The 57,671-nt window shown below is 69.4% G+C and carries 47 protein-coding genes and 1 pseudogene (2 of these 48 running past the window's edge); 38 read left to right on the top strand and 10 right to left on the bottom strand.

Annotated elements, in window-relative coordinates:
- The 16 genes from M8859_RS22425 to M8859_RS22500 all read left to right on the top strand — a co-directional run.
- Nucleotides 1–7,401, top strand: the 3' portion of a protein-coding gene (locus M8859_RS22425) for a WXG100-like domain-containing protein (protein ID WP_249644180.1). The gene continues 5,139 nt to the left of window position 1, outside the view; only the last 7,401 of its 12,540 coding nucleotides appear in the window; its start codon lies off the left edge, out of view; it ends in the stop codon at nt 7,399–7,401.
- Between the two features lie 48 nt (nt 7,402–7,449).
- Nucleotides 7,450–7,734 carry a hypothetical protein gene (locus M8859_RS22430; RefSeq protein WP_159923184.1) on the top strand — a complete coding sequence of 95 codons (285 nt, stop codon included), beginning with the start codon at nt 7,450–7,452 and terminating at the stop codon, nt 7,732–7,734.
- Nucleotides 7,735–7,774: 40 nt separating this feature from the next.
- Nucleotides 7,775–8,266, top strand: a complete 492-nt coding sequence (locus M8859_RS22435) for a DUF6301 family protein (protein WP_159922864.1) — start codon at nt 7,775–7,777, stop codon at nt 8,264–8,266.
- Complete coding sequence (locus M8859_RS22440; protein WP_159922866.1) at nt 8,263–8,706, top strand: TY-Chap domain-containing protein; 444 nt, start codon at nt 8,263–8,265, stop codon at nt 8,704–8,706. The genes M8859_RS22435 and M8859_RS22440 overlap by 4 nt, the downstream gene beginning before the upstream one ends.
- Before the next feature lie 119 nt (nt 8,707–8,825).
- Nucleotides 8,826–10,466 (top strand): hypothetical protein, encoded by a 1,641-nt coding sequence (locus M8859_RS22445; protein ID WP_236565379.1) that lies wholly within the window; start codon nt 8,826–8,828, stop codon nt 10,464–10,466.
- A gap of 553 nt (nt 10,467–11,019) precedes the next feature.
- Nucleotides 11,020–12,858, top strand: coding sequence for a hypothetical protein (locus M8859_RS22450; RefSeq protein ID WP_249644120.1), 1,839 nt, complete (start codon nt 11,020–11,022; stop codon nt 12,856–12,858).
- Between the two features lie 11 nt (nt 12,859–12,869).
- Nucleotides 12,870–13,655 carry an ESX secretion-associated protein EspG gene (locus M8859_RS22455; protein WP_249644121.1) on the top strand — a complete coding sequence of 262 codons (786 nt, stop codon included), beginning with the start codon at nt 12,870–12,872 and terminating at the stop codon, nt 13,653–13,655.
- A gap of 16 nt (nt 13,656–13,671) precedes the next feature.
- Nucleotides 13,672–14,028, top strand: a complete 357-nt coding sequence (locus M8859_RS22460; RefSeq protein ID WP_159922872.1) for a hypothetical protein — start codon at nt 13,672–13,674, stop codon at nt 14,026–14,028.
- Nucleotides 14,029–14,066: 38 nt separating this feature from the next.
- Entirely contained in the window at nt 14,067–14,354 is a 288-nt protein-coding gene (locus tag M8859_RS22465; RefSeq protein WP_236565381.1) for a YbaB/EbfC family nucleoid-associated protein, read from the top strand.
- Nucleotides 14,355–14,453: 99 nt separating this feature from the next.
- Entirely contained in the window at nt 14,454–14,771 is a 318-nt protein-coding gene (locus M8859_RS22470; protein WP_159922876.1) for a type VII secretion target, read from the top strand.
- Nucleotides 14,768–16,162: a hypothetical protein gene (locus tag M8859_RS22475; protein ID WP_249644122.1), complete on the top strand. Its 1,395-nt coding sequence runs from the start codon at nt 14,768–14,770 to the stop codon at nt 16,160–16,162. Before M8859_RS22470 ends, M8859_RS22475 begins: the two co-directional genes overlap by 4 nt.
- 32 nt (nt 16,163–16,194) lie before the next feature.
- Nucleotides 16,195–16,536: a PE family protein gene (locus M8859_RS22480; protein WP_159922880.1), complete on the top strand. Its 342-nt coding sequence runs from the start codon at nt 16,195–16,197 to the stop codon at nt 16,534–16,536.
- 44 nt (nt 16,537–16,580) lie between these two features.
- On the top strand, nt 16,581–17,570 hold the full coding sequence (locus tag M8859_RS22485) for a PPE domain-containing protein (protein ID WP_249644123.1): 990 nt from the start codon (nt 16,581–16,583) through the stop codon (nt 17,568–17,570).
- Nucleotides 17,567–18,358: an ESX secretion-associated protein EspG gene (locus M8859_RS22490; RefSeq protein WP_159922884.1), complete on the top strand. Its 792-nt coding sequence runs from the start codon at nt 17,567–17,569 to the stop codon at nt 18,356–18,358. The genes M8859_RS22485 and M8859_RS22490 overlap by 4 nt, the downstream gene beginning before the upstream one ends.
- 88 nt (nt 18,359–18,446) lie before the next feature.
- Nucleotides 18,447–18,755: a WXG100 family type VII secretion target gene (locus M8859_RS22495; RefSeq protein WP_159922886.1), complete on the top strand. Its 309-nt coding sequence runs from the start codon at nt 18,447–18,449 to the stop codon at nt 18,753–18,755.
- Between the two features lie 58 nt (nt 18,756–18,813).
- Nucleotides 18,814–19,107: a WXG100 family type VII secretion target gene (locus M8859_RS22500; RefSeq protein ID WP_159922888.1), complete on the top strand. Its 294-nt coding sequence runs from the start codon at nt 18,814–18,816 to the stop codon at nt 19,105–19,107.
- Nucleotides 19,108–19,178: 71 nt separating this feature from the next.
- Here the strand turns inward: M8859_RS22500 and eccE (M8859_RS22505) are convergent, their stop codons facing one another.
- Nucleotides 19,179–20,831 (bottom strand): type VII secretion protein EccE, encoded by a 1,653-nt coding sequence (gene eccE / locus M8859_RS22505; protein ID WP_249644124.1) that lies wholly within the window; start codon nt 20,829–20,831, stop codon nt 19,179–19,181.
- 265 nt (nt 20,832–21,096) lie between these two features.
- Between eccE (M8859_RS22505) and eccB (M8859_RS22510) the strand changes: the two genes are divergently transcribed.
- Nucleotides 21,097–22,605, top strand: coding sequence for a type VII secretion protein EccB (gene eccB / locus M8859_RS22510; protein ID WP_159922893.1), 1,509 nt, complete (start codon nt 21,097–21,099; stop codon nt 22,603–22,605).
- 54 nt (nt 22,606–22,659) lie between these two features.
- On the opposite strand, the gene eccA is transcribed toward eccB (M8859_RS22510), so the two are convergent.
- Complete coding sequence (gene eccA, locus M8859_RS22515) at nt 22,660–24,492, bottom strand: type VII secretion AAA-ATPase EccA (protein WP_249644125.1); 1,833 nt, start codon at nt 24,490–24,492, stop codon at nt 22,660–22,662.
- Between the two features lie 289 nt (nt 24,493–24,781).
- On the opposite strand from eccA, the gene eccD reads away from it, so the two are divergent.
- From eccD to eccCa, 3 genes are read left to right on the top strand one after another with little or no spacing between them, the layout of a single operon-like run.
- Nucleotides 24,782–26,212, top strand: coding sequence for a type VII secretion integral membrane protein EccD (eccD, locus tag M8859_RS22520; protein WP_249644126.1), 1,431 nt, complete (start codon nt 24,782–24,784; stop codon nt 26,210–26,212).
- A 32-nt stretch (nt 26,213–26,244) separates the two neighbouring features.
- Nucleotides 26,245–27,624: a type VII secretion-associated serine protease mycosin gene (mycP, locus tag M8859_RS22525; protein WP_283779529.1), complete on the top strand. Its 1,380-nt coding sequence runs from the start codon at nt 26,245–26,247 to the stop codon at nt 27,622–27,624.
- Nucleotides 27,625–27,670: 46 nt separating this feature from the next.
- On the top strand, nt 27,671–31,741 hold the full coding sequence (gene eccCa, locus M8859_RS22530) for a type VII secretion protein EccCa (RefSeq protein ID WP_249644127.1): 4,071 nt from the start codon (nt 27,671–27,673) through the stop codon (nt 31,739–31,741).
- A gap of 124 nt (nt 31,742–31,865) precedes the next feature.
- Here eccCa and M8859_RS22535 read toward each other — a convergent pair whose 3' ends face one another.
- Entirely contained in the window at nt 31,866–32,471 is a 606-nt protein-coding gene (locus M8859_RS22535; RefSeq protein WP_159922903.1) for a GNAT family N-acetyltransferase, read from the bottom strand.
- A gap of 3 nt (nt 32,472–32,474) precedes the next feature.
- Nucleotides 32,475–33,278, bottom strand: a complete 804-nt coding sequence (locus M8859_RS22540; RefSeq protein ID WP_159922905.1) for a GntR family transcriptional regulator — start codon at nt 33,276–33,278, stop codon at nt 32,475–32,477.
- Nucleotides 33,279–33,637: 359 nt separating this feature from the next.
- Here M8859_RS22540 and M8859_RS37315 point away from each other — a divergent pair, with 359 nt between their 5' ends.
- A complete protein-coding gene (locus M8859_RS37315; RefSeq protein ID WP_223518746.1) occupies nt 33,638–33,949 on the top strand; it encodes a DUF4254 domain-containing protein in 312 nt (103 codons plus the stop codon).
- 52 nt (nt 33,950–34,001) lie between these two features.
- Here M8859_RS37315 and M8859_RS37890 read toward each other — a convergent pair whose 3' ends face one another.
- A complete protein-coding gene (locus M8859_RS37890; protein WP_439651516.1) occupies nt 34,002–35,801 on the bottom strand; it encodes a MinD/ParA family ATP-binding protein in 1,800 nt (599 codons plus the stop codon).
- A gap of 2,039 nt (nt 35,802–37,840) precedes the next feature.
- Here M8859_RS37890 and infA point away from each other — a divergent pair.
- The 8 genes from infA (at nt 37,841) to truA (ending at nt 42,779) form a co-directional block, all read left to right on the top strand.
- Nucleotides 37,841–38,062 carry a translation initiation factor IF-1 gene (infA, locus tag M8859_RS22555; protein ID WP_003418601.1) on the top strand — a complete coding sequence of 74 codons (222 nt, stop codon included), beginning with the start codon at nt 37,841–37,843 and terminating at the stop codon, nt 38,060–38,062.
- A gap of 148 nt (nt 38,063–38,210) precedes the next feature.
- A complete protein-coding gene (rpmJ, locus tag M8859_RS22560) occupies nt 38,211–38,324 on the top strand; it encodes a 50S ribosomal protein L36 (RefSeq protein WP_011207363.1) in 114 nt (37 codons plus the stop codon).
- 247 nt (nt 38,325–38,571) lie between these two features.
- The gene (gene rpsM / locus M8859_RS22565) at nt 38,572–38,943 is read left to right on the top strand and encodes a 30S ribosomal protein S13 (protein WP_039795645.1); all 372 of its coding nucleotides are present in this window, start codon (nt 38,572–38,574) and stop codon (nt 38,941–38,943) included.
- Between the two features lie 9 nt (nt 38,944–38,952).
- On the top strand, nt 38,953–39,366 hold the full coding sequence (gene rpsK / locus M8859_RS22570; RefSeq protein ID WP_039795647.1) for a 30S ribosomal protein S11: 414 nt from the start codon (nt 38,953–38,955) through the stop codon (nt 39,364–39,366).
- A 20-nt stretch (nt 39,367–39,386) separates the two neighbouring features.
- Entirely contained in the window at nt 39,387–39,992 is a 606-nt protein-coding gene (rpsD, locus tag M8859_RS22575) for a 30S ribosomal protein S4 (RefSeq protein ID WP_159922909.1), read from the top strand.
- 117 nt (nt 39,993–40,109) lie between these two features.
- Nucleotides 40,110–41,168, top strand: coding sequence for a DNA-directed RNA polymerase subunit alpha (locus M8859_RS22580; RefSeq protein WP_039796155.1), 1,059 nt, complete (start codon nt 40,110–40,112; stop codon nt 41,166–41,168).
- Between the two features lie 92 nt (nt 41,169–41,260).
- The gene (gene rplQ, locus M8859_RS22585) at nt 41,261–41,803 is read left to right on the top strand and encodes a 50S ribosomal protein L17 (protein ID WP_195139498.1); all 543 of its coding nucleotides are present in this window, start codon (nt 41,261–41,263) and stop codon (nt 41,801–41,803) included.
- Between the two features lie 106 nt (nt 41,804–41,909).
- Nucleotides 41,910–42,779: a tRNA pseudouridine(38-40) synthase TruA gene (gene truA, locus M8859_RS22590; protein ID WP_159923188.1), complete on the top strand. Its 870-nt coding sequence runs from the start codon at nt 41,910–41,912 to the stop codon at nt 42,777–42,779.
- Between the two features lie 155 nt (nt 42,780–42,934).
- On the opposite strand, the pseudogene M8859_RS22595 reads toward truA, so the two are convergent.
- Nucleotides 42,935–43,366 (bottom strand): annotated as a pseudogene (locus tag M8859_RS22595) (Hsp20/alpha crystallin family protein); the annotation flags it as partial.
- A 173-nt stretch (nt 43,367–43,539) separates the two neighbouring features.
- On the opposite strand from M8859_RS22595, the gene M8859_RS22600 reads away from it, so the two are divergent.
- From M8859_RS22600 to M8859_RS22620, 5 genes are all read left to right on the top strand, one after another.
- Nucleotides 43,540–44,373, top strand: a complete 834-nt coding sequence (locus tag M8859_RS22600; RefSeq protein ID WP_159922913.1) for an LLM class F420-dependent oxidoreductase — start codon at nt 43,540–43,542, stop codon at nt 44,371–44,373.
- 177 nt (nt 44,374–44,550) lie between these two features.
- Nucleotides 44,551–45,963, top strand: coding sequence for an MFS transporter (locus tag M8859_RS22605; protein WP_223518744.1), 1,413 nt, complete (start codon nt 44,551–44,553; stop codon nt 45,961–45,963).
- A gap of 46 nt (nt 45,964–46,009) precedes the next feature.
- On the top strand, nt 46,010–46,669 hold the full coding sequence (locus M8859_RS22610) for a response regulator transcription factor (RefSeq protein ID WP_159922915.1): 660 nt from the start codon (nt 46,010–46,012) through the stop codon (nt 46,667–46,669).
- 28 nt (nt 46,670–46,697) lie between these two features.
- A complete protein-coding gene (locus tag M8859_RS22615) occupies nt 46,698–48,119 on the top strand; it encodes a sensor histidine kinase (RefSeq protein ID WP_159922917.1) in 1,422 nt (473 codons plus the stop codon).
- The gene (locus M8859_RS22620; protein WP_159922919.1) at nt 48,116–49,048 is read left to right on the top strand and encodes a TAXI family TRAP transporter solute-binding subunit; all 933 of its coding nucleotides are present in this window, start codon (nt 48,116–48,118) and stop codon (nt 49,046–49,048) included. Before M8859_RS22615 ends, M8859_RS22620 begins: the two co-directional genes overlap by 4 nt.
- A 5-nt stretch (nt 49,049–49,053) precedes the next feature.
- Here the strand turns inward: M8859_RS22620 and M8859_RS22625 are convergent, their stop codons facing one another.
- Complete coding sequence (locus tag M8859_RS22625) at nt 49,054–49,377, bottom strand: metal-sensitive transcriptional regulator (RefSeq protein WP_159922921.1); 324 nt, start codon at nt 49,375–49,377, stop codon at nt 49,054–49,056.
- 222 nt (nt 49,378–49,599) lie between these two features.
- Here M8859_RS22625 and M8859_RS22630 point away from each other — a divergent pair, with 222 nt between their 5' ends.
- A complete protein-coding gene (locus M8859_RS22630) occupies nt 49,600–50,409 on the top strand; it encodes an S-methyl-5'-thioadenosine phosphorylase (RefSeq protein ID WP_159922923.1) in 810 nt (269 codons plus the stop codon).
- 172 nt (nt 50,410–50,581) lie between these two features.
- On the opposite strand, the gene M8859_RS22635 is transcribed toward M8859_RS22630, so the two are convergent.
- Nucleotides 50,582–51,424: an NAD(P)H-binding protein gene (locus tag M8859_RS22635; protein WP_159922925.1), complete on the bottom strand. Its 843-nt coding sequence runs from the start codon at nt 51,422–51,424 to the stop codon at nt 50,582–50,584.
- Between the two features lie 311 nt (nt 51,425–51,735).
- On the opposite strand from M8859_RS22635, the gene M8859_RS22640 reads away from it, so the two are divergent.
- Together M8859_RS22640 and M8859_RS22645 are read left to right on the top strand one after the other, a co-directional pair.
- Nucleotides 51,736–52,296 carry an NADPH-dependent FMN reductase gene (locus M8859_RS22640; protein WP_159922927.1) on the top strand — a complete coding sequence of 187 codons (561 nt, stop codon included), beginning with the start codon at nt 51,736–51,738 and terminating at the stop codon, nt 52,294–52,296.
- A gap of 118 nt (nt 52,297–52,414) precedes the next feature.
- Nucleotides 52,415–53,005, top strand: a complete 591-nt coding sequence (locus tag M8859_RS22645) for a hypothetical protein (protein ID WP_159922929.1) — start codon at nt 52,415–52,417, stop codon at nt 53,003–53,005.
- 63 nt (nt 53,006–53,068) lie between these two features.
- Here M8859_RS22645 and eccE (M8859_RS22650) read toward each other — a convergent pair whose 3' ends face one another.
- A complete protein-coding gene (gene eccE, locus M8859_RS22650) occupies nt 53,069–54,712 on the bottom strand; it encodes a type VII secretion protein EccE (protein ID WP_159922931.1) in 1,644 nt (547 codons plus the stop codon).
- A gap of 112 nt (nt 54,713–54,824) precedes the next feature.
- Between eccE (M8859_RS22650) and eccB (M8859_RS22655) the strand changes: the two genes are divergently transcribed.
- Nucleotides 54,825–56,312 (top strand): type VII secretion protein EccB, encoded by a 1,488-nt coding sequence (gene eccB, locus M8859_RS22655; RefSeq protein WP_195071255.1) that lies wholly within the window; start codon nt 54,825–54,827, stop codon nt 56,310–56,312.
- A gap of 98 nt (nt 56,313–56,410) precedes the next feature.
- Here eccB (M8859_RS22655) and mycP (M8859_RS22660) read toward each other — a convergent pair whose 3' ends face one another.
- Nucleotides 56,411–57,671 carry the 3' portion of a type VII secretion-associated serine protease mycosin gene (gene mycP, locus M8859_RS22660; RefSeq protein ID WP_249644129.1) on the bottom strand. 203 nt of this gene lie beyond the right edge of the window, so 1,261 of the gene's 1,464 nt are visible here — the last part of the coding sequence; its start codon lies beyond the right edge, outside the window — the gene reads right to left on this strand; its stop codon occupies nt 56,411–56,413.

Below are 57,671 nucleotides of genomic sequence, written 5' to 3' on the forward strand. Positions count from 1 at the left end.
CATCGAGCCGAGGAATTCCTGTACGAGCGCTATCTGGACGACGGCACCCGCATCCCCGGTCTCGGTTTCGAGGACTGGCTCGACCAGCTCAGCGGTCACAGCTTCGACCGCGACGGCGACCTGCGGCCGGAAGAGGCGCTGCCAGAGGCGTTCGCCCACGAGGTGCTGCGTCGTGACGACGACGATGCCGACCCGCTCAGCGCCCCGGCGCGCGCGCTCAACGACCTGCTGACCCAGCTGGCCGCCAACCCGCCGGACACCGCCGAGACGCCCCTATCGCTGGAACCCGACCACCTGGGTCCGCCGGCGGATGAATCCCCAGCGCGCGGTGGGGCGAAGAAACCACCGGACGGTTCGGACGGTGTGCCGGAGCCGGGTGATCGAAAAGTGGCGTCGCTGGACCGCGACGGCCCGGACGACAGCCCCGAGCCTCCGGAAACCGGGACGGCCGATGGCGGGGCGAACAAGCCACCCGCCGATCCGCCCGCCCGTACCCCGGACGAACCGAATGACGGCGGCGACGACCGCGACGAGGAGTCGGCGGCGAACGACACCACCCCGATCGCTCCGGAGCACGCTACGGCTGGGCATCGGCCCGAGGGCACGGACGAGCCGGGCGACGCTGACACCGCGCAACCCGTCTCCGGTGACGGCGGCGCCGGGAAGCCCCCCGCCACACCGCCTTCGGCAGACGAGCCCGGTGACGAGCCGGGCCCGCGGTCGGACTGGTACTTCCGGATGCGGATCGAACAGGCCGACTGGGAGGCGGACATGGCGGCCGACCATGCCGCCTGGCTGCGCGAGCTGGCCGACGCCCGCCCAGACGACCCGTGGTCGCGATTGCGCGCCGAACAGGCGGAATGGAATGCCCGCATGGCCGCCGATCGCGCGGCCTGGCTGCGGCTGGTGGAGGCCGAGAACGACACATGGTCCGCCGCCGTCGAGGCGGATCGGTTGCGGCGCGCCGCCGACGCCGACCGTGACGATCCGTGGGCCGAACTCCGCGCGCAACAGGCGGAGTGGAACGCCCGGATGGCGGAGGACCGGGCACAGTGGCTGCGCAGGCTCTACACGCCTATCGGGACCGCGTCACAAGACGATTCGGGGGTGGGCACACCGGACTCCGGTTCGCCGGCGCGTCCCGGTTCCGTGTCCTCGGCCGACGCACCCGCCGTCGCACCGGAAGCGGGCGCAACGCCGCGCGCGGCGGACGAGTCGCGCACCGGCGACGTCGATGCGGCCGAGGACCCGCGCGACCGGATGTCGCCCGAGATCCGTGCGGAATACGACCGGCTCGCGGCCGAACTCGAGCAGGCACAAGCGCGGCGAGCCGAACTGCGGCAGCGTCGCGACGACCTCGCGTCCCGGTTCCCGATCGATGACGCCGACGACTGGGCGGCCCTACGACCCGCACCCGACGGACTGGACCGGACGCTGGAGGACCTGCGCGGCCGGACCATGCCGGTCACCGAGATGCCGGAGCGGCTCGCCCGGATCGACGAGCTGGAACAGGCCGCGCGGGACTTCGCCGAGGCCGACGCCGAAGCCGCCCGCCTGGAGACGGAACTGGCGAACCTGGAGCTGTCCACCACGCCGCTGGCCCGATACGACCAGCTCGTCCAGCAGCGCCAGACACTGACTCGCGAACGCGAATTCTGGCGCGCCAAGCGCGACGACAGGGCCGCGCGCTGCGACCGCTGGGGCGAAAACGTCCGCTTGGAGGACTCGGCGCTGCGCGGTGATCAACTGGAAACCACGATCCTCCAGCTGTACGAGGCGGCCAACGTCCGGACCATCGACGACCTGGGCGGCCTCGACGACGCGCCGCACACCGACCGGGTCGCGGCGCCGCCGCTGGAGGCCGAGCACCGCAGGCAGGTGATCGGGAAGCTCGCGGCCGCCGCCGAGCGGGTCAACCAGCTCGACGAGCAGATCGAGCAGGTAGACCAGCAGATCGCCGATCTGCGCCAGGCCGGCGTCGGAACGGAACGGTCTCGCCCGCAGGACGTGATCGACGCGCTGGAAGAACTGGCGCAGGCCAGGGCCGACGCGCTGCGCGAGATCAAGCCGCGCAGGCACGAGCGCGACGACCTCGCCGCCCGTCTCGGCCTGCTGGACGAGCAGGGACGGGTCGACCAAACGGCCGGTGAGCCGGACCGGCTGGACCGGACCGTGGCCGACCTGCGCGCGGCGGTGCGGGACGGGGTCGCCGACGGAACGCTGTCCGGCGAGGATGCCGCCGCCCGCCGCCGGGACATCGCCGCACTCGACGCCGTCGCGCGGGAGGTGAACACCGCGCACAACGCGATCGGCCGCATCCAGGACGACATGGCCAGGGTGGCGGGCGCGTACCGCGACCTCGTCGAGCGCAGCGGCGGCCGGATGGTGACGGATCGAGTCGGCATCGTCGACGGTGAGCGACCTCGCGTCATCGTGCTCGGTCCCCGGCCCGACCCGGACGCGCCGCGCGCCGACCACGACGCCGCCCTGGCCGCCGCCCTGCGCCGCAGCTCTGATGTGGCGCAGGCGATCGTGCGGCCGGAGACCACGGTCGAATACCGGCGGGTGCTCGCCGACCGCGAGGACAACGTGCGGGCGGAGGAGATGGACCCGCCCGAGATCGAACGGTTGAGCACCGGTTGGGTCGGTGGCCGCCGCCTGGACATCACCTCCTGGCGCGACGCCGACGGCGTGTGGCACCACGTCGATCCGACCCGTCCGGACTGGGAGTTCGGGCGCGACCGGTCCGAGCTGCCCAAGAAGTTCACGCCGAAGGATCCGCCGGACGGTGTCAGCGGGTGGGCGATGGAAGATGTCGTCAACGACATCACGCTGCCGACCGACGACGTCCCGGCGGGCAAAGTCCCGGAAAGCACTCTGCCGGTGCACATGCCGCAGGCGCCGTCGCAGTATGACACCTCGGGCGTCGACCCGAACGACCTGTTCAGCCAGCACTGGGGCGCGGATTCGTACAACGTGGTGCGCCTGCTGTTGATGGCGGCCCAGGTGCCGAAGCATCCGGCGGTGAAGGCGTGGATCCAGCGTCATCCGGAGATCGGCGAGTGGGTGCGGGCGCGGCCGTGGCTACAGCACCTGCCGCCGTTCGGCACGGTGTTCCGCGACTACGCGTGGTTCGCCCCGCCGCGGCGCAACATTCAGCCGATGCACCGGCCGTGGATCGCGGCCGACCATGTGCCGCCGGGTGACCGGGTCGACATCCCGGCGGGCTTGCAGCGCGAGTGGGACCGCGACATCGCGGCCTGGCAGCGGGTACAAGACTGGGCGGACGCGGAATACCAGCGGTTCCTCGCCGACGACAGCGACCTCGACGGGATCGCAGACGGCATCGACAGACATCGGCGCGCCGAGCAGGAAACGCGGGCACGCGAGGTGGTCGACATCGTCGCGCGGCAGCTGGTCCTGCGGCAGCCGGGCATCGACCCGCTCGGCGACGTGAACGCCCAGCTGTCGCGCATCCAAGACGAGATCGACCGAGTGGCGGGCGAAGTCGCGGACCGGTTCGCCGCCGAGGATCCCGAGGCCGTCCGCGACACGATCGAGGACATCCGCGAACTGCTCGCCGGCGGTAGCGATCCCGAACAGCTCGCGGCCGCGCTCGCCGAGCACATGCGCGACGACGTGCCGACGTTCACGCGCGAGGAACTGGCGCGGATCAAGAACCACCTGATGGCCGACGAGCACCGGGTTCGCGACCACGCCGACCCGCACGGCCGGTATGTGCGCACGAGGATGGATCGCCTCGCCGATGTCGCCGAGGCGTGGAACCGCCTGATCGACGGGGCTCCGCTGCCCCAGGACTTCGTGCTGCTCAACGACATGCTGGCCGAGGCGCGTTTCCTCGCCGACAATCCCGGGGCGACCTGGCAGCAAGCCAATGCCCACGCGATCGCGCTCGGGTTCCACTGGGACGCCGACCGCCCGCCGCTGACCGGATGGCGCGCGGGCATCCCGTACGCTCCGGCTCCTCTTCCGCCGAACCCGGGTTACCTGCCGCCCGCGCCGGGTGCGCTGGGCGCGCCGCGTCCGCAGGGGCCGACCGGTGGCCCCGTGGAAGGTCCCGGAGGTGGCGGCGGCCGCCCGCGGGAGGAGCCGTCGCGTCCGCGGGAGGAGGCCGAGTCCTCGGCGCCGCAGCCGAGTGCAGACGGCGGCGCGCGGAAACCACCGGAGGACCCGCCAGCCGCGCGGCGTCAGGACGAGCCCGACGACTCCGGCGACGGCGAGCAGGCCGTGCCGGAGGAGTCCGGGGGCCGCGAGCGTCTGCCGGAGCTGCCGCCTGGCATCGCGCGTCCGGACGAGCCCGGGTTACCGCCGTCGTCTTCCGCGCGAGACGATGCCCACCGGGTGCTCGCCGAGCTCGACGCGCTACACCGTCGCATCGACCAGCAGCTCGATGATCTGCTGCGCCGGGCGAGTTCCGACCTGGACCGGATGCAGCAGCGCGCTCTGGACCGTCTCGCCGACATCGAAGCCGAGGTCACCGAACGGTTCGACGAGCTGTCCGCGCGGCTGCGCCCGGACCAGGCCGCGTCCGAAGGCTCAGCGCCGCCGCTCGGATCACCCGCGGCTCGCCTCGGCGCGGAGCCGGATGACCGGGCCGAGGCGGCGCTGGAGCGCATCCGCACGCAGTTCGATGAAGCGGCCCGCCGCACCGACCGACAGTTCGACGAGCTGCTCCGCGACACGCTCGCCCAGCTCGACGGGGTCGCGGCGGATCTCGATCAGCGCTTCGACGCCGCCGTCTCCCGGCTCGACCAGCTCGCCGCCGGAACGGACGATGCGGCCCACCCCTCTTCCGAGGCGCAGGCGCTGGACGATTTGCACGAGCGCCTGATAGCCGAGCTGGACGAGATCCACCGCCGCGCCATGGACCGGCTCGCCGGACTCGAACGCGAACTTGCCGGATCATCCACTCCCGACCCGGTCGATCTCGACGCACCACCCGCGCCGTCGCGGCCACTTACGGCCGGGCACCCCGGCGCGGGTACGCGCGTCGGCGACCCGGCGTCGCCGACAGCGGTTCGCGGTACCGAGGAATCGGCGCGTGCAGGAAGAGACGTCGATCGCCTGTCCAGGCAACGGGGTTCGGCAGCGCGGGAGTTGGCTGATGCGCAGGCGAATCTCGCGGAGGCTCGGCGTGGTCTGGTGGTGAACGATGCGGATTTGACGCGGGATGCGTTTGATGACGCGCTCGACGATTTACGCGGGCGCACGATGCGGGTCGACGAGCAGCAGCAATGGCAGGAGCGGGTTGCGGAGCTGGAGCGTGCCGCGCGGCGGGTCTTCGATGCCGAGGAGTCGCCCCGCGCCGATGCCGAACAGGAGCGCCTGTCCGCCCAGCGGGATGCCGCGGCGCGAGCGTTGACCGATGCCCAAACTGACTTGGTTGCGGCTCGGCGGGGTTTGCCGGTCGACGACGAGGATTTGGCGCGGGATGCGTTGGATGACGCGCTGGCCGGTTTGCGTGGGCGCACGATGCGGGTCGATGAACAAGGGCCGTGGCAGCAGCGGGTTGCGGAGCTGGAGCGTGCGGCACGGCGGGTGTTCGGTGCCGAGGACGAACTCGCCCGGGCTGAAGACGCGGTGCGTCGGGCTGATCACGCAACGGGGCTACTTTCGAACGATCAGAGCGGCACAGCGGTTTCGCGTGGAGCGGATGGTGAGGTCGGGGAGTCGGCGTATGCCGAAGCCGATGCCGAGCTGGGACGCTCGATCGCCCAACGGGACGCGGCGGCGCGAGCGTTGACCGAAGCGCAAGCTGACTTGGTTGCGGCTCGGCGGGGTTTGCCGGTCGACGACGAGGATTTGGCGCGGGATGCGTTGGATGACGCGCTGGCCGGTTTGCGTGGGCGCACGATGCGGGTGGATGAGCAGGGGCCGTGGCAGCGGCGGATTGCGGAGTTGGAGCGTGTCGCGCGTCAGGTTTTCGATGCCGAGGACGAGCTCGCGCGGGCTGAAGACGCGGTGCGCGAGGCTGATCGGACAAGGTCTGTGCAACGTTCGGCACAGGAAGGACAGCCGGGTTCTCGGGCGCGCCGAGATGGCGGGGAACCGGATGTAGAGATGCCGCGTCCGGAGAGCGAGGGCGACCAGGACCCGCCCGAGGGTGGGGTTCGCGCGAGCCGTGACGGTGACCAGCACTCGCCGGAGGGTAGGGCTCGGTCGAGCCGAGACGGTGATTCGGAGCCGCCCGAGGATTCATCGGGTCCGGCTACGGCGCGCCCCCACTGGATGCCGCCGAATTGGGCGCTGCGCTCACACATTCCGCACCCGCCGAAGGACTACGAGTTCGAGATGCCGGGCCCCTTCCACAACGAGGTGGAGCCGTGGCCTGTCCCGATGCCGCAGCCGCCGCAACCTCCGAGGCCGCCCCAGCCGCCGACATCACAGGTGCCTTCTCAGCCGCCGGTTCCGCCGCAGCCGCCGGTTCCGCCGCAGCCGCCGGTTCCGCCGACGCCGCCGGTCCCGCCGCAGCCGCCGGTTCCGCCGACGCCTCCGGTCCCACCCCAGCCGCCGGTTCCGCCGACGCCGCCGGTCCCGCCGACACCTCCCGTCCCGCCTGTTCCGCCGGTTCCGCCGACGCCACCGGAGCCGCCGACGCCTCCGGTCCCACCGGCACCTCCCGGCCCGCCTACACCTGGCCAGCCGACCTCGCCGTACCCGCCGGTGCCGCCAGGACCTCTACCGCCGTACCCGTCGGTGCCGCCAGAGTCACCGCCCTCGTACCCGTCGGCACCGCCCTCGTACCCGTCGATGCCGGCTCCGGAGCCATCCGTTCCGCCCTATCCAGGACCATCCGCACCGCCGTATCCGCCGTCGCTCCCGGGTTGGCCCGGTCACTCGAACGGCCCGTGTCATCCCGACGGCACGGTCCCGCCGATGCCACCGGGTATGCCGGTGCCCCCGATCCCGCCCGGCATGCCGCCGCCACCGGCGGGCGGTAGCCGACGGACCAACGGCCGCGGGCCGCACGGAAACGGGCACAGCCAGGATTCGGCACGGGCTCTCTTCGTCCGCCCGTTCGCGGGCTTCGGTGTGCCCGCCGAGTTCGACCCGACGACCGGCGCGTTGCGTGCCAACCCGTCCGAGGCGAGCGGGCACAGCGGCGTCTACGGTGAACTCGGCGGGGTCTCGGTGGTGTTCTATCGGCACGGCGGCAAGCTCGCGCTGCGTGTCGGTCATCGCACTGTCGACCTCGACGGGCCCGTCGAGGTCGAATGGGGCACCGTCGGGTGGCGGACCACCCGCTTCGCGGTGGTCGTCGGTGGTGTCGTCTTCTGCGAGCTGACCTATCGCTCGGTGCCGGAAGAGATGGACATCGGCGCGCTGGTCCGAGCCGTGGTGGCCGACCCCTTGCGACGCACCGAGATCTTCGCCGGATGACCGGAAGCCGACGATGCGGAAAGGTAACCATCGACGTGAGGAGGAATGATGCGTATCGACCATCCGACCGATGACGAACTGCGGGAGAATTTCGACGAAATGCTCCGCTCCGTGCTGACCGGCGGTGGCATCCGCACGGAGACCGGTCTCGACATGAAGACCGAGGACGCGCTGTGGGCGATCGCCCGCGCGTATCCCGACGTGCCGGACGCGCTGGTCGACATTGCGCGCGCGGCCTTCGCCGGCCAGCTCGACGGCTCGAATGCCCGCGAGCGCAAGGAGGCGCTGGCCCGCAAGATCGAGGAGCTCAACCGGCGTCGGCAGGCGCGGTGATCGGCCGGTGGTCACCGATGTCACGACCTAAGGTGGGCCCATGACCGAATGGCGCGCGTTGACAGACAGTGAAATCGTCGACCTGGCCGTCGGCCTGCGGGCGCTGGACGCCTCCCAGCCGATGGACGCGATACCGCGCCTGGCGGAGTCTTTCGGCTGGAAAGTGCTGACCGTCCATCCGGACCGGGCGATGCTGGACGCCGGATTCGGGATGGCCAGCGGCAAGATCCATGGGCGTTCGGGCTCGATCGCCGACATCAAGTTGCGCGTCACCGATTTCGCCCCGAACGACGCGGAGGGGCAGGCCCGTTCGAGGGACGCATTCGTGGCGATGGTCGCGGCCTTGACCGGCGCTCTCGGTGAACCGACCGCTCGGATCCCCGGCCCCACCGCCGAGGTCCGTTGGGCGGGGCCGGAAGCGACTTTGGTGCTGGAGGATCTGGGACGATCGGTTCAGCTGTCCCTGGTGGCCAACTATTGGCTGAAGCTGCACGATCAGGCCGTCGAGTTGGAGGGGCAGGAACAGAGTTGAGCGGGTGGGGAGACCTTGCCGCAGGCCTGGCCGCGGAACTCGCCTCCCTGCGCGCGGGTTCCATCGTCAAGCTGGTTGAAACAGAGACAGGGGCGCGGCGGCGATACGCCCAATTCCTACAGCTCGACGACGCGCTCTCGGCCGAGTTGGTCGATGACGAATGGCTCGACCCCGCCTTGCGCGCCGGTGCCACGGGACGCGCGCTGATCGCCGATTCGGGTTGGCGGGCACGCGATGCCGACCACAGCAACTGGTGGGCCGAGCTGCCCTGGCCGAGTTCCTCGGCCGATTACCAGCGGCTGGCCGACATGGTCGTCACCGGGTTGCGCGACGGGTTCGGCATCCGAGCGCCCAGCGTCCTGGCCTACACCGCATGGAATGAACGCTTGGAAAATCGCAAGCTGGACCTGCCGCTGCTGGGCCTGCGGCAGGAGCCCTGACGCGCGCCGCGCGCGAACCGGCGCTGTGCCAGGATGAACGACGAACCAGGACGAACACAGCTCAGGCATCGTGGCGTGCGCGCCTGCTCCGATGCGGTAGATGAGGGGATTTCCGCGACGTGACCAGATCAGGCGGCGAGGCATCCGGTGACGAGCCCCGCGCCGCGTCGGCTCCGGACCACGACGATCCCGCCGATACTTCCGCGACACCGCCCGCAGGCGAGAAGCGGTCGGCCGAAGTGGTAGCCACCGGTCCGGCCGACCCGTCGGCGGAAGACGCCGAGTCGGGGGAAGAGCCCGATGTGGGCTTCACTCTCTCCGAAGCCCCGCCCGTGGCGGATGCCGCCGAGCGAGCCAAGGCGCTCATGCATCAACTCGCTCGCGAGCTGGGGGCGGGTGGTCCGCCGGGCTGGCAGCGGGTGGATGCGGTGTTCGCGCTGACGGTGGCCGCCGAGGTGGCGTTGGCCGTCTACTCCGCCGATCAGGAACGCGTCGTACGGGTGACCCCCGAGCCGGAGATCATGGCGCTGGTCCGGGAGCACCGGCAGTTGTCGGCCGGGATGGGCGACGGACCTTGGTGGCGTTTGCTGTTCACGCTGACCGGTACGGGCCGGATGGAAGTCGACTACGACTACGGCGACGAGCCGTTCCCGGATGATCAGCTGTTCCCGCCCGAGGTCTACCTCGCGGATCTGGTGGCGTTTCCCCGGAATTCGCTGCCCGTGTGGCTCGGCGCCTACCTCGGTCACGACGACCGTCAGTTGCGGCCTCCGCAGGTCGCCGCGGCGCAGGCGCGGGCGGACCGGGAGGCGGGTGTGCGCGCCGTACCGTGCGAGGACGACCTGCCCGCGTTCCCGTTGATGGCCGCCCGGTGGGCGGTGCTCGCCGCGGCGTTCGTGGCGGCCGGGTCGCAGTGGGGCCCACGTCTGCTGCCGTCTCTGAGCTGGTTCGAGGGCAGCAAGCGCAGCGGCTGTTCGCTGTACGCGCTGCCCGGTGGGCGGGCCGTCCTCTCGGGCGGAGTGTGGAACGCGCCGGAACTGGCGGCGGCGTACAACGGCGGCGTCCGGTTGCCCGACCTGTACGCGGGCGCGCCGGAGTGGGTGGCGAGTCAGGTGGTGAACCACCGCGCCGCCGGCGGCTTGCTGTCGTTCTGCTACTGGTGGGAGAAGGGCCGCTGGCACCGCGGCGAGTCACCGGGGCCGGACCGGTTCGTGGAAGCGGTGCCGGGCGTGTGGACCTCGGACACGGTTGTGGACATCGTGAGCGGCCTGCTCGGCGACGACTCGACCGCCGAGCAGCGCGTCGCCGTCGCCGGCCTCGTGTCCGCGGCCGAGGCGGGTGTCGTCACACGGGACATCCTCGCGGAGGTGTTCGGTGACGACGGCGAGTTCGACGTCGACGCCGCTTTCTTCCAGCTCACCATGGCCGGGGTGACCATGACAGCACCGGGGCCGATGGCGCGGGAGGATGCGATGGCCCGGGTCGAGCGATTCATCCGGCGCAGCGGCGCCGACACCGCGAACTATGCGCTGGAGGACTTGCGCGCCGATCGGATCAGCGTCGGCTGGATGGTGTACGTCCCGGTCCAACCGGGCGAGATCGCGATCGGCCGGGCGATCTACTACGTCGCGGACGACGGTGTGCTGGAACGGTCTTCGTCCTCGGTGGCGCCATCGGTATACATCGCCGAGTTCGAGCGCCGGTTCCGGGACCGGCACGGTCCGGTGGGAGCGTCGTGGTCGAACAGCGAAAAGCGTTGAGCCGCAATCGGTCGAACCCATAACCTCACGGTTTTTGCCCACCGCCGGTCATCCGGAGGTGCGCCCTGTGCCGGCGGATCCCGCGTTTCTTGCGGAGCGAAGTACGAACCCGCTGATCCGGCGTGGTGAGTCGCGCATGCGGCTACCGAGATTCGGGGCTGTACATGCGGGGTCGCCCCGAGTACCCATAGAATCGTTGGTGCGTCTTAAGACAATATTCGGTCTGCCGTAAGAACCGGCTGCCATATTGACGTGTGGCGCACCGCCGGTCGCGGCGCGCAGCGATGAGGAGGGTCATCAGCGTATGAGTTGCCGGGCGCAGAAGGGTGATCCCGTGCGCGGGGGCGGACGGGACCGCGTGCCGTGGCGCGCGCATAGCCGACGCCCACGTGGGGGGTGGATTCAGTTGTGCGGGTCGGAGTCTGTGTCTCCAGGGTCGGACCTCGGCATCATATCGCCGTTCGCTGTGCCGCTGTCCAGGAGCTATTCCCAGCAGTGGTGGTCTGCCTTCGCTGTTTCGGGATCTTCGAGTACCTGGTCAGGAGCGTGACCCATGCCGCCCCCGAGGCCTGAGACCGACAACCCGTGGACCCGCCTCAACGAGCAGGCCCACAATGGAACACTGAAGCTCAGCGACAGCGCGGCAGGGGAAGCGGCCGCACTCGCCGCCGCGGCGGCGAACGCCGTGGAGCTGGTCAAGCGCCATGTGGCAGATGTCCAGAATCCCAGGGGTTTCGGCGCCGCTCAGTCGAGTTACCTCCTGCAGGCGAAGTTCGCGAAGGCGGCCGGAGATCTGGACGACATCCTCCGGCGGTTCCTGGAGATCTTGAACGCCATGGGCGAGACCTTCCTGGCGGCGGGCAAGAAGTACAACGAGACCGAGACCGATTCGGGCGCCGAGTTCCGCAGAATCCGGGACAACACGCCTCGGCGAGGGGATGTGAACCAAGGGGGCAATCCCGCGACGCCTCCCACGGCCATAGAGAACGACATCCCGGGCTTCATGACCGATCGGCAGTATTACAACACCAAGGCGCCGGCCCCGAAGGATGCCGACAACAACGGCCGCGGCGACGAGTTCCGGGCGATGGAGGAATTTTCCGGCGCGCGGGAAGGGCGCGATTCGATTCCGATCGAAGTCGAGAACCCGCACGAGAAGGACCACCCGTTCTTCGAATCCTTCGAAACCGGCATCGATTCCATGGCGGTCATCCAGGACGCTCGAGTCTGGGAATGGATGGCCGTCGAGCTCGACGGAACGTTCGATGATCTGAACAACCGCCTGGCTCGGTTCCCGCTCGACGGTTCGTGGGAATCCCCGCAGGGCCAGGGCGGTATCAACGCGGCGATCGCGGCCGCGAACACGTATCGGTCCCAGGCCACCGCGCTGACCAACAGCATGCGGGTGATGAGTCAGAATCTGACCTACACCGCGGGCTGGCTGGCCGAGACCAAGAGGTTCATGCCCGGTGAGACCCGGGACCGGGGCGGATACGTCGACCGCGAAATCCAGGAAGACAGCTGCCTCACGCTGTGGCACCGGAGGGGCTTCGAGAACTGGTACGCGGAGGGGATCAAGCACACGAACTCGGCGATTCCGGTCCTTCCGGCTCCAACGGTGCGGCCCGCGCAGGCTCCAGCGCCGCCCGGCCCGCCCGGCCCGCCGGGCACGGCTTCACCCGGCACGGCCGCCCCGGGAGCGTCGCAGCAACAGTTGGCGGCTCTGCGGTCCGCGCAACAGCAGTCCGATCAGCAGCGGCAGGCACTGGAGCAGCAACAGAGAGCGCTGGAGCAGGCGCGCCGCACGGCCGAGCAGCAGGACCAGCAGCGCGCCGCCGCGCAACAGCAGCAGCAGGCCCAGCAAGCCGCCCAACAGGCGGTTCAGCAGGCCGCGCAGCAAGCCGCGCAGCAGGCGCAGCAGCTCGGGCAGCAATTGGCAGGGGCCGCGCAGCAGGCGGCGCAACAAGCCGCCCAGCAAATCGCGCAGCAGAGCGCGCTCGCCGGGTTGCCCGGTCTGCCACCAGGTTTGAAAGACATTCAGGACGCCGCCAAGAAGATGGGTGGGGCGGGGAAGGGGGCGACGGGCGGCCCCGGGCCGGGCATCGGCAGTGCCAACCCACCGGCCGGGCAGAACCTCGAGCGAGCTTCCAAACTCTTTCCCCGAGCGACGGCGGACATCGCCGCCACGGCGGCCGGTGTGCGCGCGGGTCTCGCGCAGGGAGCGGGAATGCCCGGCGCGCCGATGGGCGGCATGCCGATGGGTGGCCCCGGCGCCGCCGCGGGCGGACAGCAGAAGGAGCACAAGCGCGCCGACTACCTCGACTCCACCGAGCATCTCGAGGAGGCGATCGGTGAGGCTCCGGTCGTGGCGAAACCGGTGGTCGAGAAATGACGGCCGGGCTCATGACGCACACATGGCGGTTCACCGACCTGGAGTTCGTCGTGCTCTGGGAGGATTTCGGCGAGCCCGGCCCGCCCAGGCCGTTTTCCTTCACCAGCCGCACACCCTTGTTGGACGACTACCGCGACGAAAAGGCGGAGGTGCGTGCCGCTCTGCGCGCCTCGTCGACTCCGGCGATGCGGGAGATGCTGGCGGACCTGTATCGCCCGGACATTCGCGTCCGGGTACTGGGTTTCGACGGAAGGGATTACACCAACGTGGCGAACAACGTGCGGCTGATGGCGGCACGTCGTGCCGATCGCGGGTATCTGGTCACCCAGTTGCCGGGTGAAACCGTCGGCCACAGCGGCGGATTCACCGTCACGGAGTGCGCGGCGGTGGAGTTGGCCGACGTGGTCGTGCGTGCGCTGCCGGAAGCCGACCCGGGCAAGCGGGCCGATATCGTGCTCGCCGACGAGGACGAGGGCTTGGATCTGGATTACGACTACGGCTCCTCGTCGGTGCGGGATTCGTTCGAGGCGTCCGTGCACGATCGCTCGGCCGAGTTCCGGTCGGCTCCGGCCGAGCGTTTCGGATTCATCGACGTCCTCCAAGCGGACTCGATCTTCGGCCCGCGCGGCATGACCCGGCATCGCCTGAAATGGCGGGATCTCGTGGACGACGGCCGTTATGTGATCGATGACGGGCATCCTCCGGTCGCGATGGCGGCCGATAAACGCCGTGTTGTCTCGGTGATCAACGCGCGCATTGCCGAAGTCGTCCGCGCGATCAAAGACGAACGAGGATAGAGGGGGTGGAATTCCGATGACCGCATCGCAGCCCGGACAGCCGGGTGATTTCCCGGCGGAATTCACGGCGAATTCGCTCACCGGCTCGATTTCGGTGCGCACCACCGAAATGGGCCTGCCGTTGGGCATCGAAATAGACGCCGATCAATTGCGCCGCGATCCGGACGCGCTGGCCGGCGAGATCCTGCGGTTGTGCAAACAGGCGGCGAACCGTGCCGCTCTAGCTCGGCGAGCGCAGTTGCAGCAGTGGGGATGGACCTCGGAGATGCTCGCGCTGACCGGATTGCCCACCGAACAGCAGGTGGCGAGGCAGGAGATCATCGAGGAACAGGAGTACGACACCGAACCACAGAGCTGGCTCCGATCCGTCTGAGCAACAGCAGAATTCGCGAGGTTGTCATGGTCGAAACAATGGACGAGCTCATCGCTCGGGTGCAGAATCAGCTCTACCGGCTCACCGATCTCAACGATGCCATGAAGGGTATCCGGGTGAGTGAGACATCGCCCGACGGCGCGGTGACCGCGGAAGTGGACGGTAACGCCGCGTTGGTGGGACTGAGCTTTTCCGCCGCGATATCAAAACTTTCGCCGGACGAGTTCGAGAAAACGGTTGTGGACACCGCGCGGGCGGCCGCGCACAGGGCTTTCTCGGAGCGTGGTGAACTCATCACCACATTCAATGAGGAGGCCACCGGGTAGTCACCGGATGTTAACCACGTCGGGATCGTGATATGCGGTCTTCGCTAGGTAAAGTTGAATACGAAACGTCGGGGGATGTTTCGGGATCGGAAGATGATCATGAGCCACATTGCAGTAGTCCCGGATGCGCTGCGTGTCTACGGAAGTGAATCGGCGGCCATGGCTGCCGGCGTGGGAGCGATCGCGGCGGCCGACCAAGCCGCGACCGTCGCCGCGGTGGTGCCGGTGTTCGGGTTGATCGGCCAAGAGTTCCTCGTCTCGTATGCTTTCGCGCAGGCCAACCACTTGTCGTCGGTGGCGCAACTGGCGGCGGTGCACGCGGGTACGGCGCTGACGGCGCACCAGGCCGCCGCCACCTACGAGGGCGCCGACAGCGGTTCGGGGGCGGCCATCGGAGCGGTCCGCACGCAGTCATGACCACGCCAGGAGCCACTCCGCCGCCCGGCGCCGATCCGCTGGATCCGACGATCCCGGAATTGCTGCGGGGCAGCGCTCTTGCGCCCATGCTGGACATGCCGGTGAACGATGTCCTGCACAGCATGGGTTTACCGCAGCTGCCGGACATTCCGGCCTTCGTGCAGTTGCCGGACATGCCGCCGCTGCCGACGATCGATCTCGGCGCGCTCATGCGTCCGCTCGCCGATCTCGCCTCCGCGTTCGGCACCGGTCAGCTCGGCGCGCCACCTCCGCCCGCGCAGGCCGGTGACACCGCCGCGGCGCCACCCCCGCCGCCGGTCGACCCGACTCAGTTGCTGCAGAACGTGTCCACCGTGATGCAGACCGTGATGCAGGTCGGCTCGTCCCTGGTGCAGACCTTGATGACGGTCTGGCAGGGCATGGCGGCGATGGAGGCCGCGAAGAAGGCCGGTGAGGCGCGCACCGACGCCGACAAGCTGGCGGCGCAGAGCGCGCAGGAGAAGTCGGTGCTCGTCGACGCCGCAGGCAGCGTCTTCACGGGCGCGGGCCTGATGACGGCGGTGATGGCGAAGTTCTCCACCACCATGGCCTTCGCGCCGCTGCTGGCGGCTTCCCCTGGCGGACAGGGTTTCCTGGTCGCCTCCGCGATCGAGGCGATGACCGAGGCGCTGGCGATCACCGCCAAGACGAAGGCGGAGATGGTCGGGCACAGCGCGAGCATGACGCAAGCCGGGCAAAAGGTTCCGATCACCAACGCGCCGACGGGCGTGCAGTCGGCTGAACAGCTGACCCAGCTCATGAGCATGATCACGCCGCTGATCGGTACGGCCGGACAGGTCGTTCAATCGCTGGGGCAGCTGGCGGCGGCGAATCCGTCACTGCTCGCGCCGAAACCCATCAGCGCCCCTGGCGGGCACGAGGGCACAGGCGAGCCCGCGGAAGGCGAGGACGGCAAGAAGAGCTCGGCCGTCGGCGGCCCGGGCGGCGTGGGTGGCATCGGCGGTGGTATCGGCAGCGCGATCGCCGCCGCCGCCGCACCGCTGAACCCTTGGCCGGGAACCCGAGTGGCCGGCGGCTCGTTGGGCGGCATCGGCGTGGGAGCGCCCGGTACCGGCCCGGGAACGTCGTCGGCGATGTCCACTACAGCGGCGGGCACCGCTGCGACGGGGACCGGAACCGGTGGCGGATACATGCCGATGGGCGGCGGGGCCATGGGTGGCGCGGGACTGGCCCGCGAGGGCGAATCGACCACCGACGCGCTGCGCGGCCAGATGATCACCGGCCGGCACGGCGACGAAGTGGTCGGCCGGATCGAAGGGGTCTCGCTGCCGGTGGTCGGCGCGGCCGACACGACATCGGAACCACCGCCCGATAAGGAACTCACGCTCTGACGCGAGTGCCGAACAGTACACAGGAGGGTCTCATGAGTGACGGGAGGGGTGAGGTGTACGACAGCGTGCGATTCGACTCGGTCACCGCGGGCAAGGCGTCATCCGGACTGGACGCGCTGGCCGATCGGTTGACCTCGGACCTGCGCTCCGCCGAGGAAGCGCTGACCATCGTCCCCGCGGGCGCCGACGAGGTTTCCGGCCGGGCCGCGCAGACCGCGAACGACGTGGCGTCGTCGTATCTGGCGAGCGCGCAGGCCGGCGTGCACGAGATGCGCAAGCTGGCGGCCGCGTTGCGGCTGCACTCCAACCAGTTCGACGGCATGGAATCGGCCAACACGGCGGACTTCGACAGCACGGGCGACAGGCCCGCCTGACCGGTCTTTCGCGTCGTCGAGCAACCGAAAGGTCCTCCCCTGCAATGATCGAACCACCGCAGCCAGGTTTCACCGGCGTGGTGTGGACCGCGCGACCGCCCGAGCGGCTCGCGCGTGACCTCACCGCGGGGCCGGGCGCCGTGCCGATGGCCGAGGCCGTCGCCGCGTGGTCGCGCCTGGCCGCGTCGTTCGGCGCCGCTGTGGTCGAGTACGAGAAGGTGCTCGTGGACATGCGCGGCGCCTGGCAGTCGGGGCGCAGCGACGAAGTCGTGCAACGCGTCACGACCTTGCGGGACTGGCTGGTCGACGCGGCCGGCGCGGCGGCGGCCAACGCCGCCCGGTTCCAGGCCCAGGTGACCGCGTACGAGATCGCCCGGCTCGCGATGCCGAACACCGCCGACCTCGAGGTCATCCAGCAGGTACAGCGGATGTTGGAGTCGATGGGCGGGATGGTCGGTGCGCCGATCCGTGCGGTCGCGGCCGAGACCGACGCCGAGCAGGACGTGGCGAAGGCGGTGGCCTCGCGGGTCATGCAGAACTACGAAATGGCCACCGAACCCCTGGCCGCGCCGTGGCAGCAGCAGGAGCCGCCCGTGGTGGCGCCGGAGCAGGCGCTGACCGCCGAACAGACCGCCGCGCGGGCCGAGGTCCCGAAAACGACCGCAGCACCGTACGGTGCGGTGCGGATCGGGACGGTGCCCGTCCCGGCGATGCCCCGGGTGCCCACCGCCTACCGCGCACCGGTGTACGCGCAGTCTGCCGCCACAGCCGAAGTCGTTCCGCGTGCTACGCCCGCCGCCACGGTGAGCGCGAGCGGACAGCCCGCACCGCTCGTGCCCGGTGCGGTCGGCCAGCCCGGTCCGGCACCGGATACGGCTAGGTTCCCGCGCGCCGCCCTTCCCACGGAAGCAGGTGAGCAGATCGGGTTCGAGGGTGGCATCCAAGCGGCGCCCGCGGTACTCGGTGGCGCGGAGCCCGCACCTCACGCCGTCGCGCCGACGGAGACCAGGCCCGAGACGGGGGGTGCGGCGTGACGTCACTGACGAACGACGCGTTGCTCGTCGTAACCGAACGGTTGGGAGTGCAAACTCTCCCCTTGGCGCTCTCGGTTGCGCCACAACAGGATTCGATCGACGAGTACCTGGCCGCCCAGGAACACGCGCTGGCCGGATTGATCGGTGACGGCCTGCTCGACGCCGAGGGCGAAGTCGAATCAGAACTGGCCGCAGCGCTGTTCGTCCTGGCGCAGCCGGACCGTGAGCTGGTCGCGCGCATCTACACCGAGGACGGTCCTCGCCGCTTCTGTCTGGCGCGCCGCGGCGAACAGCACGCGCTCGCCGTGCGCTCGGGCGAGTGTTTCGAAGTGCGCTCGATCTGGGCCGACGGCTCGGACGTGACGCTGGCCGGTCCGCTGCTGGCCGCGCTCGGCTCGTGCGAACCCGCCGAGATCGCCGGATTCAGCGCGCTCGCCGCTGATCTGGCCGACCGGCTGGACGCGGCGGAGGACTCCAGCGGCTACGCCGACGCGATGTACGCGCTGGGCGTCGGCGAACGCGACGCCGCCGTGCTCGGGCTGGCGTTCGGCTCCTGCCGCGCCTACGCCGAGATCGTCGCCTACAGCCACCAGGACGGGCTGACCAGCCGGGCGCCCGGCGCGGTGGCGGTGTACGACACCGGCCGCGGGCGCATCGTCGTCGCTCCCATGGTCTCGCCGGATCAACAGATCTGGTCGACGGTCACGACGGGCACCGACCACCGGGTGACCCAGGCGGTCGCCACGTTGCTGGAAGGGCTACCCGGGGGGAGGTGGCTGCCACCGTAGCTCTCGGGTCGCCAGGCCCGGTAACCCCCTGCTCGGTGAGATCGCCCGGATCTCCCTATCAACACGAATTCTGACGGAAGGAAACGAAATGTCTTACACAACTCTCGGCGGTGGCTCGGGGCAGACCTACGGTGTCGAGGAGGGCGGCATCGACAGCGTCGTCAGCCGCATGGAGGACTCGATCTCGACGCTGCGCACCTCGATCAACCAGATCGACGAGTCGGTGCAGGCCGTCGCGCGCGGCTGGCAGGGTGACGCCCACCGCGAATTCAACACCGCGGCCGCCGAGTGGCACGACGAGGTCACCGCGCTCAACGGCAAGCTGGACCGACTCTCGCAGGCCGTGACCTCGGGTAAGAACACCATCGTCGGCTCCGACCAGGCAGGCCTGGCGTAACCCTCGACGGCGTCGCCGTCCAGTCGGATCGCCAATCTCTCACCAGAAGGAAACAGCAATGACGATCATGTACAACTCGCCGGCCATCACCGAGATGGTCAGTGACCTCAGCCAGTACGGTTCCACCATGAAGGCGCAGATCGACGAGCTCAACAGCGCCGCCGCCGCGTTCCGCGACAACCTGCAGGGTGAGCAGGCGGTCTCGAACTTCGACACCGCACACCGAAACCTGACTTCCGAGCTGGAGGACACCCTCCAGAAGCTCGACAACCTCGGCGTCAAGGTCGAGAACGCGCTCAATCGCGCCATCGAGGCCGACGGCAAGGTGGGCGACGGCTTCGCCGCCTTCTGATCGCGCGGAGCGACGACCAACGGCCGGCTGGAACGGTAAGGGTTCCAGCCGGCCGTTTTCGTGTGCGCGAGTTATCGCGCCGCGAGCGACTCACCGATGTAGTGCATCTCGTCCGGCGTGGTCACCATCAGCACGGTCGCGCTGCGCGCGGCCGTGCGCACCGTGATCCGGTTGGGGGCCTGGGGATCCTGCACCAGCGTCACGTCCGCGTCCACCGACCCGACGGGGTCCTCCGGCCGCCGCACGTGCACGATCGTCGCGCCGCCCGCGTGTGCGGTCGGCGGGATGCCGTCGAAGACCAGCACGGTCGTGCTCGGATACGGAGCGGCGGGCGGTGGCGGGGGAGCGGGCGGATGACAGCTGGCGCCCGCGGCGCGCGGAGCGATGGAAAGCACCTGCGGCGCAGCGAGATTCGCCACCATGGTGTGCCATGCCTCGGGCCGGGCGGTGTGCACGATGACATGTGCGCCGAGCGCGGTGGCGCGCAGGATCACCTGCTGGGCCAGGTCCAGGTTGCCGATGACTTCGAGGTGGCGGGTGCCCTCGCCGATCAACGGCACCGCGATGCCCTGGCCGCGCTCGTCCGCGCCGATGAGCTGGCCGCAGCCCGCTGTGGGCACCGCGAATCCGGTGAGGGCGGCCAAGGTGCCGCGGTATGCGATGTCGCTGCCCCACCGGCCCGCGTAGCCGATGGGCAGGGTGTCCAGCAGGATTCGCAGCTGGTTGCCCACCAGTTCACGCAGCCCGGGCAGCGGCGGCTCCTCGGGCGCGGTGACGGTGTCGAAGCGGACCACAGCATTGAGCACCACCGTGTCGGCGAGATCGGTGTGTCGATCGTGGCGGCCGGCTCCCGGCCGTAGACGCAACGTCACCGTGGTGGACAAGCTGGGCACCGCCCAGATGCCGGCCAGTCCGCGCGGTCCGATCATGTCGGCCGCGATCTGGTACTGCGTGAGGAAGCGGCCCTGGTACTCCAGCGATTTCGGCGACTCGACGAGCTGGTCGACATCGAAGCCGTGGGTGAGCTGGCGCACCGCGGTGTTCATCTCGGTGGCGGTCAGCACGGAGGCGGCGATGTCGTGGGCGGCGAGCCGGTTGGCGACCCGGCGGGTGGCGATGATCGCGGTGCGCAGCGCACCCGCGCCACCACCGCCCCGGTTGTCCACCGCCTCGGCGTTGGCCAGCGGATCCATCCGCAGCACCAGCCAGCAGGTGCGATGGGCTATGGCGGGCAGTGGGCCGAGGATGCGGTCGTACAGCTGTGCCGCGACACCGGTGCCCGCGGTGCGCGCGCCGGTGCTCACCACGTCGATGCCGGCCAGGGTCAGATCGAATTGATCGAGGCAGCGGGCGATTTCGGGGAGCGGGAGCAGCTGGTCGGTGCTGAGTGAACCGCGATCGAGCAGGGTCAGCGTGTCCGGCGGTGGATCGATCCGGAGCATGGTGAGCAGCAGATCGCCGTCCCAGCGCACGCCGTAACCACCCCCCTCGGTGAGCGGCACGTCGAGGGCGGGCGCCTGCGCGAGGCGTTCGGCGGGACGCAGGCCGGGACGCTTGCGGCTGATCGCGCTACCGATGCGCGCGGCGGGAGTGTGACCACGGATCGGCGTGAGACCGGCCAGCGCGATCACCACGCCCGCGGCGCAAGCCCCCCAGATCGAATCGCAGACCGCGAGAACAATCCACGCGACGGTCGCGGCCAGCAACATGACGGGCACGATCACGCGAAGCGGAAAAATGCGAAACAACCAGAATTCCGGATCACGCAATGTGTCATAGGCCGACCGGCGTCGATTTACCGCCCGCGACGCCTCCGATATTTCGCTGTCGGTTGGCCCGCCGTTCATCGTCTCGTCCACAGTTGTTTATTCCTGCCTCGCCTGCGTGCGACCGCCGTTGATCGGCTTCGGATTCCATCGGTTCAGAGCCGTCGGAGAATTACGGTACCGTGTCGAAAGAGATGGCGATCGATTGCTCGATGGAGACCATGTGCCGGCACAGCTGACAACCCGCGCCCAGGTCAACGGATACCGATTCCTGTTGCGCAGGCTCGATCACGCACTGGTTCGCCGCGACGTCCGCATGTTGCACGATCCGATGCGTTCCCAGATTCGCTCACTGCTCGTCGGCGCGGTGCTCGGCGTTCTCATGGTGGCGGGCGCCGCGATCCTGGCCTTCCTGCGTCCGCAGGGCGCGATCGGCGACGCCCTGATCGTGTCGGGCAAGCAGAGCGGCGCGTTGTACGTGGTGGTGCAGCGCCAGGACGGCGGCAAGACCCTGCACCCGGTGCTGAATCTGGCGTCCGCGCGGTTGATCACTGGGGCCGACGCCGAGCCGCACGCGGTGAAGGACGACAAGCTGAACGATCTGCCGCGCGGACCGCTGCTCGGCATTCCGGGCGCGCCGGGTGCGTTGCCCGAATCCAAGCAGGGCGGCAGCTCGGAGTGGTCGCTGTGCGAGACGATTCCGCTGTCGGAGGGCGGTAGCGCCGCCTCCTCCTCGGGTGCGACGACGACGGTGATCGCGGGCCGCCCCGCGCTCACCGACCGGATCAGGACCTCCGGTCAGGACGAGGCGCTGCTGGTCCGCCGCGACAACAAGACCTACTTGGTCTACGACGGTAAGCGCGCTGAACTCGACCCGGCCGATTCGGTATTGACCAGGGCGTTGAACCTGACCGCTCATCGGCCCCGGCCGGTCGGTACCGGATTCCTCGGCGCGACGACGCAGGTGCCCGCGATTGCCCCGCCGCAGATCCCGCGGGCGGGTGAGCGGGGGCCCGGCCCGCTGTCGGATCTCCCGATCGGCGGCGTCATCTCGGTGTCCGGCGTGGGGCCGGAGGGCGACTCCTCGCTGTATGTCGTGCTCGCCGACGGTGTGCAGCCGGTGTCGCCGTTCGCCGCGCAGGTGATCAGGTACGCCGATTCGCACGGCATGCGGGAGATCGCGACCATGCCACCCGACGTACTCGAGCGGGTGGCGGTGGTCCACCAGTTGCCCATCGACGACTTTCCGGTGCGCACCCCGAGGATCCTGCCCGCCGAGGACGCGCCCGTCACCTGTGTGGCCTGGGCGAAGTCGCCGGGCACGGCTCCGGCGCAGCGCGAGGCCGAGGCCGGCGACGGACCCGGCGAACGCGCCATGGTCAGTCTGCTCGTCGGCACCCGCCTGCCGATCGCCCCATCCGCGAAACCCGTCGATCTGTCCACCTCCGACGGCGCGGGCGACCGGGTCGACGCGGTCTACTTGTCGCCAGGCTCGGGTGAGTTCGTCCAGGTGACCGGCATGGAGCCGGGCAGTCCGCGCCGGGGCAGCCTGTTCTACGTCGCCGACACCGGTGTCCGCTACGGCATCCCGGACGCGGCCACCGCGAACGTACTCGGGCTCGGGAGCAGTCCGCGCCTCGCGCCATGGGCGATCATCGGCCAGATGGTCCCCGGGCCCACGCTGTCGGCGCGAGAAGCGCTGGTCGCCCACGATTCGCTGCCCACGCAATGACGTTCGGTGGACCGGTGATCCGGTCCACCGACGGTGTAGCGGGGTTGGTCGGCCTCAGTCGGTCCAACCGACGTTCAGCGAGCTGAGCAGGCCGGACAGGGCCAACTTCATATCCGACGCCTCGATGCGGCGCAGCACCGCCTCATCGATGTCGGTCAGGTCCAGCGATTCGTCGTTGGCCAACCGGAATTCGCGCTCTTCCTCGGCCGCCTCGATCACGTTGCGGACGAATCGCCCGTTGCCCGCGAGGTCCACGCCGCGGCGCGGCTGACCGCTCTGGTCGGTGCTCTGCATCGCGTACAGGCGCTCGCAGGCTTGTACCAGCTGCTCGAGCGCCCCTTCGGACAGGTCCGAGTCCCGCTTCTTCGCGATGACCTGGCCGATCTGCCCCAATTCCTCGGCGGTGTAGGACGGGAACTGAAGCCGCTTGGAAAAGCGCGACGCCAAACCGTCGTTGGCGGCCAGCAGCCGGTCGATCTCGCCGTCGTAGCCCGCGATGATCACGACGAGGCGATCACGGTCGTTCTCCATCCGCGCCAGCAGCGTGTCCACTGCCTCGCGGCCGAACGCGTCGCCACCTTGCAGACCGGTCTGGATCAGCGTGTACGCCTCGTCGATGAACAGCACGCCGTCCATGGCGGTGTCGATCAGCTTCTCGGTCTTGATCGCGGTGCCGCCGAGGTTCTGGCTGACGAAGTCGACGCGTTTGGCCTCGACCACCTTGTCGGTCTTCAACAGCCCGACGCCGCAGTAGATCTTCGCGACCACCCTGGCGATGGTGGTCTTACCGGTGCCGGGCGGCCCGGTGAAGGCCAGGTGCTGGCCGCGCGGTTGGCTCGACAAACCCTTCTCGGCCCGGATCTTCGCCAGCTGCGCGGACGACTGGAGCTTGGCCACCTGGGTTTTCACCGAGGCGAGGCCGATTTGCGAGTCCAGTTCGGCCCGGGCCTCGGTGAGGATCTTCTTCGCCCGGTCCTGGCTCTCGGCCTGCTCCATCTGCTCCATGGACGGCGAAGAGGCCGGATCCCACTTGTCGGTCCGCGCATCGATCACCTCGCGGCTGGTGACGGTGATGCGGTAGGTGCGGTCGCGCATCGCGGCCGCGTTGGCCTCGAAATCCGGCGCCTGCGAGTACACCTTCTCGAACAGCGCTTGGGCTTCCTCTTCATTGCCCGATTCCCGCAGGCACAGGCCGCGGCAGAACATCGCGGTGGAACGAGCCGCCGGGATCGGGCCCGTCTCCGCCTGCTGCATCCGCCGGATCGCCTCGCCGAACAAGCCGAGCTGGGCACACGCGGTGCCCACCATCACGTGCGCGCCTGCCGCCAGATACGGATCTTCCCAGTCGGCCGAACCGGCGAGCACCGTCATCACGTCGGGCCAGCGCTGGGTGTTGTAGTGCAGTACGCCACGGACATACGCGCAGATGCGGTTGTCGATCTCGGCGTCGGGATTGCTCAGCTGGCCCCGGCGGAATTCGTCGAGGTCGTCGAGCACCCGCTCGGCTTCGTCGTACTCCTTGTCGGCGATCAGGTGCGCCGCCCAGGCCAGCGTGATCTCGGTGTGGTTGGCCAGCGGGTAGTCGATGTACAGGCCGGGCAGGAACCGGCCCGCGAGTTCACGCGGGCGCAGACCGAGCCTGCGCTGCTCGCGATAGAGCGTGCTCGCACTGGTCTTGTGCAGATTGAACAGAACGTCCTTGGTCAGTTCGCCCGCGGCGGCGCGGCCGAGCCACGCGTCGCACATCGTGGGATCCCACTCCGTGGCGCGTTGAAAAGCCAGTTTCGCATAGTCGAGATCACGTGCGGATTCTTGCCCCTCGATGGACAATCCGAGCGACAGGATTCCGGCATCGAATGCGCGTTGTGCTTGGCGGTTGCCGGTCATTGCTGTCGAACCCCGAAATCTTCGTTTCTCGTAGTAGAGACGTTCATCTGGATACCAGACTACCGATCGCGCGTGGCCCGGTGCGTCCGTTACATTAGGTTCAGCTGCCGGGAGGTCGCAACGCAAGAGTCGTCTATGTGTGAAAGTGCTTGACGAGTGTTGAAATCGTTCACTCTGGACGTGTCGGGCAAATGTCGTCGGCGGGTCGTGAATCGTTGTTCCGGATGAGGGCGGGGGAAGATTGCCGTTGATCGAGTCGGCGAGCGGTACACGTACCACCGAGCCCGTTTTGAGTCGTGTTTCGGTCATCGGTGGCAATACTCAAGTCGATGTCGGGTTGCCCGCCACCGTGCCGATCGCCACGTTCATCGGCGAACTGGTGGCGCTGATCGAATCGCGCAACCCCGAGCGGCCGGACGCGGAGGAGGAGGCGGCGCCGCTGGAGGCGCGGCACTGGACCTTGGCTCGGCTCGGCCGGGAGGCGATCGCGCCGAGCCGTACGCTCACCGAGGCCGAGGTCTACGACGGTGAGCTGCTGGTCCTGCGGTCGGTGACCGCGAAGGAAGCGCCCGCGCTGTTCGACGACGTCATCGACGCCGTATCCCGGCTGACCGCAGAGGAATTCCACAGCTGGTCCGGTGTGGCCGCCCGCTGGATGGGTCTGATCGTCTCGGTACTGAGCGTGCTGACCACGCTGGCCGTGCTGGTGGTCTCTCGCGGGCACGGCGATCCGCTCGCGCCCGCCTTCGCCCTGCTCGGCGGCGGCGTCGCGGCATTCGTCGCGGCGGGCATCGCGGCGCGCCGATACACCGACTTGGTGACCGCCACGTGGTTGTCGCTGGACGGACTGCTGCTGCTGTTCGGCGGCGCCGCGCTGCTCGTCCCGGGGCCCCTCGGCAGTCCTCATCTGCTGCTGGGTTGCTCGGTGCTGCTGGTCGCCGCGGTGGTGGGATACCGGACGACCGGCACCGGCGCCACGCTGTTCTCCTGCGCCGCAACGCTCGCCGTGATAGCGGGCGTCGCCGCGGCCGTCTACCTGATCTGGCACCCGGGCCTGCCGAAACTGTCGGCCGGTCTGCTGGTAGCCGGAATCGCGATCATCTCGGCGGTGCCGCGACTGGCGGCCGTGCTCGCGCGGCTGCCGATCCCGCCGGTCCCGACCGCGGGCGGCGCGATCGACCCGGCCGACCACGAACCGCGACCGACCATCGAGGGCATCGGCGCCATCGGCGCCAGCGCGCTGCCCTCGGCGGCGGGGCTCGGGGTACGCGCCCGCGCGGCCAACCAGTTCCAATCCGGTCTGATCGCGGCATGCGCCGCGAGCGCGGTCGTCGGCGCGTTCGGCGTAGCCGATCCGCTGGGTTCGGCACGCTGGCAAGGGGTCACGCTGGCGATCGTGACCGCGATCATCCTCGCGTTGCGCGGTCGCTCGTTCGCCGACCTCACCCAGGCCGCGACGATGATCGGAGGCGGGTGCCTGGCCGCCCTCGCCATGACCGTCGGTTTCGCCGTGGGCGACTCCGAATACACCCTGTTCGCGGCGGGCGTGCTGCTCGCGTTCGCGACCGGTGTGGTCGGCTTCGGGGTGATCGGTCCGCACATCGAGGTCACGCCGGTGACCAGGCGGATGATCGAAATCTTCGAGTATCTGCTGATCGTGTCGGTGATCCCGCTGGTGCTGTGGGTCATGAACGTCTACTCGATGGCCCGGAACATATGACCGGCAGCGCCTTGCGCCGGAGACTCTTGCGGATGGTCTGCGCCGCAACGGTCATCGGCGCCGGGATGGGCGTGCCCTGGCCGAGTGCCCAGGCGATCGCGCCGCCGGCGATCGATCCCGGCGCGCTCGGCGCCGCGCAGGGTCTGAGCGTGCGCCCGGCGCCGCTGGAACCGACCGAACAGCGCGCCGTCTGCGCCGAACCCGTGCTCACCGGCGCGCCACCCAGCGAGCCCCCGATGGCGCAACGGGTACTCGATCTCCCGTCCGCGTGGCAGTTCAGCCGCGGCGCCGGACAGAAGGTGGCCGTCATCGATACGGGGGTGAATCCGCATCCGCGACTGCGCTCGCTGCAACCGGGCGGTGACTTCGTCTCCGACAGCGACGGAACGGTCGACTGCGACGGACACGGCACGCTGGTCGCCGGAATCATCGCGGCGCAACCGAGTCCGCGCGACGCCTTCGCCGGCGTCGCGCCCGATGCGGATCTGCTCACCATCCGGCAGCTGAGCCTGGCCTACGAGCCGAAGGACCGGGGCGGGCAAGGCGACCCGCCGGGCAAGATCAGCAGCGACGGTTACGGCAGTGTGCTCACGCTGGCGGCGGCTGTCGTCCGGGCCGTCGATCTCGGCGCCACCGTCATCAACATCTCCGAAGTCGCCTGCACCGCAGCAGGTTCCGACACGGCCGACGCCTCGCTCGGTGCGGCGGTGAAGTATGCCTACGACCGCAATGTCGTCGTGGTCGCGGCCGCGGGCAACCTCCAGCCCGACGGCGCGTGCTCGAAGCAGAACGAGGGCTCGGGGTGGGGCTCGGTGCTCACGGTGGCGAGTCCGGCCTGGTTCACGCCCTACGTGCTCTCGGTGGGCTCGGTGGACTCGACCGGCCAGGTGTCCGAACTGTCGCTGCACGGCCCATGGGTGGCCGTCTCGGCGATCGGCCGCAATATCGTGTCGCTGGACAGCAAGCCGGGTGGCACGGGGCTGGTCGACGGCGTGCAGACCACCGAGGGAATCAGGTCCGTCGAGGGCACCAGCTTCGCAGCGCCCTACGTGGCCGGGCTGGCGGCGCTGGTGCGTGCGCGTTTTCCGGAACTCACCGCGCAGCAGGTGATGGACCGTATCGTCCGCACCGCCCACGGACCGGGCACCGGACGCGACGACCGGATCGGCCACGGCCTGATCGACCCGCTCGCCGCGCTCACCGCGCAACTGCCGGAGAAGCCGGTGAGCGCCGGGGCCGACACTTCGCGAGTCGTCGCCGCGCCGGTGATTCCCCCCGGCCCGGACCCGCGGCCGCGCCGGATCGCTGTCATCGGCGCCATCGTCTGCCTGGCCTGCCTCGCGATCGGCGCGGCGCTGGCGATCCCCTTCCGCCGCTCCGGGCAGGACCTGAACGCGGAATTCGATCCGTAGCGCGGGCGACGTCTCGACCGCTCGTCGCCGACCGAACGAAGGAACCATGGTTACCGAAGGCTTTGTGCGCCGCCCCCGCATTGCACCGCCCCGGGCACCCGGCGGCGAGGTGGCGCTGACGGCTCCGCCGGAGATTCCGCGCGCACTGCCCGCGCCGCTGATGATGAAGCTGATGCCCGTCGTCATGGTGTTCGCGGTGGTCGGCATGATCGCGATGATGGCGATGATGGGCCGCAACCTGCTGGCCAATCCGTTCATGATGATGTTCCCGATGATGATGCTCATGTCGATGGTCGGCATGATGGCGGGCTACCGTGGCGGCGGTCCCAAACGCGCGGTCGAGCTCAACGAGGAACGCAAGGACTACTTCCGCTACCTCGACCAGGTCCGTAAGGACGTGCGCCGCACCGGCGGCAGGCAATTGGAGTCTCTGCGGTGGAGTCATCCCGAGCCGGCCGACCTGCCCTCCCTGATCGGGACAAGGCGGATGTGGGAGCGCAGGCCGAACGACCCGGACTTCGGGCACGTGCGCGTGGGCGTCGGTAGCCACCGGTTGGCAACCAAACTGGCGCGCCCGGAGACGGGGCCGCTGGAGGACCTGGAACCGGTGTCCACCGTGGCGCTGCGCCGCTTCGTGCGCACCCACTCGGTGGTGCACCGTTTGCCGACGGCGGTGTCGCTGCGCGCTTTTCCCGCGATCAACATAAGCGGTTCGAGCGAGGACGCGCACATGCTGGTGCGGGCGATGCTGATGGAGCTGGCCGCCTTCCACGGTCCCGACCATCTCGCGATCGCGATCGTCTGCGCCGATCCGGACGGTCCGGCCTGGTCCTGGGCGAAATGGCTGCCGCAGTTGCAACATCCGACGCTGCGCGACGGCATGGGGTCGGCGCGGATGATTTACCACTCGCTCGGCGAGCTGGAGACGGCGCTGGCGGCGGAGCTGCTCGAACGCGGCCGGTTCATGCGCAACCCGCAGCCGACCCAGGGACGGCTGCACCTGGTGGTCGTCATCGACGACGGCTACGTCAGCGGCAGCGAACGGCTGGTCAGCGAGTCGGGCTTGGATTCGGTAACGGTGCTCGACCTCACCGCACCGGAGGGCGGGCTCGCGGCGCGGCGCGGACTGCAACTGGTCGCTGCCGACGGCGAGGTGGCGGCACGCAGTGCCGCCGGAGTGGAGAAGTTCGCCACCGCCGACCGGGTGAGCACGGCCGAGGCCGAGTCCTTCGCTCGATCGCTGGGCAGATACCGGCTCGCCACGGCGGCGCAGATCGTCAGTCTCGGTGAGGGAACCGCGACCGATCCGGGACTGATGGCGCTGCTGAGGATCCCGGACGCGGCCCAGATCGATCCGGCGAGGGTGTGGCGTCCGCGCACCGGCCGTGAGCGCCTGCGGGTGCCGATCGGCATCACACCCGACGGCACTCCGGTGGAGATCGACATCAAGGAGTCGGCCGAGAACGGCATGGGGCCCCACGGGCTGTGCATCGGCGCCACCGGCTCCGGAAAGTCGGAATTCCTGCGCACACTGGTGCTTTCGCTGGTCACCACGCATTCACCGGACGCGCTCAACCTGGTGCTCGTCGACTTCAAGGGCGGCGCGACCTTCCTCGGCCTCGACTCGCTGCCGCACGTCGCCGCGGTGATCACCAACCTGGAAGAGGAACTCTCGCTGGTCGACCGCATGAAAGACGCGCTCGCCGGTGAGATGAACCGCCGCCAGGAACTGCTGCGCTCGGCGGGCAACTACGCCAACGTCACCGACTACGAGAAGGCGCGCGCCGCGGGCGTGCCGCTCGATCCGCTGCCCGCGCTGTTCATCGTGGTCGACGAGTTTTCCGAATTGCTGTCGCAGAAGCCGGATTTCGCGGAACTGTTCGTAATGATCGGACGCCTCGGCCGATCGCTGCACGTGCATCTGCTGCTGGCCTCGCAGCGCCTGGAGGAGAACAAACTGCGCGGCCTGGAATCGCATCTGTCCTATCGCATCGGCCTGCGTACGTTCTCGGCGAACGAATCGCGCGCGGTGCTCGGCATCACCGACGCCTACCACCTGCCGAGCGTGCCCGGTTCGGGGTATTTGAAGAGCGACGCGTCGGATCCGTTGCGGTTCAACGCGAGTTACGTGTCCGGACCGTACGTCGCGCCGCAAGGAGCGGTGACCGGTGCGGACGGCAGCCCGGTCGCCGGAGTGCGGCCCGCGTTGTTCACCGCCGCGCCGGTGGAACTGCCCGAGACGATCGAGGCCGACGCGGAGTCGGCGGCGCCGTCGAATCCACTGCTGGAGCTGCCGCCGCCGCCTTCGGCCGTCGCGGCCGTGCCCGGCGCCGATGACGGCATCCCGGACACGTTGCTCGACGTCGTCGTCAAGCGGCTCACCGGGCACGGCCGCCCGGCGCACGAGGTGTGGTTGCCGCCGCTGGAGGAATCTCCGACCGTGGACATGCTGCTGCCGGACCCGGACTGGCGTTCGCCGGTCAACCGGCACGGTCAGTTGTGGATGCCGATCGGCGTCATCGACAAGCCGTACGAGCAGCGGCGCGACGTGCTCACCGTCAATCTGTCCGGCGCGCAGGGCAACGTCGCGGTCGTCGGCGGCCCGCAGTCGGGCAAGTCGACCACCCTGCGCACCATCGTCATGGCGACCGCCGCCACGCACACCCCCGAACAGGCGCAGTTCTACTGCCTGGACTTCGGCGGCGGCAGCATGGCGGGCCTGTCCGGCGTGCCGCACGTGGGTTCGGTGGCAGGTCGCCTCGACGGTGACCGCGTGCGTCGCACCGTCGCCGAACTCACCACGCTGATGCGTCAGCGCGAGGAGCGGTTCGCCGCGCTGGGCATCGAATCGATGGCCGAGTTCCGCCGCCGCAAGTTCGCCGACGGGCAGCGCGTCCCGGACGGCACGGCTGGGCCCGCCGGCCCGTTGGCCGAGGACAAGTTCGGTGACGTGTTCCTGGTGATCGACGGCTGGGCCGCGGTCCGTGAAGAGTTCGACGTGCTGGAACCGCAGATCAACGCCATTGCCGCGCAGGGCTTGTCGTTCGGCATTCACCTGATCATCGCCGCCTCGCGGTGGGCCGAGATCCGTCCGGTGGTCAAGGACCAGATCGGCACCCGTCTCGAGTTGCGGCTCGGCGATCCCTCGGACTCGGAGATGAGCAGGCGCACCGCGCACCAGGTTCCGGTCGGCCGCCCCGGCCGCGGCCTCACCCCCGACCAGCTGCACATGTTGATCGCGTTGCCACGCCTGGATTCCGACTCCGATCCGGGCAGTGTGGCCGAGGGCGTCGCGCGAGCGCGGACCGAACTCGAGCAGCTCTACCCGAGCCGCCGCGCGCCCGAAGTGCGCATGCTGCCCCTGCGGTTCGGCCGGGACGAGCTGCTGGCCTCGGCGAGGGCCCAGGGGATCGAACTGAGCCCCACTCGGGTGGTCGTGGGTCTCGGCGAGTCCGAATTGCAGCCATTGGTCCTGGATTTCGGTGTCGAACCGCATTTCATGGCTTTCGCTGACGTGGAATGCGGCAAGACCACTCTGCTGCGCAATATCGTGATGGGTGTGGTCGAGCAGTCGACCACCGAGCAGGCCAGGATCATCATGGTCGACTACCGCCGCACAATGCTGGGCGTGGTCGAGGGTGACCACCTGGCCGGGTACTCCACCTCGTCGCAGACCTGCGGTCCGATGATCCAGGAGGTGGCCGGATATCTGGCCAAACGAATCCCCGGTTCGGACATCACCCCGCAGCAACTGCGGGAACGCAGCTGGTGGAGCGGCCCGGAGATCTACATCGTCGTCGACGACTACGACATGGTGGCCACGGGCAGTATCAATCCGTTCGCGCCGCTACTGGAGTACCTGCCCCAAGCCCGCGACATCGGCATGCACCTCGTAGTCACTCGCCGCAGCGGCGGCGTGTCCCGCGCGCTGTACGACCCGATATTGGGCACCATGAAGAACCTGTCGGTCGAGACTTTGATCATGAGCGGATCGCGCGACGAGGGCAAGCTGATCGGCGACGTGCGACCGAGCAAATTGCCTCCCGGACGCGGAACCCTGGTCTCGCGCAGCAGAGGCATCGAGATGGTGCACATCGCGCACCTGCCACCGGTCTGACCAACTGTGGTCGGGTAGCCACGACGAGGCGGGCGGCGAAGCGTGGTCCAACTCGCCCGGCCCGTGTGGCCGCTCGGGCGGACGCGATCCGCAAGGGTCACCTGCCCGCGCTGTGGCGTACCGGTCAGTTGTTCGACCGGGGGGATCGCAGAATCGCCGACGTAGCCGATCGTGTGACCGCCGGGACCGGTACGGGCAGTGCGCGATCCCAGCTGTCGGCTCGTCGCTCGAACAGCGCGCGCGACGGTCCCACCGCGAGCGGCCCCGCGATGCGAACCAAACGGAAACCGGCGGACCGATAATAGTCGTGCAGGTCGGAATTGGTGGTCCACGCATCCAGCCGGACCCATCCGCGTTGCTGTCGGCGGGCGAGCATCCCCGCGTGGGCGAGCATCCGGTGACCGACGCGTCGCCCCGCGAAACGCAGATCGACGATCATGAAATGGACGATCACCGAGTCATCGAGTTCCCATTGCGACCACAGACCCGCATCGGCGCGGTCGTTGACCGTGATGGTGCCCGCGGGCTCGCCCGAGACCTCCGCGATCCAGGTCTCGCCCGCGTCCAGCGAACGTCCGACGGCACGGGCGAAGATCTCGATGGGCAGGCCGCGCCCGGCGACCGTCCACTGATCGGAGCCGCGCGCGGTCAGCCACGCCGTGCGCTGCACACGCAGGCGGCAGATCAGGCCGAGATCGCCCCCCGTAGCCTGGCGCAGCGCGATCGTCATGGGCTAGGCCGGACCGGACCCGTGGGAGTTGGCAAGCGTCGCCCGAATTATCGCGGTGCCTTGGGCATCGCCGAGTTCGTAGGCGAGCCGATTGCCGGTGGCCAGCGAACGATGCCGGGTGGCACGGGTGACGCGCTCGTGCGTGGCTCCGATGCGCAGATGGTCGAGCAGGATGGTGCCGGTGGCGACGCCGAGCACCGAGGCCTCCTCCGCACTGGCCGGACGAGCGACCAGAGTGTCGCGGTGCGCGGTCTCGGCATGGCCGCGGTCGGCGAGGCGGCGAGTGGTTCCCTCCGGAATGTCGTGCGGGGAGTCGATTCCCGTGGCCTCGGCCAGGTCTCGGGGATAGAAGCTGACCTCCCATGACCACGGTTCGTGATCGAGATACTGGACCACGGTCCTGGCCAGTACCCAGGAATCCGGCGGTATGCCCAGCCACGACGCGACCTCGGGACTGGCCGGCTCCATTCTCGCGCTGAACTCCTTCGACGGCTCCCGGCTCGCGGCCCGCGCGATCTCCTCGAAGATGTCGTGCGGGGTCTGCGGCCGGTCGGGGCGAATGGAGTCGGTGACAACGGATTCGAGAACCTCTTGGTTTCGAACGATCGTCCCGCGGGAAGTTGCTGTGTAGACCAAATTCTCGGTCACCAGCACCTGGATCGCGTTGCGGGCGGTGGTTATCGAGACCTGCATCTGATCGGCAAGCTCGGAGTGACTGGGCAGTCGATCGCCCGGCTTCCACTTGGCTGCGCGGATCTCCTCGCGGAGGAGGTCTGCGATCCGGTGATACGTCGGACCGTCCGCCATCTTGCTCCTCGGTTGGTCGTGCAGGTAACGAAGTGTACTCTTCGTGACTCCCTACGGCCGGGTAACGCTTGACAGGGGCCTTCAGAGGTTTATTGTAATGAACGTCCTGATCCGGTGTTGTGCGGCGATGACGGCGAGGCAACGTGGCAGGTTCGGATACAACGGTCGTAATGGCCCTTCCCGGCACACCGAGGTGTGTCGATCCCTCGGTGCGCTCTTCGGCGCCGGGATTGCTTCCCACGTCCGACCTATTGGTCCGGGCGTGTCGCGGGCACCGTGTGGTCGGTGGTCCGCTCCTGTGGTTCGCTCGCGATCTGGCAGTGCTACACGAGCGTCGCCTGGTCGGCCGTGGTGGTTCGGTGGATACCGCCGTGGCGGTGGTTCGCGAAATCGAGCGTCGCAGAGTCGAATTGGTGATGGCCATCGACGACTGGGTGATGCGCAGCGTGCCGCAGCATCGGCTCGGCGCCACTCTGCACACCGAAACGGTGGGCGCGGTGATCGATCGCCTGGCCGAGTCCTCGGTGCGCGCGCACCACGCGTTGATGACGCTGAACGCGCACGACGAGCTGCTGCACAACGCGTGGCATCATCTCGCCGAACTCGCCGACGCCTACGACGATCTGGTGCGCGACGTCATGGCGGGCAGGCGGCGTCTGCCCGAGTGGTGAGCGGCTGATCCGCTCGCCCTTCTTGCCCGCCGGGCCACGGCCCCGGCGGGTGTCACGGGTGATAACGGCGGTGATCGGTGGCGAAGTCGTCCGCGACGGTCGCCGCCAGCTCGACGTAGGCGCGCTTGGTCTGCTTGTGCAGCCGGTGCAGATCGATTTCGGCGCCCTCGGACATGTGCGGGTCGAACGGGATGATGTGCACGGCGCGGCACCGGGACAGGAAGTACTCCCGTAGTTGCTGGATACCGACATTCGGCGATCCGGCGCGCGGAGAGTTGATCACCACCACCGCATTGCGCACCAAGTGGTCGTGACCGTGCAGCGACAACCAGTCCAACGTCGCGGCGGCGCTGCGGGCTCCGTCGATCGCGGGGGAGGAGATCAGCACCAGCGAGTGCGCCAGGTCCAATACCCCGGACATGGCCGAGTGCATGAGTCCGGTACCGCAGTCGGTGAGGATGATGTTGTAGAACCGCTGCAGAATTCGGGCGACAGCGCGGTACTCCTCCTCGCTGAACGCCTCCGACGCGGCCGGATCGCGTTCGCTGGCCAGCACTTCCAGGCGGCTCGTCGCCTGTGAGGTGTGCCTGCGCACATCCGAATAGCGCTGGATGGACGAGTCGAGGAGCAGGTCGCGCACGGTGGACCTGGTCTGTAGCGGCACCCGCTGCGACAGCGTGCCGAAATCGGGATTGGCGTCCACCGCGATCACCCGGTCGCCCCGGATGGAGGCGAAGATGGAGCCGATACCCATTGTGGTGGTGGTCTTTCCGACACCACCCTTGAGCGAGAGCACCGCGATCCGGTAATCGCCGCGGACCGGCTGCCTGATCCGCGCGACCAGTTCTTGCAGCCTGCGTTCCTCGGCGGACATGCCGGGGTTGATCGCGCCGCCGGACACGTGATGCACCGCCTTGCGCCACCCGGAGCCCGGCGCCTTCTTGGCCCGCCGCAGCGGCACGTTGTCCAGCGAAGGCTGGAACGGCACGCCCGGCTGCTGGGCCTGCGGTTGCGCGTAGCCCTGCGGCGTGCCCCACTGCGGGCTTGCGTGCGGGGCGGGCTGGGCGTGGGGCTGCTGATCGGCCTGGTACTGCGGAGGCGCGGAATACGGCGCCACCGGGGCGGATTCGGGCGCGGCGACCGGTTCGGCGGTGTTGCGCCACTGATCGGCGGGGGCCTGCGGTGCGGTACCCGGCAGCTGCCCACCCGCGAACTGTGGCGGGTGACTGGCGTGTTCACCGATCGGCGCGTGTGGTGCCGGCTGCGGATCGCCCGCGTAGGCGGGGCCCGGCCGGTGCTGAGGTACCGGCTGCTGGTCGAAGTCAGGCGCCGGTGCGATCGGCGCCTGCGCAGCAGAGGAGGCGCTCGTCTCGGCAGGCAGCCGGTGTCGTCCGCCGCCCACTGGGCGCGCCGACGCGGAATCGGCTCCGGCCGTGCTCGTCCAACTCGGCGCCGTGAAACCCGGATCAGGCTGCGGGAGAACCGGAGCAGGTTGCGCGGGAACCGGACCAGGTTGCGCGGGCGGAGGGCCGACAGGGCCGACCAGGTTCACAGGACCAGGTTGCGCGGGAACCGGGCCAGGTTGCGCGGGAACCGGATTCGCCGCCCCGGCCGTCTTCGGTCGAGCGGTGAACGTGGTCGGCTGCGCGGCGATATCCGGTGTAACCGGAGCGCCGGTCGCGGAGGCGCTATCGGGGGCGGGCAGCACCGGACCGACCGCACCCTGTTCGGTGTGCGGAGGGGGCACCGACGCGGCCGGTTGCGCGGCACCGAGATCCGCGGGCTGCGGGTTCGACGCCGGTCCGCGGTCGGCGGGCAGCCGCGGTGCCTGCCCCGAATGCTCGACGGGCACTCGGCCGCTCTGTGCGGCGACTTCGTTCGGCACAGGCGGAAGTCCGGGTCGGCCCGGCTGACCGGTTTGCTCCGGTGCGGTGTGACCGAGCCAGGGCGGCGGACCGTCCGCGCTGCGCGGCGGCGGGCGGTGCTCGTCGTCGGTCGGCGCGACGTGTGCCCGCTCGTGCGGCGCGGGCGGATCGGGTAGCGGCGGGAGACGCCGAGGCGGGTCCGTCGCGGGTGCCTCGTTCTGCTCGGGCCGCGGCGCCGCGAGCCAGGGCGGCGGACCGCCGGAATCCGCGACGGTGGGACCGGATGGGCCGGCCTGCGTTGCGGGCGCGGGAATGCCACCTGCGGACGGCCGTGCGGATGGCACATGGTGCGCCACTGCGGGATCGTCTTCGGCGGACGACGTTACCGGGCCGGGATCTGCGGGGCGGTCTGCCACGGGCGTCCGTCCGGCATCCATCGTGGATGCGGCGCCGATCGTATCGGCTGCGGGGCGCTCTCCGGATTCCGCAGCCGACGACCTCGGGTGGTCGGCTGCGGACGATGGCACTGCGGGGTGTCCGCCGTCTACCGGCGCAGTGGGCGTGTGGCCGCTGGACGGAGTCGGCGGCTGGTTGCCGGTCGGCCACGTCTGATTCGGACCGCTCGGCGGGATCTCCCGCTGCTCGGCAACCGGCGCTGCCGCGGTGTTCCTGGTCGTGTCCGTGCCCACCGGTGGTGCGAAGGGGTGGTTGCTCGGCGACGCGGATTGGCTGCTGGGCGCGGACTGGTTGTTTGGCGGCGCGGCCGCAGGCCAATGGTTCGGCAGCACGGCCGACAGCGCGGCGTCGAGCCGAGGGTTGCCGGTGGATGGCCATCCGCCGTTCTGCGGCGCGAGCGGAGGGCGGGTGGTGCCCGCGTCCTGGCCGGGCGCGCTCTCGCCGCGGGGCGGCCGGGCCTGCTCGTCGGTCGGCATCGGAGCGGACCTCTCACCGTCCGGCTGCCGCGGCGGGTCGGGCAGTGGCGGCGGGGGCGGGAGATCCGGCCTGCGGGCCTGCGGAGGCGCGGGCTGATCGTTGCGCACGGACGCGTCCGCGGGCCTGCTGCCCAGCGGCTGGAATCCGGGAGAGGGCTGCGAGGGGTTACGGGTGGGCAGGCCGCGCTGCGGCGAATTGTCGCGCGGGGGTGGCGCCTGCCACGTGTTCTCCTGCTCCGGCGGTATCCGGTCGTAGCCGGTGGATGGCATCTGACCCGGTACGGGCTCGACCGGCGCAGGCATCGGCGCGCGGTCCGGCTCGCTCTGCCGCGGTTGCTCGTCCGAGGGTCCGTCGTGCTTGTCGCGGCGCCAGCCCTTGCGGCGCTTCTCCGGCCGCGCGGCCTCCGGGCGTTCCGCCTCGGGTGCGCGATTCTTGAAACGTCCGCGTCTGCGGCCGAGGGATTCCTCGATGAGTTCCTCGTGCGGGAGGTTCTGCACCGGCGCTTCGTAGCCGCTCTGTGTGACGTCGCTCTCCGACAGCCACGGCGGCAGCATGGGAAGGCCGTCATTGCTACGGCTCACGGCTGCGCCTCGCTGCGGCTCGGTGTGCCGATGACTCGCTCGCTGCGTTCACTCACGACTTCCCTCGCTGCTGCTCGGCTCGGTCGTGGCCAGGGGCGCACTGCCGGTGACTCGCTCGCTACGCTTACTCACACGGCCTCGCCTCCCTGCCGCTCGCTCGGCCCAGACCGAGGGCGCCTCCGCCGGTGCCTCGCTCGCTGCGCCGGCTCACGCATCCCCCTCGATCTGCTCGACCCAAATACCTGGACAGCGGCCAGTTTACGCGACAACCCGGTCCCGTCGCGGCGCAGGACCAGACGCCCGCCACCGGTGGGAAGGCGGCTGCGAAACGGCAGGCGACACGGGTATACAGGGAGGCATTTTTGCCCGAACGGGAACGGGTCGGTAAGCTGGAGCGGCGGTGCACCTATGCGCCGCCTGTTTGTGTGCGAGCGGTCCGCTCAGGCGACCGGTCCATCCGAGCAGAACCAGGCAAACAAACCAGGTTGAGTGTAACCGGGATCGCGGAGGACATGGCGAAGAAAGACGGGGCCATCGAGGTCGAGGGTCGGGTTGTCGAGCCGCTGCCCAATGCGATGTTCCGGATCGAGCTCGAGAACGGGCACAAGGTTCTCGCGCACATCAGCGGGAAGATGCGGCAGCACTACATTCGCATCCTCCCCGAGGACCGTGTGGTCGTCGAGCTCTCGCCCTACGACCTGTCGCGTGGCCGGATCGTTTACCGCTACAAGTGATCGCGCCCGGCGCGATCGGGTCGGCGCGGCCGGTTGTCCCGGCGTACGCCGGGACCGAGTCGAAACGACTCACCACAGAGCTTCCCCAGTCGCCGACTGGGGAAAAACTGTGTTCACACCCGTGTGAACCACAACAGATTGGACGGACGTGAAGGTTCAGCCGAGCGTCAAGAAGATCTGCGAGAAGTGCAAGGTGATCCGCCGTCACGGCCGGGTCATGGTGATCTGCGACAACCTGCGCCACAAGCAGCGCCAGGGCTGAGCGGAGGCGAGGGAGACCTCGCTTCACCCGCCCGAGGCATGCCGACGGCGCCGCTCGACGCAACACCAGCCAAGCACCGAACCGCAGTTCGGATTGGCAAGAAGAACTCCCAGCACCAGCCGCACGCTGCGGATATCAGGGTTCGCCCTGGGGCGTGCGCGCCTACCACCGGTTCGGAGGCCGGTGCCCCACAAGACGAGGGGACGGACAGGGAGCAGACCTCCGCAACGATTAAGGAAACTGCCAGATGGCACGTCTCATGGGCGTCGACCTCCCGCGCGAGAAGCGCATGGAGATCGCACTGACCTACATTTTCGGCATTGGCCGTACCCGCTCCAAGGAGATCCTCGAGGCCACCGGCGTCAGCCCGGACCTGCGTTCGAAGGATCTCAGCGACGACGATCTGACGAAGCTGCGTGACTACATCGAGGCTTCCGAGTTCAAGGTCGAGGGTGACCTGCGCCGCGAGGTGCAGGCCGATATTCGCCGCAAGATCGAGATCGGCTGCTACCAGGGTCTGCGCCACCGTCGTGGCCTGCCCGTCCGTGGCCAGCGCACCAAGACCAACGCGCGCACCCGCAAGGGCCCGAAGCGCACCGTCGCCGGCAAGAAGAAGTAGGGATAACCGATGCCTCCGAAGAGTCGGGCCGCGGGCCCGAAGAAGACCCAGAAGTCGCGTCGCAGGGACAAGAAGAACGTCCCGCACGGCAACGCACACATCAAGAGCACGTTCAACAACACGATCGTGTCGATCACCGACCCGAACGGCAACGTCATCTCCTGGGCGTCGTCGGGTCACGTCGGCTTCAAGGGCTCGCGCAAGTCGACCCCGTTCGCCGCGCAGCTCGCCGCCGAGAACGCCGCCCGCAAGGCGCAGGAACACGGCGTCAAGAAGGTCGACGTGTTCGTGAAGGGCCCCGGTTCGGGCCGTGAGACCGCGATCCGCTCGCTGCAGGCCGCGGGCCTCGAGGTGGGCACGATCTCCGATGTCACCCCGCAGCCGCACAACGGCTGCCGTCCGCCCAAGCGGCGTCGCGTCTAGCGGGAAAGGAACAGCGAACAATGGCTCGTTACACAGGCCCCATCACCCGCAAGTCGCGTCGTCTGCGCGTCGACCTCGTCGGAGGCGACCAGGCGTTCGAGCGTCGCCCCTACCCGCCCGGCCAGCACGGCCGCGCGCGGATCAAGGAGAGCGAGTACCTGCTCCAGCTGCAGGAGAAGCAGAAGGCCCGCTTCACCTACGGCATCATGGAGAAGCAGTTCAGCCGGTACTACAAGGAGGCCAACCGCCTCAAGGGCAAGACCGGTGACAACCTGCTGCGTCTGCTCGAGACCCGGCTGGACAACGTGGTGTACCGCGCCGGTCTGGCCCGTACCCGCCGTCAGGCTCGCCAGCTGGTCTCTCACGGCCACTTCCTGGTGAACAACAAGAAGGTCGACGTTCCCAGCTTCCAGGTCACCCAGTACGACATCATCGATGTCAAGGAGAAGTCGCTGGGCACCCTGCCGTTCCAGGTGGCGCGTGAGACCGTCGGCGACCGCCCGGTTCCGGGCTGGCTGCAGGTGATCCCGGGCCGACTGCGGATTCTGGTCCACCAGTTGCCCGAGCGCGCCCAGATCGATGTGCCGCTGCAGGAACAGCTGATCGTCGAGTACTACTCGAAGTAATACTTCGACGAGTACAGCACTGTGCTGCTGGTGCGTGGTCGCCCGACATGGGCGGCCACGCACAACCCCTGAGACGAGGCGTCAAATAGCGGGCGCCCAAAAAGGAGGATGATCCCCATGCTGATCTCACAGCGTCCGACGCTGACCGAAGAGGTCGTCGCCGAGAACCGGTCGAAGTTCACCATCGAACCGCTCGAGCCGGGCTTCGGTTACACCCTCGGCAACTCCCTGCGGCGTACCCTGCTGTCCTCGATTCCGGGGGCCGCGGTCACGAGCATCCGCATCGACGGCGTCCTGCACGAGTTCACCACCGTTCCCGGCGTGAAGGAGGATGTCACCGACATCATCCTGAACCTCAAGGGCCTGGTCGTGTCCTCGGAGGAGGACGAGCCGGTCACGATGTACGTGCGCAAGCAGGGCCCGGGCACCGTCACCGCCGGTGACATCGTCCCGCCGAGCGGTGTCGTGGTGCACAACCCGGACATGCACATCGCGACCCTGAACGACAAGGGCAAGCTGGAGATCGAGCTCGTCGTCGAGCGCGGTCGCGGCTACGTCCCCGCCGTGCAGAACAAGGCCTCCGGTGCGGAAATCGGCCGGATCCCGGTGGATTCGATCTACTCGCCTGTGCTCAAGGTGACCTACAAGGTCGAGGCCACCCGCGTCGAGCAGCGCACCGACTTCGACCGTCTCATCCTCGACGTGGAGACCAAGAACTCCATCAGCGCACGGGACGCGCTCGCTTCGGCGGGCAAGACCCTGGTCGAACTCTTCGGCCTGGCTCGTGAGCTGAACGTCGAAGCCGAGGGCATCGAGATCGGCCCCTCGCCGGCCGAGGCGGACCACATCGCCTCGTTCGGACTGCCGATCGAGGACCTGGACCTCACCGTCCGGTCCTACAACTGCCTCAAGCGCGAGGGTGTGCACACCGTGGGCGAGCTGGTCGCCCGCACCGAGTCGGATCTGCTGGACATTCGCAACTTCGGCCAGAAGTCCATCGACGAGGTCAAGGTCAAGCTGCACGCGCTGGGCCTCTCGCTCAAGGACAGCCCGGCGTCGTTCGATCCGTCCAGCGTGGTCGGCTACGACGCGAGCACCGGCACGTGGAGCGACAGCGGCACGTTCAGTGACACCGATGGCGGCGAGCAGGACTACGCCGAGACCGAACAGCTCTAGGCCGCCGGGGGAGGCGCCCCGGCCCGGCCTCGCGCCCGCGGCGTAAGCGACGCGCCCGGGAGCGCCGAGAAAAGACACAGGAGAACATCACAATGCCCAAGCCCAAGAAGGGTGCCCGCTTCGGCGGGTCGGCGTCGCACCAGAAGGCGATCTTCGCCAATCTGGCGACGGCGCTCTTCGAGCACGGCCGGATCACCACCACCGAGGCCAAAGCCAAGGCCGTGCGCCCCTACGCGGAGAAGCTGATCACCAAGGCGAAGGCCGGCACCCTTGCCGACCGTCGCGAGGTGCTGAAGGTGATCCGCAACAAGACCGTCGTGCACGAACTCTTCGCCGAGATCGGCCCGTCGTTCGAGGGGCGCGAGGGTGGCTACACCCGCATCACCAAGACGCTGCCGCGCAAGGGTGACAACGCGCCGATGGCGATCATCGAGCTGGTCCGGGAGAAGACCGTGACCAACGAGGCCGATCGCGCCCGTCGCGTCGCGGCGTCGAAGCAGGCGGAGGAGGCTCCGGCCGCCGAGGTCGTCGAGGCGCAGGCCGACGAGGCCGCCACCGAGACCGCCGAGGCCGAGGCTCCGGCTGCCGAGGAGGCCGCCGAGGAGCAGGCCGCCGAGGAGAAGAAGGACGCCTGACGCTGAGCGTCGGAGTTCACGTACGAGCCCGCCACCCGCACTGGGTCGGCGGGCTCGTTCGTTTCGACCGGAGGATCATGTGACCGTGGAGGAATCGGTGGGATCGATGTCGGACCGGCCGCGCGAGGACACGCCCGGCGAGCCCGTGACCGGCCTGTCCCGGGTCCGGCTGGACATCGCCTACGACGGCACGGATTTCGTCGGCTGGGCGCGTCAGCCGGGTCTGCGCACCGTGCAGGGCGTGCTGGAGGACTCGCTGAGCAAGGTGTTCCGCGAGCCGATCCAGCTGACGGTGGCGGGCCGCACCGACGCGGGCGTGCATGCGGAGGGACAGGTCGCGCACTTCGACACCTCCGGCGAACTGGATGCGGGCAAGCTGGTGCACCGGATGGCGCGATTCCTGCCGAAGGACGTGCGGATCAAGGACGCACGCCTGGCCGCGCCCGAGTTCGACGCCCGGTTCTCCGCCGTCCGCCGCCACTACGCCTATCGATTGACCACCGCACCGTACGGCGCGGAACCGCTGCAGGCCCGCGGCGTGGTCGCCTGCCGATCCGGCGTCGACGTCCCAGCCATGCGCGTGGCATCGCGGAAGCTGCTGGGGCTGCACGATTTCGCCGCGTTCTGCCGGCGTAGGGAGGGCGCGACGACCGTCCGCGAGTTGCAGCGCTTCGATTGGGTGCGCGACGGCGATCTGCTGGTCGCCTATGTCAGCGCGGACGCGTTCTGCTGGTCGATGGTCCGCAGCCTGGTCGGCGCGGTCCTCGCGGTCGGCGAAGGTCGCCGCACTCCGGAATGGGTCGCCGAGCTCTTGCGTGAGCGGGAGCGTTCCAGCTCGGTGACCGTCGCTCCCGCCCACGGTCTGAGCCTGATCGGCGTCGACTATCCGGCCGACGGGGAACTCGCCGCCCGCAACGCGCAGACCCGCGAGATGCGGTCGGTCCCGGTCCCGGACGCGGGTTGTTGCGGCGATTGAGAATGGGGACTACCCGCACCCGTGCTCGGGTGCGGGTGCGGGTGCGGGTAGCGACCCGGTCACTTGGATGACCCGGGGTATTGCTGCTGGGACTGTTCGGACTGCTGGGATTGTTCGCGCTGCGTCGGCGACAGTTGTTCGGTCTGCCTCGTCTGCGCTTCGATCGTCCTCGGCTCTTGGGATGCCCCGGAGATCTGGATGCGACGCGGCTTCGCGCGCTCCGCGATCGGGATCGTCACCGACAGCACGCCGTTGTTATAGGTCGCGCCGATGTTGTCGACGTCGACGTTCTCGCCGAGGGACAGCTGGCGCATGAAGGCGCCCGCGAAGCGTTCCGAGGCGATCCACTGGACGCCTTCCTCGCTCGGCACGGTGCGTTGCGCCCGCAAGGTGAGCGTGCCGTTGTCGACGCTGACATCGATCGAACCGGGATCGACGCCGGGCAGGTCCGCGTTCAAGACGTAGTGATCTCCCGCCTTGAACAGATCCATCGGCATGAATCGGGGTGCGCGAGCGGTTCCGGCGCTCTCACCGAGCAATTGGCGGGTGACGGTGTCGATGTCATGGAATGGATCGAATCTGAGCACAGCGATCACCTCCATTTCGTAGTGGTGACGCCTGCCACGGCGGCGGGCGCCGATAGCTGTGCAATTGCCACAGTAGCCCTCTTGGAGCGGCGCGGCACAGATCCGACGGGGGTGAGAAGCCCGGGATCCGTCCGCGCGGAATAGCCGCCCGCGAGCACATGTTGGGTCCGGACATGGCATTCGACAGTCTCGGGCGGTTCGGAGTGTGGCGGGCGTACAACGGGTTCAGCCCGGAGGACGCGCGGGAATTGGAGCAGCTGGGATACGGCGCGCTGTGGTTGGGGGCCTCGCCCCCGGCGGATCTGCCAGTGGTCGAACCACTGCTGGAGGCGACCGAAACGATCACCGTGGCCACCAGCATCGTGAACATCTGGGCGGCCCCGGCGAAGGAGGTTGCCGACTCCTATCACCGGATCGAGGCGCGCTTCCCCGGCCGGTTCCTGCTCGGCGTCGGCGCGGGACATCCGGAGCACACCGGCGAATACCGCAAGCCGTACGACGCGCTGGTCGAGTATCTCGACGAACTCGACGCGGCGGGCGTGCCCGCCGAACGTCGCGCGGTGGCAGCGCTGGGCCCGCGGGTGTTGAAGCTGGCCGCCGAGCGGTCGGTGGGCCCGCTGCCCTACTTCGTGCCGACGGCGCACACCGCGAAGGCTCGCGAGATCATCGGCCCGGACGCGGTGCTGGCGACCGAGCACAAGGTGGTGCTGACCGATGACGTCCGGGCGGCGCATACCGTCGCCGACGAGACCGTCGGGTTCTACCTGGGCCTGACCAACTATGTGTCCAACCTGCGCCGGTTCGGTTTCACCGACGCCGACCTCACCGTCCCGCCCGGCGACCGGGTGTTCGACGCCGTCGTCGCGCACGGCACGCCCGAGCAGATCGCCGACCGGCTGTCGGGGCACCTGCGGGCCGGCGCCGACCACGTCGCGGTGCAGATCCTCGGCGACAACTACCTACCCGCGCTGCGTACTCTCGCTCCGCTGCTCGCCGCGCGTTCCTGAGCATTCCGATTCGAGCCAACCCGGCCCCCGGCTTCCCGCCGGGGGCCGGCGATGTTTCGCCGCCGCGGCGATCGTCCTAAGGGACTGTTAGGAAGCGTCGAGAGCCGTTCCGAGAGCTTGTGACTGCCGACACACTGATCTGCGACGACGCGATGAGGCGTCGAAGAAGGAGATCTTGTGACTACGCCACAGCCACAGACACAGACACAGCCCGTGGGCGAGCGCCGGGTGGTCGCGAACGTTTTGCGCGGATCCATCGGCAACCTCGTCGAGTGGTACGACTGGTATGTCTACGCCGCGTTCAGCGTGTACTTCGCGAAGACGTTCTTTCCCAAGGACGACCCGACGGCGCAGCTGTTGTCCACCGCCGCCGTGTTCGCGGTCGGCTTCCTGATGCGCCCGATCGGCGGCTGGGCACTGGGCCGGTACGCCGACCGGTTCGGCAGGCGCTCGGCGCTGACCCTGTCGGTGACCGTGATGGCGGCCGGTTCGCTGATGATCGCCCTGACCCCCGGTTACCAGACCATCGGTCTCGCCGCTCCAGCCCTGCTGCTGGTGGCCCGGCTGCTGCAAGGCCTTTCGGTCGGCGGCGAGTACGCCACCAGTGCGACGTATCTGTCCGAGGTGGCTTCGGCGGGCAGGCGCGGGTTCTACTCGAGCTTCCAATACGTGACCCTGGTGGCCGGCCAGCTCGTCGCGCTGGGAGTGCAGATCGTGCTGCAGCAGTTCCTCGACGCCGACCAGATGAACGACTGGGGCTGGCGGATTCCGTTCGTGATCGGCGCCGCCGGGGCGCTGATCGTGATGTGGCTGCGGCGCGGCATGGACGAGTCCGAGCAGTTCCGCGCGGAATCCGGGCGGGCAGCGGAGCAGGGCGCGGCGGGTGGAGGACAGTCGCGTGGTTCGCTGCGCATCCTGTTGCAGTACCCGCGCGAGTGCCTGCTGGTCGTCGGGTTGACCCTGGGCGGAACCGTCGCGTTCTACACCTACACGACCTACATGCAGAAGTTCATGATCAACACCTCCGGCATCTCCAAGTCGACCGTCGCGTGGATCAATTTCGTCGCGCTGCTGGTCTTCGTGGTGCTGCAGCCGCTGGCGGGCGCGCTGTCGGACCGGGTGGGCCGCCGCAAACTGCTGATCTTCTTCGGTGTGGCGGGCAGCCTGCTGACCGTGCCGATCATGACCGTGCTCGCGCGCACCACCGATCCGGTCGCCGCGTGGGGCCTGATGATGGTGGCCCTGCTGATCATCACCGGATACACCTCGATCAACGCGATCGTGAAGGCCGAGCTGTTCCCGACGAAGATCCGCGCGCTCGGCGTCGGGCTGCCCTATGCCCTGACCGTCGCCATCTTCGGCGGCACCGCGGAGACGATCGCGCTGGCATTGAAGAAGGGCGGTCACGAGTCGCTGTACTTCTGGTACGTCGCGGGCTGCATCGCCATCTCGCTGGTCACCTACTACTTCATGCGGGAGACCTCGACCTCGTCGACGATCGACGCGCCCGAGCCCACCGCGACCGCCGACACCGGGTCCGGCGCCGCGGCGGCCGAGCCGGGACCTCCGTTGGTCACCGTGCGTGACTGACCGCCCGGCACACGCGCCGGTCCATCCCCTGTGGAAGGATCGGCGCGTGCGGCTTGCGGTGGTCGAGGACGACGACGGCGTGGGAGACGCGCTGGTCGAGGCGCTCAACGCCCGCGGTTACCGCGCCGAACGCAAGCGACGCGGCGCGGACCTGCTGATCGCGCATCGCGACTACGACGCGGTCATCCTCGATCTGGGCCTGCCCGACGGCGACGGTTTGCAGGTGCTGCGCCGACTGCGCGAGGTGAGCTCGGTGCCGGTGGTCATCCTGACCGCGCGCAGCGACGAACGGTCGATCGTGCGCGGCCTGCGTGGCGGCGCCGACGACTATCTGGTGAAGCCGCCGCGGATCGCCGAGTTGGTCGCGCGGTTGGAGACGGTGACCAGGCGGGCGGCCGCCGCGGCGCAGCAGGCGCAGACGGTGGTCGTCACCGGTGATGTGCGGGTCGACCTCGGCGCACGCGTGGTCGAGGTCGCGGGTGCACCGGTGCCGCTGACGCAGAAGGAGTTCGAACTGGTCGAGGCGCTGGTGGAACGACCGGGCGCGGCGGTGAGCAGGCAGCAGTTGATGGATCGCATCTGGGGCGACGCGTTCGTCGCGGTCTCGCGCTCGCTGGACGTGCACATGACCGGTTTGCGGGCGAAGCTGAATCGGCCCGGCCTCATCACCACCATCCGCGGATACGGGTACCGGTGGGGGGAGTGAGCGTGGTCCGGCGGTGCGGAGGTAGGTCATGCGGCGTCGCCTGCTCGTCGCGCTGACGGTGTTCGCCGCCATCGCGGTGCTGGCGTTCGCGGTGCCGCTGTCGCTGACCATCGCGACCAGCCGCACCCAGGCCTTGGTGCTGGCACGGTCGGGCGACGCCGACCGGTTCGCCACCCTCGCCGACAACGCCGTCACTGCGGGGGACAGCCGCGCGCTGGCCGACGAGGTGCTGCGCTATCACGAGCTCTACGGCGAGAACGTGCTGGTGGTCGACGCCAGGGGCGCGACGACGGTGAACGCGGGCGCCGACGTGAACGACCCCGGCATCCTCGCGGCGGTGGCGGCCGCGCGCCGCAATCAGCGCCCGCACTCGGTGGACAAGCTGACACCGTGGGGCGCGCCGACCATGCTGGTGGCGCGGCCGGTCGGCACCGGCGTGCAGGTGAACGGAGCCGTGGTGATCGAGGCGTCGACCGCGCGCGCCCGTGGCGACATCGCGCGGGCCTGGGCGGTGATCGTGCTCGGCGGCGTCGTCGCGATGGCGCTGTTCGTGCTGCTGGCGGTGACCATCGGCCGCTGGGTGCTGCGGCCGCTCGCGGCGCTCTCGCACGGCGTGGCGGAGTTGACCGCGACGCTGCCCAAGCCACGCGCAGGCACCGTCGCGCCGGTGTCGATCGCGGGCCGGTATGGCGGGCCGCCGGAGATGCGGGCGCTGGCGGAATCCTTCGACGCCATGGCCGCGGCCGTCGCCGATTCGGTGGACGCCCAGCGCCAACTGGTCGCCGACACCGCCCATGCGATGCGCAACCCACTGGCCGCCCTGACCATCCGGCTCGATTCCCTGGAGCCCGCGATCCCGGCGAGCGCGGCGAGCACCTTTCGCGGCGCCGGCGCCGAGGTCGACCGCCTGACCGCGCTGCTCGACGGCCTGCTCAGCCTGGCCGTCGCCGAGACGCCCGCGGCGTTCGACCTCGCTCGGACCGCCGAGGACGAGGACCGGTGTGACGCCGTGCAGGTGGTCGCCGACCGATTCGATGCCTGGTGCTCGGCGTTCGACTCGGCCGGGCAGCACCTGCGCGTCGCGCCGACGGTAGAGCGCGCCGATGTCGCGGTCCCGGCCGACGTGCTCGCTCAGATACTCGACGTACCGCTGAGCAACGCCACCCGCTACGCGGGGGCGGGCGCGCACACCGATCTGGTGGTCGAGACCGAGCCGGGCTGGGTCACGGTGAGCGTCCGCGACGACGGAGCCGGTGTTCGCCCCGACGAGATCGACAAGCTCACCACGCGTTTCTTCCGCGGTTCCGCGGCACGAGCAGGCGGCTCGGGGCTCGGCCTGCCGATCGCCGCGGCGTTGGCGCAGGCGCGCGGTGGCGTCCTGACCGTGGCGGCGGTGCGTCCGCACGGTCTCGCGGTGCGGGTGCGTTTGCCCGCGGGGGAGGCCCGATGAGCCGGGAAACGATCGTCCGTCGCGGCTTCGGTCGTCGCGGGTTCCTCGCGCTTGCCGTCGCGGCGGGTGTCGCGGGTTGCGCACCGCGCGGCGCCGGCGCGACGGTGCGGCTGGCTTCCGGCGAGGTGGGCGGCTTCTATCACGCCTTCGCCGGGTTGCTCGGCCTGGCCGCCGCGGCGGCCGCGGACGTGCGGATCGAGCGGGTCACCACCTCGGGATCGCAAGCCAACCTGGCGTTGCTCGCCCGCGGCGAGGTCGACGCCGCGCTCGCGCTCGTGGACTCGGTGCCCGACAGCGCCGATCGAGTGTCGGCGCTGGGGCGGGTCTACGAGAACTATCTGCAGTTGGTCGTGCGCTCGGACAGTTCGATCGGCTCGGTCGCGGACCTGCGCGGCGCCCGGGTGAGCCTGGGCGCGGCGGGGTCGGGCGCGGCGCTGACCGGTGCACGGATCCTGCGCGTCGCGGGACTGGATCCGGCCGCCGACGTGGCGATTTCGCATCGCCCGCTGCCGGAGGCGGTGGCCGCCCTGACCGCGGGCGAGGCGGACGCGCTGTTGTGGGCGGGTGGCGTGCCGACCGCACTGCTGGCGGTGCCCAGCCGGATGCGGCTGGTGGACATGGGCGAGCTGGCCGCGCCGATGCGGGAGTGGTTCGGCCCGGTGTACGACCGGGTCGCGATCCCCGCGGACGCCTACCCCGGCGGGGTCTCGGTGCACACCATCGGGGTGGCGAACCTATTGCTCGCCGCCGACACCATGCCCGAAGACGTGGCCGCCGCGATCGTCGAACTGCTGGTGTGGCACGCCGACGCGCTGGTCCCCACCGAGGCGGCGGGCACCCAGTTCCTCGACGGCCGGTCGCTGATCAGCACCGGGCCGATCCCGCTGCACCCCGGCGCGGCCGCGGTCTACCGCCGCTGGCACGGATAGCCCGCTCAGGATCGGACCAGGCGCGCGATGGCGTCGGTGGCTTCCTTGATCTTGGCTTCGGCCTCCGGCCCGCCCGCGACGGCCGCGTCCACCACGCAGTGGCTGATGTGGTCCTCGAGCAGGCCCATCGCCACGGCTTGCAAGGCTTTGGTCATGGCGGACACCTGGGTGAGGATGTCGATGCAGTACTTCTCCTCCTCGACCATCCGCTGCAGACCGCGCGCTTGGCCCTCGATCCGGCGCAGCCGCTTCAGGTAGTCGTCCTTCGCGGTGATGTAGCCGTGCGCCGAGTGGTCGGTCGCTGTGTGGTCGTGCGGGGAATCCGCCACCGATGTCTCCTCGCTGCCTGTCGGTCCCGCGAAGCGGGATCAATACCCCCCTAGGGTACAGTTTCCTGCCGGGATTGTCAGGTCCGGCGCCGCGCCGACCGCACGGCGCGGCAGGCTCGCGACCGGCCGGACCAGTCGGAGGACCGGTCCGGTACCGCCACGCGAGCAGCGTAACGCCGATCCCGGCGCGCGACGGACAGCACGGGACGAGACAATCGGGGTATGAGTTCGCACCCCCGGCCCGCGCTCGCCGTCATCGGCGGCAGCGGCTTCTACGATTTCTTCGACAACGAGGCGACCACCGTCGAGGTCGAGACACCTTATGGCGCCCCGAGCGCGGGTATCGCGGTCGGAGAAGTCGAGGGCAGGCCGGTGGCATTCCTGCCGCGGCACGGCAAGAACCACGAATTCGCACCGCACACCCTGCCCTACCGGGCGAACCTGTGGGCACTGCGCTCGCTGGGCGTGCGCCGGATCTTCGCGCCTTGCGCGGTCGGCAGCCTGCGGGCGGACTGGGGCCCCGGCACGGTCGCGGTCCCGGACCAACTGGTCGACCGGACTTCCGGCCGCCCGCAGACGTACTTCGGCGGCGGCGGCATCCACGTGTCCTTCGCCGACCCCTACTGCGAGGAACTGCGCGCCGCCGCCATCAAGGCCCAGTCCGACGCGCTGCGCATGATGCACGAGGCGACCATGGTCGTGGTCGAGGGACCGCGCTTCTCCACCCGCGCCGAGAGCCGGTGGTTCGCCGCGCAGGGCTGGGAACTGGTGAACATGACCGGTCACCCGGAGGCGGTGCTCGCCCGGGAACTCGAAATGTGCTATGCCGCAGTCGCTCTCGTGACCGATCTGGACGCCGGCCTGGAGGAGGGCGAGGGAGTGCACGCGGTCGACGTCTTCGCCGAGTTCAAACGCAACCTCGCACCGTTCAAGGAACTCATCCGCCGCGCGGTGGCCGCGGTGGACGGCACCGGCACTTGTGACCGGTGCCGCGTCCACGCGGGAGTGTCATTGCCGTTCGAACTGCCCTGAGCGCGCGGGTGCTGGTCACGAGGCGGCCGGGTCGCCCGGCGGGCACCTGCGCCGGGCGCTGCTCGCCGCGCGACATCGAGTGACCGAGGCGGCGACAGTGGCGGCCGCACAGGGCCTGGCCGAGTTCGCGGCCGCCGAGTTATACGTCACCCGGACGGCCGCGCGTGGTCGGTCAGCTCGGCGCCGTCGCGAATTCTTCTGCGTGAGCAGTCGCCCACTGCTCGAAAGTGCGCGGCGACCGGCCGGTCACCTGCTCGACGGTCGGATAGAGCGTCTCCTCGTCCAGCGTCCCCCCGACGAAGAAGCTGAGAAACGCGTCGACGTACTCCCTCGGCATGGTGGCGGCCAACTCGGCTTCGGTCTCCTCGTCGTCGAGTTCGCGCGCCACCAGCGGCCGGTTGAGCACCGCGCCGAGCACCGCGACCTGCTCGGCCGGTCGCAGCGCCTGCGGGCCGGTGAGCTCGAGCGCCTGTCCTTCCAACCCGTCCCTGATGAGCGCCGCGGCCGCGGCCGCCGCGATATCGGCGGGGTCGATCACTCCTGCCCGGATACCCGGGAACTGGACGCGGACAACGTCGCCCGAGGCCAATTGCGGCAGCCAGCGCAGCGCGTTCGACATGAACTGCCGCGGTCGCAGCAGAGTCCACGTCAGTTCGGATGCTCGCACCGCGTCCTCGGACAGCGCCATGTAGCGGGACACGGCATTGTCCATGTCCCGCAGCGCGGCCGAACCCCCGGACAGCAGCACGACCCGGCGTACTCCGGCCTTGTGCGCGCGATCCAGCAGATCCGGCAGGTCGTCGTAGCCGGGGAGCAGGAACATGCCGTCCACGCCGTCGAGGGCGTCGGCCAACGTCTTCGGTCGGTTGAGATCGCCGGTCACGGCCTCGGCGCCCGGCACGAGCGCGGCCTTGGCGGGATCGCGCACCAGCGCTCGCACCTGCTCACCCGCTTCGCTCAGAGTCCGCACCAGTTCCGCACCGACATTCCCGGTGGCGCCGGTTACCAGAATCATCCTGTCTCCGTGTTCGATCGACTGCCCGTCCGTCTCAGTTGCACTCCATTGCGCTCATAGGCACTGGCTTCGTCCCGTGGCGCTCGCGGCGCCGCGAGGAGATGGGCCTGTCGACCATAGGATATTCGGCAGGCTCGTCGGTCCGCACTCGCTCGTCAATGGCGGGAAGACAGCTCGTGCTCGGCGTTCGGTCGACCCGACGGAGTCGGTGGCTTCGGGTGGGTGCCCGTTGCCGACGGGAGCAGAGTTCACGGGGAGTATCCGAGCGCGCCGGGGGCTGGGGCGGTCAGGTCGCGAGTTAGGCTCGCGCGGTGGATACCCCGTTGCGGCTCGAGGTCATCGTGGCCAGTGTGCGTCCGGAGCGGTTCGCGCCGGTGGTCGCGGATTGGTTCCTGCGTACGGTGCGCGCTCGCCCCGAATTCGACACGGGCGTCATCGATCTCGCACACACACCGTTGCCGGTCGAGCTCACCGAGAACGAGCACACCACGGCCTATCGCGCGCGACTGCGCGACGCCGACGCGTTCGTCGTCGTCACCTCCGAGTACAACCACGGCTATCCGGCATCGCTGAAGACGGCGTTCGACACCGCGAAACACGAGTGGCGCGCAAAACCCATCGCTTTCGTCTCCTACGGGGGCCTGTCCGGTGGCTTGCGGGCGGTGGAGCAGCTGCGTCAGGTCGTCGCCGAGATCCACATGGTGTCGGTCCGCGAGACGGTCAGCTTTCACCAGGCCAAGAAGCGGTTCGACGAGGCGGGGGACACTCGCGACGGCGCCGCGATCGATGCGGCGGACCGCATGTTGCGCCAATTGGCCTGGTGGGCCCGCACGTTGCGAGCCGCCAGAAGCGCCGACCCGTACCCAGGCTAGCCGCGATGACGCCCGGTTCGGCGGGTGGGCCTGACGTCGAATCGGTAAGTTCGGTCGATGGTGACACCCGCGGCCTCTCGACCCGAACCGCGCGCTCTGCCACAGGAGGCACGACTCGATGACCACCCCCGAACACAACGACGAGCTGCGCCGTCAGGGTGAACCCGCTCGGACCGCATCCCGGTGGTGGCGCGTGTCGGTCGCGGTGATCACACTGTTGGTGAGCCTGTGTTGCGTAGCGACGCTGTGGTTGCTGATGTCGGACGCCGCGTTTCCGTATCTCGTGCTCGCCGGCTGGGCGCTGGTGCTGCTGGGCGCGCTGTGGCTGGTGATCGGGCTGTTCGGTGCGATCCGCTACCGCCGCTACCTGCGGCTACTCCTCGCGCCCGGCGCGGTCGCACTGACCTGCGCGCTGGCGTGGGCCGACCTTCCCGAGGACTTCGGATGGCGGGTTTCCGCCGGCAGTCTCGAACGCCTCGCAACCAGTTGCGACGCCTCGGCCCACGGCCGGTACGGCGTCTACACCATCACCTCGGTGGTAGAACGCGACGACGGCTGCCTGCTCTATACCGACGGAGGCCTCATCGATCCCGTCGGATTCGCCTATTTCCCACACGGCGCACCCAGACAGGGCCCACCCCGCTCCGACGGCGACGTCGGCTACACGCCCCTCGAAGGCAGCTGGTACCGGTTCGTCCAACGGTTCTGAATCATGCTGCGCCGACTCGACATCGGACCCACCCGCCGAACTGCGTCGGCATCGGGTCAGCCGCTACTGGGCCGCAACGGCGCGGCGGCCGCGTGGGTGGCCGATGTAGGTGGCCTCGCTGGGAATCGACACCAGCGTCAGATCGACCTGCGCGGTGCCGGTGCGCAGCACGACGTGGTTGCCGATCGCGCCGGGCTGCTGGATGGCCAGGTCGGGACGGCTGGCGGGCCAGCCCATCGGGTCCCCTGTGACGTAGATGGTGGTGACGCCCGCGTGCGGGGCGGGCGCGAGCACGCCGTCCACCACCGTGGCGGTGAATCCCGCGTCGGATTGGTGGATTTCGACGGCGATGGTCAGCCGCTCCGGGTTCCCGATCGTGGTGACCAGATTTTCCCATGCCCGCGCCCGGTCGGTGCGGATGAGGATCCGTTCGCCGACCGCGAGCGCGCGGAACACCAACTGCTGCGCCAGGTACAGCTCACCCGCGACGTACACCGTCGAGATGCCGGCGCCGACGATGCGGACCGCGACACCGTTGCCTTCGTCGTCCGAGCCGATCAGCTGGCCGCAGCCGGACGAGGGCAGGTGCAGGTCATCGATCACGTCGATGAAGTGCTCGATCATCGGGACGGTGTCGTCCACGCCGGGAACCGCGATCGGCAGGTGGGCGAGCAGTCCGTCGCGGTGGCGTCCGTTCATCGAGATCATGCCCGGCAGTTCGGACCCTTCGGGCAGCTCGCGTGCGGTCAGCCGCCACGCGGCGCCGATGCTCACCGACTCGGCCGAACTGCCGGGGCGCAGCCGCACGGCCACGGTGGTGCCGCGCGACGGCGCGACCCACAGCTGCGCGAGCAGATCGGAGTCCAGGCGCTTGGGATCCACCGCGCTGCCGACGTTCACGCTGTTGCCGATTTCGGCGTAGCGCCAGCGGTGTTCGAGCGTGCGCGGATCGTAGCCGCTGGTGATCTGCAAGACCGCCTTGCGGATCTCGGGCGCCGTCAAGATGCGGGCGTTGCAGCCGGCGTCCTCGAGTGTGCGCATGATCCGCTGGGTCGCGATGGTGACCGCCCGCGATGCGCCTTCGGCTCCGCCGCCGCGCCGGGCCGTCGCCTCCGGGCAGGCCACCGCGTCGAAGCTGATCGCCAACCACACCGTGCGGTGCGCGGTGGCGGGCAGCGGGCCCAGCAGCGATTCGTAGATCTTGCCCGCGGGCGTGCCCGAACGGCTGCGGTGCCCGTGGCTGATGATGTCGATGCCGCTGAGCAGGATGTCGTGCTGATTAAGACATTTGGCCAGCTCCGCCAGCGGGAGCAGGTGCGAGGCGTGCACCGTGGTGCGGGCGATCCTGGTCAGCCCGCCGGGCGGGGGCAGCACCTCGACCACCGTCGCCACGCGGCTGCCGTCCCAGAACAGGCCGAGCGAGCGTCCATCCGCGCCGCGGAAGTCGACGGTGTCGCCGAGCTCGTAGTCGCGGTGGGTCAGATAACGCCACCACGTGGCGACCCAGTCCAGCAGAGTGCGTTTGGCGACCGGGATCAGCGGTATCAGCGCGACGACCACCGCCACGCCGAGCGCGGGAAGCCCGGGCAGACCGGCGAACAGTGCGACGACTCCGGCGAACAGCCCGATGATCTGCGCGATCAGCAGGTTCTGCATCGAGATGCGCCCCAGCAGCGCTCGTGGTCCCGCGCCTGCCGGTTCCGCCATTGTCGTCCCCCAAGTACCCGGTGTCGGCCGGTTCGCTGTGGCCGAGCTGAACAAGAATCCTCGGGAACTGTACTGTGTTCGGCGGACGTGAGCACTGTTCGGGGGAGGAATAATGCCTTCAAAACCCACCACACGCTGGCAGGTGAGCGGCTACCGCTTTCTGGTCCGGCGGATGGAGCACGCCTTGGTGCGCCGGGACGTGCGAATGCTGCACGACCCCATGCGTTCTCAGTCCCGCGCGTACGCGGCGGGCCTGATCCTGGCGTGTGTCGTTCTGGCGGGATGCGGCGTGCTCGCGTTGCTGCGCCCGCAGGACAAGATCGGTGACGCCAAGATCCTGGTAGGCAAGGACTCCGGCGCGGTCTACGTGATGATCGACGACGTGGTGCACCCGGCTCTCAACCTCGCTTCGGCCCGCCTGGCCGCGGGCGAGGCCGCCAAGCCCGCGATCGTGAAGGAGTCCGAGCTGGGGAAGAAGGCTCGCGGTCAATTGATCGGCATCCCAGGCGCTCCCGGGTCGCTGCACTTCGACAAGGAGGGCAAGGGCCGCGCCTGGACGGTGTGCGACTCGTTGAAGACCGACGGCACCGACGACCGCAGCACCTCCGTGTTGATCGGCGACGTGGAACTCGGCGACAAGGCGTCGGCGACGGGCTCGGACAAGGCGCTGCTGGTCAAGGGTAAGGACGCGACCTACCTCGTCTGGAACAAAACGCGCGCCCGCGTGGACATGAACGACCCGTCGGTCGCGGGCCCGTTGGGCATCCGAGGCATGACCCCGCGCCCGATCAGTGAAGGTCTGCTGAACGCTATTCCAGAGGTGAACGCGATCGTGCCGCCGAAGATCGACGATCCGGGCGGGCAGCCGTCCGGCTACTCGATCAACGGCCTGAAGATCGGCACCGTTGTCCAGGTGACCGGCAAGGCGAACCAGAACTTCGTCATTCTGCACAACGGTTTGCAGGCCATCAGCCCGTTCACCGCCGACGTGATCCGCAGTTCGCAGCGCAACCCCGATCACGGCACCGCCATCGGCGATTACGAGCAACAGCATGCGCCGGTGTCGAACGCGTTGAACGTGGATACCTACCCCGAGACCGCACCGACCATCATCCAGCCCAAGGCCCGGCCCGTGAGCTGCTTGTCCTGGAAGCCCATTCCGGGAGTCGCGGGCAACGCCGACGTCGCCTTGCGTGCCGAACTGACCGTCATCGACGGCAGCGACCTGCCGATGCCCGGTAGCGCCAAGCTGGTTCCGCTCGCCCAGGCCGACGGCAAGGGCGACAACGTGGACTCCGTGTACTTCAAGCCGGGTTCGGGCGCGTTCGTCCAGACCACCGGCATCGAACCGGACAGCAGGCGCAAGGACAGCATGTTCTACATCGCCGACACCGGTGTCCGCTTCGGCATCAAGGACAGCGAGGCCGCCAAGGCACTCGGGATGGACAAGGAATCGGGCGTGACACCCGAGCCCGCGCCGTGGCCGATCGTCGGGCTGCTCGCGAGCGGACCGACGATGGGCCGCGACGCCGCCATGGTCGCCCACGACGGCGTCGCCGCGGACCCGGCGCCCGCCAAGCAGCCGATCGCCGCGAGATAGTCCCGCCGTTCAGCGGTGCGCGTCGGCGAATCACCGCAGTGCGCGCGCCTACTCGCACCGAAAGGCCCAGCCCCGCAGCGGGTGCCGGGATTCCCGAGTCACATATCGTCGTCGGACACACCGAGTCGTCGGCGGATCGGGAACGAGGCGAGCAAGCCCAAGGCGAGCAGTGCCGCGATGGTTCCGCTGCCGATCAAGGCCACATCGCGCGCGCTGTGGTCCGGCGGCGGGGCCGAAGCGGGTACCGCGAGTTGCACGCTCTTCGACGGCGACGGCCGTTTGGGCGGCAATATGTCGCCCACCTCGGCGGTCAGCGCGGCCACCGGATCGACCGCGCCGTAGCCCACGTACGGGTTCCACCCTTCCGCCGGGGCGTGGGCGGTGGCCTGAATGCGTTCGACGACCTCCAGCGCGCTCAACTCCGGGAAACGAGCCCGCACGAGTGCGGCGACACCGGACACCAGGGGCGTGGCGAAACTGGTGCCTTGAATCGGCCCGAGCTGCCCCTGCTGACGGATGCTCCCGACCTGGACCGCGGTTCCCCTGCTGTTCGGATCGTTGAACAACGGATCGAGCGAGGTGATGTTCTCACCGGGCGCGGCTACGCCCAGCCATGGCCCCGGCACCGTGAACGTCGACGGCTGGCCTTGCCCGTCGATGGAACCGACGGCGAGCACGTAGTCGTCGTAGCGGGCGGGCGACACGTTCAAATCCACCTTGCTCCACGGGTCGGCGGCCGGGTCGAGCGGATCGATGACCTGGTTGGAGCCCTTGCAGGCATCGGCGCTGTTACCGGCCGCGACCACGACGACCACGTCCTTCTCGATCGCGGCATATCGCACCGCCGCACCCAGATCGGTGTCTTCGAAGGGCTCCGATGTCGGCCTGCAAGCTACCTCGGACACATTGATGACGCTGGCTCCCATGTCCGCCGCACGACGGATCGCCGAGGCCATCGTGCGAGTGGTGCCGTACCCCTCGGGTAGGGCGTCGGGCCCCTTGTCCCGATTCGCGCCTTCCTTCTGATACAGCTTGCTGGTCTGGCGGATAGTGAGGATCTGCGCCTCGGGCGCGACCCCGGAGAAGCCCTGACCGTCGACCTTCGTCGCCGCGATGAGTCCCGCGACGAACGTCCCGTGCGCATCGCAGTCCTCGGTTCCGTCACCGCTGCTCACATAGTCGCCGCCCGCGATCAGCCCGGGCAGGCGGGGGTGACGGGCGACACCGGTATCGATGACCGCCACGAGTTGGCCTGCGCCCCGGGAGAATCGCCAGGCGTGCTCCAGGTTGAGCGAGCGCTGGGCCTCCGGGATGGACGGTCCGCTGCCGCCGGACCCGGTGCTGACGCACGGAGTGTTC

Source organism: Nocardia sputi, assembly GCF_023501985.1.

Excerpts from the sequence above, each read along its gene's own strand:
- eccA (WP_249644125.1), bottom strand. The coding sequence starts at position 24,492 with ATGACCGGCAACCGCCAAGCACAACGCGCATTCGATGCCGGAATCCTG.
- M8859_RS22450 (WP_249644120.1), top strand. The coding sequence starts at position 11,020 with ATGCCGCCCCCGAGGCCTGAGACCGACAACCCGTGGACCCGCCTCAAC.
- M8859_RS22580 (WP_039796155.1), top strand. The coding sequence starts at position 40,110 with ATGCTGATCTCACAGCGTCCGACGCTGACCGAAGAGGTCGTCGCCGAG.
- M8859_RS22480 (WP_159922880.1), top strand. The coding sequence starts at position 16,195 with ATGAGTGACGGGAGGGGTGAGGTGTACGACAGCGTGCGATTCGACTCG.
- eccE (WP_159922931.1), bottom strand. The coding sequence starts at position 54,712 with ATGGCGGAACCGGCAGGCGCGGGACCACGAGCGCTGCTGGGGCGCATC.
- rpsD (WP_159922909.1), top strand. The coding sequence starts at position 39,387 with ATGGCTCGTTACACAGGCCCCATCACCCGCAAGTCGCGTCGTCTGCGC.
- rplQ (WP_195139498.1), top strand. The coding sequence starts at position 41,261 with ATGCCCAAGCCCAAGAAGGGTGCCCGCTTCGGCGGGTCGGCGTCGCAC.
- M8859_RS22635 (WP_159922925.1), bottom strand. The coding sequence starts at position 51,424 with ATGATTCTGGTAACCGGCGCCACCGGGAATGTCGGTGCGGAACTGGTG.
- truA (WP_159923188.1), top strand. The coding sequence starts at position 41,910 with ATGTCGGACCGGCCGCGCGAGGACACGCCCGGCGAGCCCGTGACCGGC.
- M8859_RS22455 (WP_249644121.1), top strand. The coding sequence starts at position 12,870 with ATGACGCACACATGGCGGTTCACCGACCTGGAGTTCGTCGTGCTCTGG.
- M8859_RS22460 (WP_159922872.1), top strand. The coding sequence starts at position 13,672 with ATGACCGCATCGCAGCCCGGACAGCCGGGTGATTTCCCGGCGGAATTC.
- M8859_RS22615 (WP_159922917.1), top strand. The coding sequence starts at position 46,698 with ATGCGGCGTCGCCTGCTCGTCGCGCTGACGGTGTTCGCCGCCATCGCG.
- M8859_RS22470 (WP_159922876.1), top strand. The coding sequence starts at position 14,454 with ATGAGCCACATTGCAGTAGTCCCGGATGCGCTGCGTGTCTACGGAAGT.
- M8859_RS22500 (WP_159922888.1), top strand. The coding sequence starts at position 18,814 with ATGACGATCATGTACAACTCGCCGGCCATCACCGAGATGGTCAGTGAC.
- M8859_RS22540 (WP_159922905.1), bottom strand. The coding sequence starts at position 33,278 with ATGGCGGACGGTCCGACGTATCACCGGATCGCAGACCTCCTCCGCGAG.
- M8859_RS22485 (WP_249644123.1), top strand. The coding sequence starts at position 16,581 with ATGATCGAACCACCGCAGCCAGGTTTCACCGGCGTGGTGTGGACCGCG.
- M8859_RS22430 (WP_159923184.1), top strand. The coding sequence starts at position 7,450 with ATGCGTATCGACCATCCGACCGATGACGAACTGCGGGAGAATTTCGAC.
- M8859_RS22465 (WP_236565381.1), top strand. The coding sequence starts at position 14,067 with ATGGACGAGCTCATCGCTCGGGTGCAGAATCAGCTCTACCGGCTCACC.
- M8859_RS22600 (WP_159922913.1), top strand. The coding sequence starts at position 43,540 with ATGGCATTCGACAGTCTCGGGCGGTTCGGAGTGTGGCGGGCGTACAAC.
- M8859_RS22620 (WP_159922919.1), top strand. The coding sequence starts at position 48,116 with ATGAGCCGGGAAACGATCGTCCGTCGCGGCTTCGGTCGTCGCGGGTTC.
- M8859_RS22630 (WP_159922923.1), top strand. The coding sequence starts at position 49,600 with ATGAGTTCGCACCCCCGGCCCGCGCTCGCCGTCATCGGCGGCAGCGGC.
- mycP (WP_283779529.1), top strand. The coding sequence starts at position 26,245 with ATGGTCTGCGCCGCAACGGTCATCGGCGCCGGGATGGGCGTGCCCTGG.
- M8859_RS22495 (WP_159922886.1), top strand. The coding sequence starts at position 18,447 with ATGTCTTACACAACTCTCGGCGGTGGCTCGGGGCAGACCTACGGTGTC.
- M8859_RS22475 (WP_249644122.1), top strand. The coding sequence starts at position 14,768 with ATGACCACGCCAGGAGCCACTCCGCCGCCCGGCGCCGATCCGCTGGAT.
- M8859_RS22535 (WP_159922903.1), bottom strand. The coding sequence starts at position 32,471 with ATGACGATCGCGCTGCGCCAGGCTACGGGGGGCGATCTCGGCCTGATC.
- M8859_RS22435 (WP_159922864.1), top strand. The coding sequence starts at position 7,775 with ATGACCGAATGGCGCGCGTTGACAGACAGTGAAATCGTCGACCTGGCC.
- rpsM (WP_039795645.1), top strand. The coding sequence starts at position 38,572 with ATGGCACGTCTCATGGGCGTCGACCTCCCGCGCGAGAAGCGCATGGAG.
- eccCa (WP_249644127.1), top strand. The coding sequence starts at position 27,671 with ATGGTTACCGAAGGCTTTGTGCGCCGCCCCCGCATTGCACCGCCCCGG.
- M8859_RS22645 (WP_159922929.1), top strand. The coding sequence starts at position 52,415 with ATGACCACCCCCGAACACAACGACGAGCTGCGCCGTCAGGGTGAACCC.
- rpsK (WP_039795647.1), top strand. The coding sequence starts at position 38,953 with ATGCCTCCGAAGAGTCGGGCCGCGGGCCCGAAGAAGACCCAGAAGTCG.
- eccB (WP_195071255.1), top strand. The coding sequence starts at position 54,825 with ATGCCTTCAAAACCCACCACACGCTGGCAGGTGAGCGGCTACCGCTTT.
- infA (WP_003418601.1), top strand. The coding sequence starts at position 37,841 with ATGGCGAAGAAAGACGGGGCCATCGAGGTCGAGGGTCGGGTTGTCGAG.